The following is a 54,331-nucleotide window of genomic DNA, read 5'->3' as shown; positions in this document are numbered from 1 at the left end:
TGGACCCGCCGTCCCTCGGCAGCCATCTGGAGCGTGCCTGGGCGACCCGGATCGACGGGCTGCCGGACCCCGCCCGCCGCGCGCTGGTGGTGCTGGCGGCCGGCCGTTCGACGGCGGCCGGTCCGCTGCGCAAGGCGCTGGAGGCCGCCGGGCTGTCCCTCGACGCGCTCTCCCCCGCCGAGCAGGACGGCCTGATCACGGCTACGGCGGACGGGCTGGACTTCCACCACCCGGTGCTGCGGGCGCTGGTGCTGGGCCGGGCCCCCCTCGCGCATCGCTACGCCGCGTTCCAGGCGCTGGCCGAGGTGAGCACGGGCCCGCTGCACGCCTGGTACCGGGCGTCGGCGACCCCCGGCCCCGACGAGGAGGCCGCCGCGGCGCTCGCGGAGGCCGCGCGGGAGGCCCGCCGCCGCAGCGCGTTCGGCGAGTCGGCCCTCGCCTGGCGGCGCGCCGCCGAACTCACCCCCGACCCCGCGCCCCGCGCCGACCGTCTCCACCACGCCGCCGCCGACGCCCTGCTCAGCGGCTCCTCGGCGGGCCCGCAGTGGTGCGAGGAGGCGCTGCGGATCACCCCCGATCCGGCCGTACGCGCGGCGATCCAGGGCCTGTTGGGCCGGATGTACACCTGGAAGGGCGAGACCGCGCAGGCGTACGGCCTGCTGGTGGACGCCGCCGACGCCGTACGCGGCACCGACCGCACCCGCGCGTGTCTGCTGCTCGCGGAGGCGACGGCCGCGGCGCGCCTCGACGGGCATGTCCCGGCGGCGGTCCAGGTGGCCGAGGAGTCCCTCGCCCTGGCCTCGGAGTCCGGTCCCGAACGCTGGTACAGCCTCACCCTCCTGGGCGGCGCCCTCGTCATGTCCGGCCGTACGGCCGAGGGGCGCGCGATGCTGGAGGCCGCCGACCGGCACGGCACCGGCGGCGACCCCGTCCGTGACCAGCAGGTCTACGCGATCGCCGGGCAGGCGTGGAGCCGTGTGGAGGAGTTCGCGCACGGGCGCCGGCTGCTCAACACGGCCGTGGAGTCGGCCCGGCGGCACAGCGCGGTGGGGGTGCTGGGCTTCACCCTCGCCGTACGGGGCGAGTTGGAGACCCGGATCGGTCAATGGGCGTCCGCGCGGGGGGACTTGACGGAGGCGCTGCGCTGGGCGGAGGAGCTGGGCCAGCTGACCTGTGTGAGTTACGCCCTGTACTGCCTGGCGCGGCTCGAAGCGCTGCGGGGCGAGCGGGTCGAGTGCGAGGAGCATGTGGCGCGGGCGCGGCGGGAGTGCGGGGCGTACGGGATCGGCTGCCAGGAGTTCCATATGACAGCCGTGCTGGGGCTGTCGGCCCTCGCCCACGGCGATCACGACGCCGCCGCCGACCAGTTGGAGCTAACGTTGTCACTGGCCGTGGAGCAGGGCATCGGCAATCCGGAGGTGGTCCCCTTCGCGGCGGACCTGGCCGAGGCGCATGTCCGGGCGGGGAACGCGGCGCGGGCCGGTGAGGTGGTCGCCTGGCTGGAGGAGCGGGCCCGGGAGACGGGGCTCGCGTCGGCCGAGGCCGCGGCGGCGCGGGTGCGGGGGCTGCTGGCGGGGACGCCGGAGGAGGCGGAGGCGCACTTCGCGGCGGCGTCCGAGGCCCACCAGCGGACGACGGGGCCCTTCGACTGGGCCCGGACCCAGCTGTGCGAGGCGGAGGTGTTGCGGCGCTACCGCCGCCCGGGGGCCGCGCGCGCACCGCTCGCCTCCGCCCTGGCCTGCTTCGAACGGCTCGGCGCGGTCCCCTGGGCCCGCCGCGCGGCGAGCGAACTCGCCGCGGCGGGGGGCATGTCGGGCGCCGACCGGTCGACGGCGGGGGGCCTGGGCGGGGCGGCCCTGAACCAGCTGACGCCCCAGGAGTTCCAGGTGTCCCGCGCCGTCGCCCGCGGCCTCAACAACACCGAGGCGGCGGCCTCACTCTTCGTCTCCCGCAAGACCGTGGAGGCCCATCTCACCCGCATCTACCGGAAGTTGCACGTCCGGTCGCGTACGGACCTCACCCGGCTGCTGACGGCCGCCGACCTGGTGGACTGAGTCGCCCGACGGTGCCGTCAGGGGTTCTCGATGGTGATGAAGGGGTCCCACTGGAAGTAGCCCTTCAGCTGGCGGTGGCGGTCGAGGATCTGGAAGGAGAAGTGGTAGACGACCTTGCCGGGCTTCTTGACGGTCGTGCGCCAGTAGTGGTCCTCGTAGGTCTGGGTCACGAATTCCGGGCGCCCTTCGGAGCCTTCCTTCGGCATCGGATAGACGCCGTCGACGACCTCGATCTCCGGTGTCCTGATGAGCTGGTGGCCGGGGTCGCTGCTCACGTACTTGTACAGTAAGGCCTTGTACTCACTGCCGAGCGACAGTGTGGTCTCCCGCCATTTGATGGTGTCCCCGGGTTCGGCGCGGACGTTCAGTTCCGCCCCCGACGTGCCGACGATGTGGTCGTGGCGCGTCGTCATGTAGATGAGGCTCTGGTCGGCGTAGGTCGGGGCGTCCGGATTCCTCGACGCGTTGGGGTTCTGTTCGACGATCGTGGCCGCGTCGAACGCGATCATCACATTGATGTCAGCCATTTCCTCTTCCCTTTCGGAGTCCGGGACCGGCGCGAGGCCGGCGATGCCCGCGCCCATGACCAGGATCTTCTTGCGTGGGTGGTCCCGTGGGGTGTCGGTCCTGGTTCGAAATCGTAGATATGCAGAATCGATTTCGTGGACCCTTGCCGCTGGCAAAGTCCTGAAACCGCCGATTGCTTCTCTTGACGTGAATTCGGCTTGCTCGTATTTACGTACGGAGGCCCGAGTTTCACCAGGGACGGAAGAGGAGCGAGAAGAAGTCGATGCAGAGAAATGACGCGCGGAATGTGGAAATCCCGAGGACCGACGGGAAATCCGAGTGCCGGACCTTTTTCGCTACGGCCTTTTCGACACCGCCCGGGAAGCGGCGTCACGCCAAAATATCGTCAGGGCGGCGGCTCAGCGGCGTTCCTTGAAGTGCGTCACCGCGAAGATCCCGGCCGCCGCGCAACTGAGCGTGCCGGCCGCCATGACCAGTCCGCCGTCGTCCGCGTCCGGCACCCCCGGTACGTCCAGGCCCAGCCACCGCACGGCCACCCACACATAGGCCCAGGCCGCGACGCCGAGGGCGACCAGCACCATGGTGATCCACCCGTTGGCCGAGGTGCGCAGGGAGCGTATGTGGTCGAGCACCTGCCGTACGTCGAGGGCATCGGCCTCTCCGCGCAGGTGCCGCAGGTGCGCCTCGTGAAGGCCGAGAAGGAGGAGCTCCAGCACGGTCAGGACCAGCGCCGCGGAGGCGAGCCGGTCCGCGGTGTCGTGGTCCCGGCCCAGCGATCCGAGCGTCAGGACGGCGGACCAGCCCCACAGCAGGACGGCCACAACCATGCAGGCCGTGCAGAGCCTGCCCCACTTCGTGGACAGCAACCGTGTCAGACGTCTTCGCATCATGCGGCCGTACGGTATCGGCCTCGCCCATGAGCGTCGTGGGCCGTTGGCCTGGGAAGTTCGGTGACGTGTACAACCGGGGCCGGCTGAAATGACGCTCCATCCAGGTATCCCGATGTGGCGGAGACGGCCGAGGACGTCGACACCGTCGTGCGGGTGTACGTGCAGCGGCTCCGGGCCGGCGATGTGGACGGGCTCGTGGACCTCGCCGGGCCCGCGTACGACGCGCCCCGGGTCGCCGCCTACGAGCAGGTGCGGGAGTTCGGCGAGGGGGCGCGCGGGCCTGTCGACGTCACCGTGCTGGAGGGGAGCGTCGGGTACTTCAACCCTGTGCGGCTCAGCTACGCCGGGACCGGTCAGGAGCAGGAGTTGCTGCTGGTCAAGGACGACGGGTACTGGTGGGTCGCGCTGGGGGAGGGTGATCCGGCGGCCGGGATGTAGGGACGGCGGGGACGCGGGGAGGGGGCGGCTACTTCTCGTACAGGGCCGCTGCTTCTCGTCCGGGGCCTCTATTTCTCGTACAGGGCCTCGATCTCCGTCGTGAAGGACCGCTCCACGACCTCCCGGCGCAGCTTCATCGACGGGGTCAGGTGGCCCTCCTCCTCCGTGAGGCCGGTGGGCAGGACGGTGAAGGCGCGGATGGATTCGGGGCGGGAGACCAGGCGGTTGGCCTCGTCGATCGCGCGCTGGAGGACGGCGCGGAGGTCCGGGTCCGTGGCGATCCGGGCGAGGGACGCGCCCTGCTTGGCGTTCATCAGGGTCCAGTGGGTGATGCCCTCGGGGTCCAGTGTCAGCAGGGCCGTGACATAGGGGCGGCGGTCGCCGATCACCATGGCGTGGGCGATCAAGGGGTGGGAGCGGAGCCAGTTCTCCAGCGGGGCGGGGGCCACGTTCTTGCCGCTGTCGGTGACCAGGATCTCCTTCTTGCGTCCGGTGATCGTGAGGTACCCCTCGTCGTCGAGCCGCCCGATGTCCCCGGTCGCGAACCAGCCGTCGGGGCCCGCCGGGACGACCCCGCCGGCCTGCGGGTCCCAGTAGCCGCGGAAGATCTGGCCGCCGTGCAGCAGGATCTCGCCGTCGGCGGCGATACGGACACGGGTGCCCGGGAGGGGCCGGCCGACCGTGCCGAGGCGGGGGCGGTTGGGCGGGGTGACGGTCACGGCCGCGGTCGTCTCCGTCATGCCGTAGCCCTCGAAGACGTCGATGCCCGCGCCCGCGTAGAAGGCGGCGAGCCGGCGGCCGAGAGGGCTGCCCCCGCAGATGACGTAACGGACCCGGCCGCCCAGCGCCTTGCGGATACGGCGGTAGACCAGCGGGTCGTAGAAGGTGCGGGCCGCCTTGAGGAAGGCGGACGGGCCGGGGCCGGTGCCGTGCTGTTCGGCTTCCAGGGCCTCGCCGTAGCGGCGGGCGACGGCGGCGGCACGGTCGTACGAGGCGGCGCGGCCCATGCGTTCGGCGGAGGCGCGGGCCGTGTTGAAGACCTTCTCGAGGACGTAGGGGATCAGCAGCAGGAACGTCGGGCGGAAGGACTTGAGGTCGGCGAGGAGATCCTCCGTGCGGAAGCTCGGCGAGTGGCCGACGCGGATCCGTGCCCGCATACAGGCGATCGCCACCATGCGGCCGAAGACATGGGCGAGCGGGAGGAAGAGCAGGGTGGAGGCCTCCTCGTCGGTCCGCGCGCGGAAGATGGGGTAGAGGAGGTCGATCGCGTTGTCGACCTCGGCGCAGAAGTTGCCGTGGGTGAGGGCGCAGCCCTTGGGGCGGCCGGTCGTGCCCGAGGTGTAGATCAGCGTCGCGAGGGTGTCGGGGCCGAGCACCCCGCGCCGTACGGCCACCTCCTGGTCCGACACGTCCCGGCCCCGCCCGGCCAGCCGGTCCAGGTGGTCCTTCTCGAAGACCCACAGATGGCGCAGGTCGGGGATGCGGTCGAGTTCCGGGCCGAGGGCGGCGGCCTGGCCCGCCGTCTCCACGGCCAGCGCCACCGCGCCCGAGTCCTGGAGGATCCAGCGGGTCTGGAAGACGGAGGAGGTCGGGTAGACGGGGACCGTCACCAGGCCCGCCGCCCAGGCCGCGAAGTCCAGGAGCGTCCACGCGTACGTCGTCCGCGCCATGATCGCGATCCGGTCGCCCGGCATCAGACCCTCGGCGATCAGCCCCTTCGCCAGCGCGAGCACCTCGGCGGCGAACTCGGCCGCGGTGACGTCCCGCCACCGGCCGTCGTCCTCCCCGTCCTCGCCCTCGCTGCCGCCCCCGCCCCCGTGCTTACGGCTGAGGACGACCGAGTCGGGCGCGTGGGCCGCGTTGTCGAACGGGATGTCCGCGAGCGAGCCGTAGGCCGCGGGCGAGACGAGCGCCGGTACGTACGCCTCTCGGACGGTTCCGTCCAGCCGCTTCAACTCGGGTTCCACCAGGGCGGGTTGGGTGTGTTCGAGGCTGGACACGGGCGGCTCCTGGGCGTTCGGCGTGTCCGGATCGTACGGGGTTGGTGTGTGAGGTTCGTGTGAGTGTGGCGATGGTACGGAGATGGAACGGGGCCGGGCATGTGCAGTGTCGCCGACCGCCCGCGCACGGCTCATGCGCAGGTCAAGGGCGCGCCAAGTTACCTGAGGGTCGTTCATTTCCTGGGTCGGGCATAAGGCCTGACCGTCACTTACCTTGGGTAACCTGACTTTCGAGTAAGAAAGCAGAGGAAGCGCGAAGAGGAAAGAGAGAGAAGAGGAACGATGCGCACGCTCACCCTCGCCGACGCACCCGCCCTCGCGCCCCTCCTCGCCCGGGGCGCGCTCGGCTCGCCGGGCAAGAGCCTCCGGCTCCCCCGCGCGGCGGCCCGTCACGACCCCGGCGCGGACACCGGCCCCCTGGCTCCCCTCCGCCTCCCCCGGCTCGTCCTCCCCGGCGTCCGGATCGACCTCGCGCGGCTCGCCGCGTACGAGCGCGTCTGCGGGTTCCCGACCGGGGAGGACGCCGTACCGCCGACGTATCCGCACGTGCTCGGCTTTCCGCTCGCCATGCGGCTCATGTCCGGCCGGGACTTCCCGCTGCCACTCCTCGGGCTCGTGCACACCTCGATCGAGATCACCCGGCGGCGCCAGCTGCCGGCCACCGGGACCTACGAGATCACCGTGTACGTCGCCGGGCTGGCACCCCACCGGCGGGGCACGGAGGCGACGGTGGTGACGGAGGTGCGGGACGGACGGGAACGCGCGGACGGGGGCACGGGCGGGGGCGCGGACGGAAGCGGGGTCGCGGTCGCGTGGGAGTCGCGGAGCACCTATCTCGCACGGCACCGGCGGGGCGAGGGCGCGCGGGACACGCCAGGCACGCCGGGCGTGCAGGGCGCGCGCGACGAGGCCGGTGGTGGACCGGAGCCGTTGCCCGGCGTCGCCGAGTGGCGGCTCGGCGGGGATGTCGGGCGGCGGTACGGAGCGGTGTCGGGGGACCGCAATCCGATCCATCTGCACCCGCTCGCCGCGCGGCTGTTCGGTTTCCCCCGGCCGATCGCGCACGGCATGTGGACCGTGGCCCGCTGCCTCGCCGAGCACGGCACACCCCCGGCGACCCTCGTCCGCGCGGAGTTCCGGGCGCCGGTACCGCTGCCCGGCACGGTCACCTACGCGGCCGACGGACAGACGTGGGGCGCCTTCGAACTGCGGGCCGGAACGAGGGTCCATGTGAGGGGCGACGTGTACCCGCTCGTTGCCTGAGCACACGTGAACATCACAGAAACTCTTCATGGCGGGCGGGCGCTGCGGACCGACGGGCAGGTCGGGCAAGTCGCTTGAAAAGCAGTGCAGTTGAGGCGTCCGGCACCACGGACGCACCGCCTCCGCCTCGGCTCCGGCAGTAAATGCTCATACGACACTCAGGAATCCTTCTTAATCTCTCCGCACCGCGCGAACATGCCGAACCGGGGCGCGCGCCGGACGATTCACGCCAGGAAGGGCCCTGAGCCATGCCTCCCAGACGCATCGCCGTACTCGCCGACTCGGACACCCGCTGGAAGTGGGGCGCGGCCGTGGCTCAGCAGCTCGCGCCCGGACACGCGCTCGACGCGTACTTCCTGAGCGGCCGGTCGACGCCGACCGAGCGGCAGCTCGCCGAGATCGGGATCGTGCCCGACACCCGGCGGGAGGTGACCGCCGCCGACCTGGTCGACGACGAGGAGCTGGCCGCCGCCGACATCGTGGTGATGGCACTGCTCGGCGGCACGGTCCTCACGCTCACCCACAGCCTGGGGCTGGCCTGGGAGGGGCGGGAGCGGCGGCCGGTCACCGTCGCCGGGTACGTCGGTGTCGTCTACGAGAAGATGGTCGACGGGCTGATGACCCGGGCCGGCAGCGATCTCGTCCTCGCCAACTCGGCGTACGACGCGGGCCGCTTCCGGCGGGCGTTCACCAGCGTGGGCGTCGACCCGGACACGGTCGTGGAGTGCGCGCTGCCGTTCCTCGGGGGCGAACCGTATCTCCCGCCGGTGCCCGGGGAGCGGCCGTTCACGCTCACCTTCGCCGTGCAGCCGTCCGTGCCGAAGGGCAAGACCGCGCGGCTGGCGCTGCTCGAACGGGCCGCCGCGCACGCCCGCCTGCGTCCCGACCGGGAGGTGCTGATCAAGCTGCGCAGCATGCCCGGTGAGGCGACCACCCATGTCGAGGCCGACCCGTACCAGCTCCTCGTCGAGGAACTGGCCGAGGCCGCGCCCGCCAACCTCCGGCTGGTCTACGGCAACATGGGCGAGGTGCTCGACCGCACCGACCTGCTGGTGACGGTCAGCTCCACCGCCGCGCTGGAGTCGATGCACCGGGGCATCCCGACCGCGATCCTCACCGACTTCGGGGTCCGGGAGGCGCACGGCAACCATTACTTCCTCCACTCCGGGTGCCTCGCCTCCTGGGACGACCTCGACGCGGGGGCGCTGCCGCAGCCGGATCCGGCCTGGTCGGCGGCGCAGGGCATCGGCAAGTCCGACCCGTACGCCGCCGCGCGGGCCCGTCTCGCCGCGCTGCGCTCGGACGGGGTCGTGCTGCCGCCGCTGCGCCCCTACTACACGCCCCAGCGCGCGAGTCTGTACCTCGGCGATCTCCTTCGGCGGCACGGGCTCGACGAGTCCGGCCGGGCCGTGCCGGCCGCGCTCGGTGGGGGTGATTCCGGGCGGGTCAAGGGGGTGGTGCGGCGGGTGGCTCGGAGCGGGGCGAAGTCGTTGTACCGGGTGGGGCGGCAGAGGGTGGCACCTACGTTGCGGAGGTGGGGGGCGGCGTAGGGGGTGGGGGGCGGGGGTGCGTTGCCGGGTGCGGGTCCGGTGGGGGCTGGTCTTTCAGGGGCGCGGGGAACTGCGCGAGAAGCCCCACCGGAGCCGCACCCGCCCACGAACCCGTACCCCCGGGCTACTTGGCGCCCGGTCCCGGGGGCGACGTCCAGGCCCGGCCTTCCATGAGGTCGCCCAGACCCGCCCACGCGAAGTTCATCAACGTCGCCGCGGTCTGACGCGCCGTGATGCCGGGCGTCACGTTCGCCCAAGCGGCCAGCGACTCCGCCGCTCCGACGAGCGCCTCGGCGAGCCCCGCGACCTCCCCCTCCGGCAGCGACGGATCGCTCCGGGCCTGCCGCGCCGCGACCAGGATCAGCCCCGTCACGAACGCGACCATCTCCTCCCGCATCGCCGCCACTTCGGCGGCGAACGGCTCCCCGTGCGTCCGCGCCTGGAGGTGCAGCACCGCCCAGGCGTCCGGATTGCGCGCGGTGTGCGTGAAGAACGCCCGCAGCCCTTCCCAGAGTTGACGGTCGGCGGGCAGCTCGGGGTCCACGCCCGCGCGTACGGCGGTGGTGAGCGCCTTGGCCTCGCGGCGGATGCAGGCCGTGAAGAGGTCTTCCTTGGAGTTCAGGTACAGATACACCAACGGCTTGGACACGCCCGCCAGTTCGGCGATCTCGTCCATCGACGCGGCCCGGTAGCCACGCTGCCCGAACGTCCGTACCGCCGCGTCCAGCATCTGCTGTTCCCGCACCGCGCGGGGCATCCGTTTGCTCTTCACAGCACCCATGCGGGCAAGCGTACGGTTCCGGCGTCGCGGACGGAGGGCCGCGACGGCGTGCGGTGACGCGCTAGGAGGCCTTGCCGGACGTGGTGGCCTTGCCGGACGTGGTGGCCTCGTCGGTCGCGGCGGCCTCGACCGGCTCCGCGGTCCCCTCCGAGGTCTCCGTCCGCGCCTCGTCGTCCGCCTCGTCCTCCTGGCTGCGGTTGGCCGCGAGGTTGGACTTGACGCGGCCGATGGAGCGGTCGAGGCGGGGGGCGATCTGGACGGAGGCCCGGTCGCGCTCCTTGCGGAGCGCCACGAAACTGATCGGCGCGGAGATCAGGAGGGCGAGGACGACCACCCACATGCCGTTGGAGGCGCCGAGGCCGCGCGGGGCGATCCCGGAGTAGACGAGGGCCCAGACGACCACGAAGCAGCCCACGAAGATACCGAGGCGCATCAGTGTGTAGCGGAGCATCTCAATCCAGTCTTCCGTACCCGTTCCGGACAGCGCCCCCGGCGTTCGCGGGGCATCGTCCAGTGAAGCACGGTCGGCGGGCGATCTTGCAGGGGGGTGCGGGCCGCGCGGTGCGGTCCCGGGCGGGGCTCAGGTCAGGGGCAGGAGCATCGTGATGTCGTCGCGGTGGTCGCCGGGGGCGACGCGTATCGCGCCGGGGACGCGGCCGACCTCCTTGTAGCCACAGGAGGCGTAGAAGTGTTCGAGGCCATGGCCGCCTCGGCAGCCCAGGCGGACGGCGTCTATGCCGTCGAAGCCTCGGGCCGCGGTCTCGGCGGCGGCCATGAGGGCGCGGCCGTATCCCTTGCCCTGGTGGTCCGGGTGGACCATGACCGTGTAGAGCCAGACCCAGTGGGTCATCAGGCGGTGGGTGTTGAAGCTGAAGAAGGCGGTGGCGGCGGGTGTGCCGGTGGCGTCCAGGCCGAGGAGGAGGCGGTGTCTGCCCTCCGCCATGGCCGTGAGGTGCTTGAGGAGTTCCGGACGGATCTCCTCCGGGGTGACCGGGGGGACGAAGCCCACCGCTCCGCCGGCGTTGGAGACGTCCGCCCAGAGGGTGAGGATGCCGTCGTGGAGGGTGGGGGTGAGGGGTGGGTCCAGGTGGAACGTAAGGGGCATGGGGTGACCGTAGTCATTACGTGCGGCTCGCCTCAAGAGGGATTCGCCCCCGCCGCCCCTACCCGTCCCATCCCTTCAAGGGGCCGCGCCCCTTTGACCCCCAGGCGTCCGTCCGGTGGGGGCCGGTCGCGCAGTTCCCCGCGCCCCTGACAAGCAGGGGCTGCGCCCGCTGCTTTTCAGGGGCGCCTCCCGTCGCCATTCAGAGCCACGGGGAACTGCGCGAGAAGCTCCACGCACCCACACGCGAACAACCGGACGGCCTCAGACCCGCATCGGCTGCGGGGACTCGCGGCGGGCCGGGTCCGGGGCCTCGTACTCGCGGATGATCTCGTACCTCGTGTTCCGTTCGACCGGGCGGAAGCCGGCGTCGCGGATGAGGTCGAGCAGGTCCTCGCGGGTGAGTTTGTTCGGCGTGCCGTAGTTGTCCGCGTCGTGGGTGATCTTGTACTCGACGACCGAGCCGTCCATGTCGTCCGCGCCGTGCTGCAGGGCGAGTTGGGCGGTCTGGACGCCGTGCATGACCCAGAAGACCTTGACGTGCGGGACGTTGTCGAAGAGCAGCCGGGAGACCGCGAAGGTCTTCAGGGCCTCGGCCCCCGTGGCCATCCGGGTGCGGGCCTGGAGGCGGTTGCGCACCTTGCCGTCCTGCACGTCGACGAAGTCGTGCTGGTAGCGCAGGGGGATGAAGACCTGGAAGCCGCCGGTCTCGTCCTGCAGTTCACGCAGGCGCAGGACGTGGTCGACGCGGTGGCGCGGCTCCTCGATGTGGCCGTAGAGCATGGTGCAGGGGGTCTTGAGCCCCTTCTCGTGCGCCAGGCGGTGGATCCGCGACCAGTCCTCCCAGTGGGTGCGGTGGTCGACGATGTGCTGCCGGACCTCCCAGTCGAAGATCTCCGCGCCGCCGCCGGTGAGGGACTCCAGGCCCGCGTCGATCAGCTCGTCCAGGATCTCCGATGCCGACAGCCCGCTGATCGTCTCGAAGTGGTGGATCTCCGTGGCCGTGAACGCCTTCAGCGAGACGTTCGGCAGGGCGGCCTTCAGCTCCTTGAGCGAGCGCGGGTAGTAGCGCCACGGGAGGTTCGGGTGCAGGCCGTTGACGATGTGCAGCTCGGTGAGGTTCTCGCCCTCCATCGCCTTGGCGAGCTTCACCGCCTCCTCGATCCGCATCGTGTACGCGTCCTTCTCCCCCGGCTTGCGCTGGAAGGAGCAGTACGCGCAGGAGGCCGTGCACACATTGGTCATGTTGAGGTGGCGGTTGACGTTGAAGTGGACGACGTCGCCGTTCTTCCGCGTCCGCACCTCGTGCGCCAGACCGCCCAGCCAGGCCAGGTCGTCCGACTCGTACAGCGCGATGCCGTCCTCACGGGTCAGCCGCTCACCGGAGCGGACCTTCTCCTCCAGCTCGCGCTTGAGCCCGACGTCCATGCCCACACCCTTCACCGATCAACCGCCTCTACGACCTCACCAACCGTACGCCTACCGCCCTACTCCTCCTCCGGCAGCTCACCCACCCGGTTCTCCCACTTCGTGGAGAGGATGATCGTCGTACGGGTCCGGGAGACGCCCTTCGTGCCGGAGAGCCGGCGGATGGTCTTCTCCAGGCCGTCGACGTCGGGGGCGCGCACCTTGAGCATGTACGAGTCGTCGCCCGCGATGAACCAGCAGTCCTCGATCTCGGCCAGCTCCCGCAGCCGGCTCGCCACGTCCTCGTGGTCGGCGGCGTCGGAGAGGGAGATACCGATGAGCGCCGTCACTCCGAGGCCGAGCGAGGCCGCGTTGACGGTGGCGCGATAGCCGGTGATGACACCGGCCGCCTCCAGCCGGTTGATGCGGTCGGTGACACTGGGTCCCGACAGACCGACGAGGCGCCCCAGCTCCGCGTAGGAGGCCCGGCCGTTCTCCCTCAGGGCCTGGATGAGCTGCCTGTCCACCGCGTCCATGCGATCGGTTGCCTTCCGCTGAAGAGTTGCGTTGCGTTGCATTGCGTTGCGTTGTGCAGTGAGTGAAGTCAGTGGTGCGGGGGGGTGGTACGTGGGGGGGTGGTGGGGGTCGACCGTATGTGGGTACGGCCGACTCGATCGCCTCAGTCGGTGCCTTGGGCGGCGCGGGCGCCGCCCATGTCGCCCTCCCAGCGCCGGTACAGGGTGTGCGGGACGCCCGCCGCGTCCAGCGCCCGTCCGGCGACGAAGTCCACCAGGTCCTGGATGTGCGTGGCGCCCGCGTAGAAGGCCGGGGACGCGGGCAGTACGGTCGCGCCCGCGTCGTCGAGGGTGACCAGATGGCGCAGGGTCTGGCCGTTCAACGGCGTCTCGCGTACGGCGACCACCAGGCGCCGCCCCTCCTTGAGGGTCACGCTCGCCGCCCGCTGGAGCAGGTCCTTGCTCAGTCCGAGGGCCACGCCCGCGACACACGCCGTCGACGCGGGGACGATCAGCATCCCCTTGACGGGGTACGAGCCCGAGGACGGTCCGGCGGCCAGGTCGCCCGCGCTCCAGTGCCGTACCCGGTCACCCCGGTCGCCCTCGACATCGACGGTGAACGTGCCGGGCTTGCCGTCGGCGCCGAGGGTCAGCCATGCGCGCAGGTCGTCGCGCCAGTGGGCGTCGCGGAAGGAGATACCCGTCTCGTCCAGCAGGGTCAGCCGCGAGGCCCGGGACACCACGAGGTCGACGCTCTCACCGGCGGCGAGGAGCGCGCGGAGCACCGCCGCGGCGTATGGGGTGCCGGATGCGCCGGACACCCCTACGATCCAAGGCGTACGCGGCGTCTCTCCTGGCTTGACTGGGTTCACGACACCGAGCCTATCCGGCGACGCGCGACGGGAACCGGTCAAGGGGGCCCGGCCGTTTCCTGGAGGGACGAGTGAGGTCCGGACGGGGGTTCGACATGGCTGGTGGGGTAAGAGGGGCACTGAGCCCGGAGCGTGAGTGGTCGCGCGGGGACCGTGCGAAGGCCGCGGCCAAGCTGATGGTGGGCTGGGTGGCGTTGCTGTGGCTGCTCGAAGTGATCGACGTGGCGACGGGGCACTCCCTGGACGAGTTCGGGATCGTGCCGCGTTCGGTGCCGGAGCTGGTCGATGTCGTGCCGGCCTCGTTCATCCACTTCGGGTTCGGCCATGTCGCGGCGAACAGCGTGCCGCTGCTGGTGCTGGGGTTCCTCGCGGCGCTGGGCGGGCTGCGGCGGTTCGTCGCCGTCTGTGCGCTGATCATCGTGGCCGACGGGCTGGGGGTGTGGCTGATCTCCCCGGACAACACGAACACGGCGGGGGCGTCGGGTGTCGTCTTCGGCCTCTTCGGCTTCCTCGTCGTCACCGGCTTCGTCGAGCGGCGGCTGCTCGGGGTGGCGGTGGGTGTGCTGGTCGCCGCGGTCTGGGGCGGGGCGATCCTCGGCGGCATCGCCCCCACCGAGACCGGCATCAGCTGGCAGGGCCATCTGATCGGGCTGGTGACGGGAGTGGTGGCGGCGTTCCTGTTCCGACGCCGGGTCACCACACCCGCGTGAGGGCTCTGCCGGACGGGGTGCGTTGTCGGGTACGTCGTCGGGTGCGGGTGGGTGGGGGCTGGTCGCGCAGTTCCCCGCGCCCCTGAAAAGCAGGGGCTGCGCCCCGTGCTTTCAGGCCCGCAGGGGCCTGGTCTTTTAAGGGGCGCGGGGAACTGCGCGAGAAGCCCCACCGGGCCGCACCCGCCGACGAGACCCGCACCCCCACCCCCCGAGGCGCACCTAGAACGTCAACCCCCGCACCACCAGATCCAGCAACGCACACACGAACAACGCGATCCCGATGAACCCGTTGACCGAGAAGAACGCCCGGTTCAGACGGGACAGATCGTGCGGCCGGACGATGCTGTGCTCGTACACGAACGCACCCGCCACGATCGCGAGCCCCAGCCACAGGAACGCACCCGCGTCGGTGAGGACGGCGTACCAGATGAACAGCCCCGTGGTCAGGGCGTGACAGACCCGCGCCGCCCACACCGCCGCCGGGACGCCGAAGCGCGCCGGGACCGACAGGACGCCGGACTCACGGTCGGAGTCGATGTCCTGGCAGGCGTAGATGAGGTCGAAGCCGCCGATCCAGATGCCGACGGCCAGACCGAGGACGACCGCGTCCCAGGACCAGGTACCGGTGATCGCGAGCCACCCGCCCACCGGCCCCATGGCCTGGGCGAGGCCCAGGATGGCCTGGGGGTAGTTCGTGAAGCGTTTGCCGTAGGGGTAGACCACCATCGGGATCACCGCGACGGGGGCGAGCGCCAGACAGAGCGGGTTCAGCAGCGCCGCCGAGCCGAGGAAGACCACGACCGCGATCAGCGCGCCGGTCCAGGCGTGGCGCACCGACATCGCGCCGGTCACCAGCTCACGGTGGGCCGTACGCGGGTTCCGGGCGTCGATCTCGCGGTCGATGATCCGGTTGACCGCCATCGCGAACGTGCGCAGCCCCACCATGCAGATGGTGACGAGGAGCAGCCGGACCCAGTGGACGTTGCCGTCCAGCTGGAACATGGCGGTGAGCGCGGCGATGTACGCGAAGGGCAGCGCGAAGATCGAGTGCTCGATCATCACGAGGCGGAGGAAGGCCTTGGTGCGGCCGGGCTGCTGCGGAATCGCCGCCGACGCGCTGCTCACAGCCCGTACTCCTTCCAGCGGCGGTCGACCAGCGCGGCCGTGGCCGGGTCCGACTCGACCATGTCCGGCCAGCCGCCGTCGCGGGTGTAGCCCTCCTCGATCCACTTCTTCGTGGCGTCGATGCCCGCCTTGCCGCCCCAGAACTGCTGGTAGGAGGCGTGGTCGAGATGGTCCACCGGGCCCTCGACGATCGAGAGGTCGCGGGAGTAGTCCGTGTTGCCGAGGGCCCGCCAGGCGACCTCGTGGAGGTCGTGGACGTCGCAGTCGGAGTCGACGACCACGATCAGCTTGGTCAGGGACATCATGTGGGCGCCCCAGATCGCGTGCATGACCTTCTGCGCGTGCTTGGGGTACTTCTTGTCGATCGAGATGATCGCGCAGTTGTGGAAGCCGCCCGCCTCGGGGAGGTGGTAGTCCACGATGTCCGGCACGATGATCTTGAGGAGGGGCAGGAAGAAGCGCTCCGTGGCCCGGCCCAGCGGCCCGTCCTCCGTCGGCGGGCGGCCGACGACGATCGACTGGAGCAGCGGTCGCTTCCGCATCGTCACACAGTCGATCTTCAGTGCGGGGAACGGTTCCTGCGGGGTGTAGAAGCCGGTGTGGTCGCCGAACGGGCCCTCGGGGAGCATCTCGCCGGGCTCCAGCCAGCCCTCGATCACGACCTCCGCCTGCGCCGGCACCTGCAGCGGCACCGTCTTGCAGTCGACCATCTCGATCCGCTTGCCCGAGACGAACCCGGCGAACAGGTACTCGTCGATGTCACCGGGGAGCGGGGCGGTGGAGGCGTAGGTCACGGCGGGCGGGCAGCCGAAGGCGATGGCGACCGGCAGCCGCTCGCCCCTCTTCGCCGCCACCGCGTAGTGGTTGCGGCTGTCCTTGTGGATCTGCCAGTGCATGCCGATGGTGCGCCTGTCGTGGCGCTGGAGGCGGTAGAGGCCGAGGTTGCGGATGCCCGTCTCGGGGTGCTTGGTGTGGGTGAGCCCGAGGTTGAAGAAGGAGCCGCCGTCCTTGGGCCAGGTGAAGAGGGCCGGGAGCAGGTCCAGGTCCACGTCGTCACCCTGGAGGACCACCTCCTGGACGGGCGCGCTGTCCGGCTTCACCTTCTTCGGCGGGATGTGCGCCATCGCGCCGAGCTTCCCGAACGCCTCGCGCACCCCCACGAAGCCCTGCGGCAGCTCCGGCTTGAGCAGGCCGCCGATCTTCTCGCTGATCTCGCCGTACGACTTGAGGCCGAGGGCCTTCAGCAGGCGGCGGTCGGTGCCGAAGACGTTCATCGCGAGGGGCATCGAGGAGCCCTTCACGTTCTCGAAGAGCAGGGCGGGGCCGCCGGCCTTGTTGACCCGGTCGACGATCTCCCCGACCTCCAGGTAGGGATCGACTTCGGCCTTGATGCGCTTGAGATCGCCCTCGCGCTCCAGTGCGCGGAGCAGGGAGCGAAGATCGTCGTAAGCCATGGGGCCAAGTATCCCCGAGGGGCTACCCTGACCCCGTCACGGGGCCCCGAGCACGGCCCCGATGTCACTTCCGAGGGCCGGCACACACGGCCCGCCACCGCTTCCAGGGGGCTGTTCCATGCTCAGGGTGTTGATGTACCTCGTGCCGCTGGCGCTGACGATCTACGCGTTCATCGACTGCCTGAACACCCCCGAGGACGAGGCGAAGCACCTGCCGAAGATCGCCTGGGTCTTCATCATCCTGCTCTTCTGGATCGTCGGGCCGATCGCCTGGCTCGCCGCCGGCAAGCTGCGGAACGTCCCCGAGGGCGGACGCACGCCCTCCGAGTGGCACCGCAGCCACCGCACCGAGTACGTCGCCCCCGACGACAACCCCGAGTTCCTGAAGTCCCTCGCCGAGGACAACAAGAAGGACGAGTCCCTCCTCAAGAGCTGGGAGGCCGACCTCCGCCGCCGCGAGGAGGAGCTGAAGCGCCAGGAGGAGGACCGCCCGAACAAGCCCGGCAACGGCGACCAGGGCGACGGCAAGGGCACGGGCAAGAAGGACGGCCAGGACTGACGCCCGCCGGGTCTCGACCGGCCGGCGTCTCAACCGGCCGGCGTCTCAACCGGCCGGTGTCTCCCCCACCTTGTCGACGACGCCGACCTCCAGCAGGGCCAGGCGGTCCGAGCCCAGGTACTCCAGGCTGTCCCGGTCGAAGACCCACACGGCGCGGTCGTGGCCCTCGCCGAAGGCCAGGCCGACGCCCTCGCGGCCGACGGCGTCCCGCGCCGCCCCGACGACCCGCACACCCGGGATACGGGCGGCGACCCGGTAGAGGGCGCCGTTCAGTTCGGGCAGCAGCTGGGCCCCGTCGAGCATCGTGCTGATGTACTCCAGCGCGGCCTCCTCGTGGGTCGGGCCCTGGCCGGCGGTGACGGCCCACACCTCGTCGTAGAGCTTGTCGGGGTCCGTGGGCAGCTCCCGCAGTCCGCCGTAGTAGCTGTGCTCCGGGTCGGGGGAGAGCGTCATCTCCTCCTCCTTCGCCTGCGTCCGCCTCAGAAGATCCTCGTCCTCCATCCCCTCCGGAATCGGCTGGCCCTCGGGCCAGGTGGTCCTGGCGAGGCCCTTCCGCTCGCCGTCGGCGGAGATCCAGTCGGTGCGCCGGAACGGGTAGTCCTTCCGCGCGTCCCGCGCGCTCTCGGCGTCCGCCGCGTCCTTCGAGTCCCGCGCGCCCTCGAACGCCTCGGCCGTGACGCCGGCCGTCGCCTTGCCCTGGGTCCTGATGTAGAGGAACTGGTCCTCGCGCACGGGCGTGGGTTCCCCGTCCGTGGCGACCGTGGCGATGCGCTTGAGCAGTCCGGCCGCCTCGTCGTCGACGGCGGGTCCGCCGGTGACCGCGTCGGTCGTGAGCACCGTCGCGAGGACCGCGGCGGCCACCCCGAGCGGCAGGGCGACCAGGGCGAACCGGCGCCACGGGCGGGAGAGCCGCGACCAGTGGGCTCCGGGGGCCGCATCACCGGCGCGCGCCCCGGTGATGCGGACGGTGGCCTCGCCGGTGATCTCCTGATGGAGGTGGTCGCCCAGCCGGGCCAGCCGGTCGTCCGGCAGCAGCGGGTCGCCCGGGCTGGGCAGCAGCCCGGCCAGTTCTTCGCGTTCTGCTTCCACGGGGTTCATCGGGCCCTCTCCTGTGCCTGTGCCTGCGTCTGTGCCGACCCGGCCGCGTCGGTGCGGCCACCCGGTGTCTGTCCGCCGCCGGGGAGAGGTCTCGGTTTCTCGCGCCGTACGGGCTGCCGCGCGAGTTCCGCCTCAGCGAGGCCGCGCAGGCGCTGCCGGGCGCGGGCCAGTCGCGACCGTACGGTGCTGACGGGCACGTCCAGGGCCTCGGCGGCGGCCGCGTAGCTCAGCCCCGACCACACGCACAGCGCGAACACCTCGCGCTCACGGCGGCGCAGCCCCGCGAGAGCCGCCCGCGCGGCGGCGAGCCGGTCGGCGTCCTCCATCCGCCCCACCAGCGCGTCGGCGAAGTCGGGCACGGTCTGGCGTTCGGCGGGGCGTTCCGGGAGCCGGGCGAGGGCGGCGCTGTGCCGGCGCGCGGCGCGGCGCGTGTTGCGCAGCACGTTCGTGGCGATCCCGAACAGCCAGGCCCGCAGACTGCTGTCCCCGGGGCCGCCCTCCCCGGGACCGCTCTCCCCCGCACCGCCCTCCCCGGGGTCGCACCCGGCGTTCTCGGCCAGTTCGCCGTCCGACAGCAGCTTCCCGCGCAGCCGCCAGGCCTCCAGGAAGGTCAGGGAGACGACGTCCTCCGCCGTGTTCCGGTCGGCCGTCAGCCGTGCGGCATGGCCGTAGACGGCCTGCGCGTGCTCCCGGAAGAGCCGGCCGAACGCTTCCGGATCGCCGTCCCGTACGCGTGCCCGCAATGAAAGTTCCACGCACTCCCCTGTCCGCCCGGCACCGGCCGTCCCTGTGGCCCCGGTCACACAGGAAGCGGCCCCCTCCCCCGCCGGACCGCCCTAACCTTCAACCCGATGCGCCCACCCGAACAACCCGCCCCCACCCCCGCCCGCGCCCCGGTTCCCGCCCCCACCCGGCTGCGGCCCGTCGATCTCGCCCGGCTCGCCGGGGTCTCCACCCAGCAGATCCGCAACTACGAGGAGGCCGGGGTGCTGCCGCCCGTGCCGCGTACGGCCTCGGGGTACCGCGTCTTCAAGGACGCGCACCGCCGGGCGCTGCTGACCTACCGGGCACTGTCCAAGGGGTACGGGGCGGTGGCGGCCACGCGGATCATGCGGACCGTGCACGAGGGGGACGTACCGGGGGCGCTCGCGCTGGTGGACGCGGCGCACGCGGCGCTGCACGCGGAGCGCGTGTCCTTGCGGGCGACGAGCGAGGCGCTGCGCACGCTGGCCGGGGAGCCGCCCGAGGACGACGTGCCCGGCACCGACCTGCTGATCGGCGAGGTCGCCGCGCTGCTCGGGGTGCGGACGTCGACACTGCGCGTCTGGGAGGCCGCCGGACTGCTCTCCCCGCGCCGCGAACGCGGCACCGGCTACCGCCACTACGCCCCCGACGAGGTGCGCGACGCCCGCTTCGTCCTCGCCCTGCGCCGCTCCCACTACCTCCTCGACGACATCCGTCCCGTCCTCGACGACCTCCGCCGCGAGGGCGGCACCGAGGCCCTGCGCAGTGCCGTCACCACCCGCCACGCCACGCTGACCGCCCGCACGGCGGCGATGCTGGAGGGGGCCGGCCACCTGCACACCTACCTGGCGCCACCCCAGGGGGTGGCATATGCCGCACATGAGGACGATGATGGACAAAGGGTAAGAAGGTGATGATGACGAACGGCCGCGAGTCCGAGAAGCGCCGTTCCTCGTCGCGGCGGCACGCCGATGACGACGACGCCGCCGAGGAACGGGTCTCCGCGCCCGAGGCCATGCGGAGCGCGCTGGAGCAGCTCACCGAGTTGCTGGGCCGCGCTCCCGAGTCCGTTTCCGCGCTGAAGCCGACCGACGAGGGCTGGGAGGCCCAGGTCGAGGTCCTGGAGCTGGAGCGCGTCCCGCAGACGACCAGTGTGATGGCCGGCTACCGGGTCGTTCTGGATCCCGCGGGCAAGCTGCTGGCGTACGAGCGCGGTCGCCGGTACACGCGCGCGCAGGTCGACCGGGGCACCCGCTGAGCCGACGAGGCCGCGGCCGTCGCCGAGAGGCCCGGCGCCCGCTGCCGCGGAACCGGTTCACGGCCCCCTGACGTACGGCTTCCCGTATCGGAAGGGAAGAGATCGTGACTGTGGTGCCGCAGGGCGAGGGCGGCGCCGTGGCCGCCCGTGGCGGTGGCTCGGGAAACCTCTACGACGTGCTGGAACTCGTCCTCGACCGGGGACTGGTCATCGACGCGTTCGTACGGGTCTCCCTGGTGGGCATCGAGATCCTGAAGATCGACGCCCGGGTGGTAGTGGCCAGCGTCGACACGTATCTGCGTTTCGCGGAGGCGTGCAACCGGCTGGACCTGGAGTCGGGGCGCAAGGCCCCCGCCCAGCTGACGGACATCGTCGGCGAGACCACCGAGTCGGGCGCCAAGGGCAAGAGCAAGGGGGCCCTCACGGGCGCGGTGGAGGCCGTCACCGAATCGCTGAAGGGGCGCGGGGACGACGACGAGCGCGAGTCCGAGCGCGACGGGCGCGAGAAGCGACGCGTGCGCTCCGGGGCGCGCAGCGGCACGAGCCGTCGTTCCTCCCGGCAGCGCGACGACGACGGCGACCGTGACGACGGGGACCGTGAGGAGTGAGCGAAGCGATGTCCGTGTACGTCTACGCGATCACCAAGGCGGCGCATCCGCTGGGCCTGGACGACGTCAAGGGCGTCGGCGAGGACCCGGCCGAGCTGCACGCCGTCAGCAACGGCGGACTCAGCGCCGTCGTCAGCGAGGCCCCCGAGGTGCTGACGGTCAGCCGCCGGGACGTCGAGGCCCACCACACCGTCCAGGAGCAGCTGTGGGCCGAGGGCGCCATCCTGCCGATGAGCTTCGGGTTCGTCGCCGAGGACGAGGCCTCCGTGGAGGCACTGCTCCAGGAGCGGGCCGAGGCGTTCTCCCGGCGCCTGGACGAGCTGACCGGCTGCGCGGAGTTCAACGTCAAGGGCGTGCAGGACGAGGACGCCCTGTTGCGCGCCGTCCTGGCCGACTCCGCGCGGGCGCGCGAGCTGAACGACGCGATCCGCGAGGGCGGCGGGACGTACGAGGACCGTCTCGCCCTCGGCGAACTGGTGGCCCAGGAGGTGCACGGCCGGCAGGAGGCGATGGGCCAGGCCGCCCTCGCCGCGCTGCGGCCGTACGCCCTGGCCGAGCAGCTCTCCCCGGCGTCGGAGCAGTACTTCGTGAACGCCTCCTTCCTGGTGGACGGCGAGAGGTCCGAGGAGTTCTCCGAGGCCGGCGGGGAGCTGGCCGAGGCCCTGGGAGAGGGGGTCGAACTGCGGCTGCGCGGACCGCTGCCGCCGTACAGCTTCGTATGACCGATGCGTCGGACCGATGCGTTGGACCGAGGAGGCGATGTGGTGGGACTGATCGGGACCATTCTGACGTTGCCGGTCGCTCCCGTGCGGGGCGTCGGGTGGGTGGTCGACAAGGTGCGCCAGGCCGCCGAGGAGGAGTACTACGACCCGGCACCCGTCCAGGAGGAGCTGGTGAGGCTGGAGCGGGCGCGGACCGAGGGACAGGTCGGCGAGGAGGAGTTCGCGCGGCGCGAGGAGGAGTTGCTGCATCGGCTGGAGGAGATCAGCGCCTACCGGCTCCAGCGGCAGAGGGAGACAGAGTCATGAACAACGCCACGATCGGCGCGGCCGTCCTCGGCGGATATCTGCTGGGGCGGACGAAGAAGGCCAAACTCGCCCTCGGCCTCGGCGCGTTGCTGGCCGGTTCCCAGGTCAGACCCGGGCAGCTGGGCAAGGCGGTGGACGCCCCGTTCCTCGGTGACCTCACCAGACAGATACGCAGCGAACTGACGGACGCGGGCAAGGCGGCGGCGACCTCCGTCCTGTCATCGAAGGCCGACAGCCTGGCCGGCACCCTGCACGAACGCACCGCCGGGCTGCGGGGACGGGCCGAGGAGAACGACGAGGAGGACGAGGGCGACAACGATGGGTCGGCGCGGCGCGGCAGTTCGGGCTCGGGCTCGGACCGGAAGAGCACGTCGCAGGCGAAGGGCGCGCCCCGCTCGAAGAGCGCACCGCAGTCGAAGAGCACCACGCGCCCGAAGAAGACCGCCACCACGAGCCGCGCCAAGAGCGGCAGCGGCAGCGGTGGCAGCCGCACTGGCAGCGGCAGCGGCAGCGGCACCCGGTCGAGGAGGCAGGACGATGGCTGAGGGCGGAACGGCGAAAGGCGGCTCGGCGGGCACCCTCAGCAGAACGCGCGACGAGTCCGACGGGCACGCGGGGTCGGGCACGTCCCGGCTGAAGGAGGAGCTGGAGGACTACATCGAGGCCCGGCTGCAGCTGATGCTCCAGGGCGTGGGCCACGGGCTCGGCGAAGGCGCGCGCAAGCTGGGCGACATGAGCACGGGGGCCCTGACGGCGACCGCCTCGCACGCCAAGGACGCGCTGGTCGACAAGGCGAAGGGCGTCACGAAGGGCGTCACGGGCAAGGCGAAGGACGCCGTCGGCGACAAGGCCGGGGATGTCACGGGCAAGGTCACCGAGAAGGTCACGGAGACGGTGAAGGACGCCGTCGGCAAGGGGCACGGCAAGGACCCCTCGGGCGGCAGCGGCAAGGGGCACACCATCATCGAGGACATCGACGTGGGTGTGCCGGTGCGCGAGGCGTACGACCAGTGGACGCAGTTCCAGGAGTTCCAGCGCTTCGCCAAGGGCGTGGTCGGCGTCGAGCAGAAGGACGAGGTCACCACCCAGTGGCACGTCAAGGTCGCCAAGTCGAACCGGCACTGGCGCGGCAGCATCACCGAACAGGTGCCCGACGAGCGCATCGCGTGGACGTCCGAGGGCGAGAAGGCGACCACCAGGGGTGTCGTCACCTTCCACCCGCTCGGCGACAACCTCACCAAGGTGCTGCTCGTCCTGGAGTACTTCCCCAAGGGGCTCTTCGAGAAGGTCGGCGGGCTGTTCCGGGCCCAGGGCCGCCGCGCCCGCCTCGATCTGAAGCTCTACCGCACGTTCGTCATGATGCGCGGCGAGGCCACCGGCGGCTGGCGCGGCGAGATCCGCGACGGCGAGGTCCAGGAACCGGAGGAGGACGACGACGAGACCGCCGAGGCCGAAGCCGACGACGACGACGACGACAAGGACGGTGAGTGGGAGGACGACGAGGGAGAGGCCACGGACGAGTACGAGGACGACCGCGACGACACCGATGACGACTCCGCCGGCTCTGACGACGACGAGACCGCCGAGGACGAGTACGAGGAGGACGAGGAACCCGAGGGCGAGTACGAGGAGGAGGACGAGGAGGGCGCGTACGAGGACGAGGACGACGACGAAGGGCGGGGGAAGGCGAGGTCGAGTGAGCCGTGACCCCGACCCCGTCCGACTCCCCCGTTCCCTCCACCTCACCGACGCGGAGCCCGTACCCGTACGGCGGCGGTCAGGGCTCCAGCGCCAACCTCGCCGACATCCTCGAACGGGTCCTCGACAAGGGCATCGTCATCGTCGGTGACATCAAGATCAATCTGCTCGACATCGAGCTGCTCACCATCAAGCTCCGCCTCCTGGTGGCCTCCGTCGACAAGGCCAAGGAGATCGGCATCGACTGGTGGGAGCACGACCCGGCCCTCTCCTCCCGCGCGACCCGCTCCGACGGCCGCCGCTCCCTCGCCGACGAGAACGAGCGGCTGCGCGCCGAGGTCAGGGAACTGCGCGAACGCGTCGAGGAGCCCCCGCCGGAGCTGTCCCGGAGCCGCCCGAAAGAGCCCCGCACGGCCGAGCGCCGCACCGCCGAGCGCCGTGCGCCCGAGCGCCGCAAGGAGAGCCGTCCGCGCTCCCGGCCTGCCGAGCCCCGCCCCAAACGCCGCAGGCCGGTGAAGGACGACGACATCGACGACATCGAGGACGCCGAGGTCGTCGAAGCCGAGGAAGCCGACGACACCGACACCGACGAGGACCGGCGCTGAGAGGGGCCGCCGACGATGAGCGCGTACGGCGACCACGACGCCGCCTCCGCCTACGACGTCCACGACGACTACGACCGCCCCATCAGCGGACGGCAGGTCGCGCTGATCGACCTGCTCGACCGGCTCCTCAGCGGCGGTGTCGTCCTCACCGGGGACCTGGTCCTCAGCGTCGCGGACATCGACCTGGTGCGGGTGTCGCTGCGCGCGGTCATCGTCGCCGTACGCGAACAGATGGACGAGCAGTGGGCGTTGGACCTGCCGGAGCGGACGCCCTTGGAAGGAGGCGGCGCACATGACGACCCCCCGGGCCCCCCGGACCCCCCGGTCTGACAGCGGCCCCCCTGCCGACCGCCTCCGCGAGGTCGGTGAAGCCGCCACCCGCGCGTTCTCCCTGCTGCCCGCCCGGCCGGAGGACGTCTCCCCGCCGCCCGCCCCCGGCCGGTCCGGCACCGGCGGCGTGGCCCGCCGGCTGCGCACCGACCCCGACACGGTCGAGCGGGACCTCGTCCGGCTCGTCCTCACCATCGTCGAGTTGCTCCGCCAGCTGATGGAGCGCCAGGCCCTGCACCGCGTCGACCAGGGCAATCTCACCGAGGACCAGGAGGAGCGGCTCGGCATGACCCTGATGGTCCTGCACGACCGCATGACGGAGCTCTGCGACCGCTACGGCCTCACCCTCGACGACCTCAACCTCGACCTCGGCCCTCTGGGCACCCTCCTCCCGGCCGATCCGGCGCCGCGCACGTGATCCCGGCGCGTCTCGGGCAGTGTGTCGCCATGGACCAGGCACAGGACCAGGCACAGGCACGCGCATGGCTCGTCACCGCCGTCGAGGAGGCGCGGGCCGGGCTCGCGGAGGGCGGTGTCCCGATCGGGGCCGCGCTCTACGGGCCGGACGGGACCCTGCTCGGGCGCGGGCACAACCGCCGTGTCCAGGACGGCGATCCGTCCACGCACGCGGAGACGGCCGCGTTCCGCGCGGCGGGACGGCAGCGGACGTATCGCGGTACGACGATGGTGACGACGCTCTCGCCGTGCTGGTACTGCTCCGGGCTGGTGCGGCAGTTCGGGATCTCACGGGTGGTGGTCGGGGAGGCCACGACCTTCCACGGCGGGCACGACTGGCTGGCCGAGCACGGTGTGGAGGTCCTGGTGCTGGACGATCCGGAGTGCGTGGCCCTGATGCGCGACTTCATCCAGCGCGAACCGGCTCTGTGGAACGAGGACATCGGTGAGTGACCCTGTGACGACGACACCCGAGACCCCCGGCGGCCCCCGCCCCCGTATCCCCACCATCGATCTGCGCCCCTGGGCCGACGGCGGCCCCGAGGACCGTGCCCGGATCGCCCGGACCGTCGACGAGGCGCTCCAGAGCGCCGGTTTCCTGCTGGTCACCGGCCATGGCGTCGATCCGGCGCTCCGGACGCGCATCCGGGAGGCCGCGCGCGCCTTCTTCGTACTGCCCGTGGCGGCCAAGCAGGCGTACGAGGTGAAGGTCGGCGGACGCGGCTGGCTCGGGCCGGGGGCCGAGGCGAACGGGTACGCGGAGGGTACGGAGACCCCGCCGGACCTCAAGGAGTCGCTGACGTTCGCGACGCACGAGCCGTTCGACGACCCGGTGGTGAACGCGGAGTGGTACCGGCCGAACGTCTGGCCGACCGAGGTGCCGGACCTCCGCGCCCTCTGCGAGGAGTACCTGGCCCGCATGGGCGAGCTGGAGAACCTGCTGCTCTCCCTCCTCGGTGAGGCCCTCGGCCTCGAACCGGACTTCTTCTCCCGGCACATGAGCCACCCCACCTACGGCTTCAACATCAACTGGTACCCGGGTACGGAGATCATCGGTGACCCGGAGCCGGGCCAGTTCCGGATCGGCCCGCACACCGACTTCGGCACGGTCACGATCCTGGACCGGCAGGCCGGGAAGGGCGGGCTGCAGGTGTACACGGACGACGGCGGCTGGGAGGACGCCCCGTTCGACCCGGACGCCTTCACCATCAACATCGGTGATCTGATGGCCCGTTGGACCGGTGACCGCTGGCGTTCCGGCCGCCACCGCGTTCTGCCGCCCCCGGCCGACGAGCCCGCCGAGGAGCTGATGTCGCTGGTCTACTTCGGCGAGTGCACCCCGGGCACGATCGTGGAGTCGGTCCCGGCGCCGGTCGGCCGCGTGGCGCACCCGCCGGTGGACTCCCACGTGTACCTGCGGGCACAGCTGGACTCGATCACGGTCGACTGACCGGCGGTCGACTGACCGGCGGTCCTCAGCCCTCAGCCCTCATCTTGTACCGAGTGTTTGACACAAGATGAGGGCTCACGGCATCTTGTACTCACCGCTTGATACAAGATGATCCGGGGGGATCTCCGCATGCTCGACACGGCCCCGCTCCAGCACCGGCTGCTCGACCACGCCGACCACTACGCGCGCTGGTCCGGGCTGGCCGTCGGACTCATCGCCGCGCAGGCGCTGTCCACGCTGGGGCACGTCGAGTTCGAGCAGCGCGTGGTGTTCTGCCTCACGGCCTTCGGCCTGTGCGCGGTCGCCGGTGTCCTGCTCGCCGACGCGCTCACCCTGCGCCCGCAGGACGCGGTCCGCACGGCGAGTCTGGCCCCGCGCCTGGTCAGAGACCATGTGCCGCCGCACATGGGCCCGTTGATCGTCCTCCAGGGGGTCTCCCTCGCCGTCCTGCTGGTGATCACGGCCGCCACGGCGACCGTCGACCCCGACCGGATTCTCAGCACCGGCAAGGTCGTCGCCGTCACCTGCAACGGGATGCGCGCGACCCTCGGCCCCTGGCCCGGGCTGTACTACAGCCTCCCGATGTTCGGCGCGCTCGCCATAGCGACCCCGACCTGCGTCTGGGCCCTGCGCCGTATCGCCCACGGGCCGGGCGGGGAGCAGCAGCGCCGCGACCGCGCGTGGGCGGTCACCGGGGCCTGGGGCCTGCTGGTGTCGAGCCAGCAGCTGTACGCCGTGCTGATGATCTCCGTCTCGCTGACGGAGACGGGCTGCGCCGGGGTGCTGGGCGCGCTCACGTTCTGGGTGTTCTACCCCTTGGCCCTGCTGAACCTGTTCACCGTCGTCTGGTCCCTGGTCACGGTCGTGGCCCCTCGCGCGGTCGAGAACGAGGCGACCGAGGGCGGAGCACCGGACGATGAGTGACCCCGCCGTCCGGGTCGACACCACGAGCCAGGTCCCGCCGTACGAGCAGATCCGCGCGCAGCTCGCCGCGCTGATCGTCACCGGCCGGCTGGCCGAGGGCGAACGGCTGCCGACCGTACGCCAGTTGGCCACGGACCTCGGTCTCGCGCCGGGTACGGTGGCCCGCGCCTACCGCGAGCTGGAGGCCGGCGAGCTGGTCCGCACCCGCCGGGGCGCCGGCACCCGGGTCGCCGCGCCCCGGACCGGCCCCGCCCGCCCGCACACCGTCCAACTCGCCACCCTCGCCCGTGACTTCACGTCCTCCGCCCGCGCGCTGGGCGCCGACACCGAGGCCATTCTGACCGCGGTGCGCGACGCCCTGGGCCCGGACCGGCCGTGAGCCCGTGAGACTCGCGGCCTCCGGTCAGAACCCGATCGGGTTGAGGTAGGTGGCCGGGTGGGTGGCGGCGTCCTGCTTGAGGATCTGGCCGCCGAACGGCCACGCCAGCGTGAAGGACGTCGTCTCGTTCGGCGGGGTGACGACGAACTTCGACGGGACGAACTTCTCCGCCTTCGGCGTGGACTTGGCCACCGGCAGCAGGGTGATGCTGAAGTCCACCGTGTCGCCCTGCTCCAGGGTGAACTTCACCGGCGCCTTGGAGGAGCGCACCAGCGACCACGTGCCGTCGGTCGTCTGCGCGCCGACCATGTCGACACCGGCGAAGCCGGACAGGGTGCAGGTGCGCGCGCTCTTGTTGGTGAACCAGATGTACGCCTGGGTCTGGTTCTCCGTCTGGCCCATCTCCGGCGCCGCGTCCTCGCCCGTCGCGAAGCCGGCCTTCAGGTCGGCGGTGTGGCAGCGGGTCGGCGCGGCGGCCGACGCCGGGACGGCGGTGGCGGCGGTGCCGGCGACGACGACAGCGGCCAGGGCCACGGCGGTGAGCTTGCTCTTCATGGTGTGTCGGGTTCCCCTCGGATACGGCCGGCACGCGAGGTCGGTGCGTGCCTACGCGGCTTACGCGACTGAAGATGCGCGATGCCCGGAGGAGGTTCGGTGACCGGAGGATTTCTTTCCGCAAAAGCCAACTTGCTTGGCCTATAGGCAAGTTGAGCACATGCGGCATACACCGCACGTGCCGCACACGCGCCTCAGTCCCGCCGGTTCCGGAACGCCACACCGAGCGCCACACCCGCACCGCTGCCCATCGCCACACCCACACCGATGCCCATCGCCAGCCCGGTCGCCAGGTTGTCGAAGACGGCCACCCCCAGCGCGATCCCGACCGCGGTGCCGGTCAGCATGCCGACGGACAGACCGACGGCGACGGATGCCGCCTCCGGCTGGCCCCCGGAACCCGCTCCACTCTCATCGTTCGCCATATGATCATTCTGTCGAACCGGCCCGCACGGGCAAGCGCCGAAACGGCCACGTTCCCGGCCGCCACGTTCACAACGGCACCTCCTCCAACGGCTCCAGCACCGAGTAGTCCCCGAAGCTCCGCCGGTAGCGCAGATGCCGGGTCTCCTGTGTGTGCCGCCGCTGCCACTCCTCCACGCCCGCCGGATCGTGGTGCACACCCGACTCCGCCCCGCACTCCGTCTCGTCGCCCGAGACACACCGCGCCTCGTACTCCGGCTCCGCCGTCGCGTCCTGCGCGATGACGTACGGCACGTACCGGAACACACGGCGGGCACCCCCGACGGTGTGCTCCCGTCGCTGATGGTGACGGAGCAGCACGTTCGCGTCCGTCTCCGCGCTCCGGTCGTACCGGGCCCGCGCCTCGTCCCGCCGTACGGCCAGCTCCGCGCACGCGGTGCATCCGGTCACCGGAACGGGCGGCGGACCCAGGGGCTCAAGTTGACGCAACGTCACACCCTCCTCTTCGTACGGCGGTTGGCCGCCCGGAGCTGTGCCCCGATCCGCTCGGCCGGGGTCGCCGGCCGCAGCGCCGCCGGGTCGGCCTCCCACTCCCGGCCGCCGCCCACCGGTCGCAGCATCGCGTACGGCCCGACCCTGTCCCGGTACTCACCCACGCGCCGCGTCCGCGGATCGTAGACAAGCTGCCCTTCTGGTTCCACGCGCACTCCACAGCCATCTCTGTCACTCTGGGTATACACAGCGTTGCCGAAGGGAACGCTCGCAATCAATGCGGGACGTGTGGCACTGGGCTTTGGCACGTGGACATCCGAGGGGGACGTGACCATGCGACGGAACGCGGAGGGGGCTCCCGGCGGGGCGAGCAACGCGGCACTGTTCGGCGAGGTGTTGCGCCACTACCGCGAGGGTGCGCTCCTGACGCAGGAGGCGCTGGCGAGGCAGATCCCGTGCGATCGGTCGCAGGTCGCGAAGATCGAGGCGGGCACGAGGGTCCCGAGCGATCAGTTCGCGAAACGGTGCGATGAAGTGCTGGACACGGGTGGGGTGTTGGCCCGTATGTGGGAGAAGATCGACTGGTATCCGGAGGTCCAGCATCCCGATTGGTTCGCGCGCAGGGTCGAGTTGGATGAGCAGGCGGTGGCGCTGCGGGCGTATCACGAGCAGCTCATCCCCGGCCTGTTGCAAACTCCGGGCTACGCACGCGCGTTGTTCTCCCTGGTCGCGACCGGTGACGAGCTGGAGGAACGAGTCCGGGCGAGGATGAGCCGCCAGCCACGCTTTCTGGACGACGGCGGCCCTTTGTATGTCGTGATCCTGGACGAGAGCTGTCTACGCAATCCGGTCGGGAGTCCGGAGATCATGCGTGAGCAGTGCGCGCATCTCCTCAGTGCCGGGCAGCGCCCCAACATCCGTATCCAGGTGGCGCCCACAGGCGCCTATGGGCTCGTCCGCCCCAGGGTCTCCATGTCCCTGATCGAACTGCCTGATGAGCGGTGGATCTACTCGGAATCGCAGGGCCGTGGCCACTTCATCAACGATCCGGAGCTCTACGCCAACGGCAGCCGGATTTATGATGTGCTCAGGGCGGACATCCCATCAGCCCGTGAGTCTGCTGCCCTGATCAGCAACGTGATGGAGGGGTACGAGCAGCATGGACAGGTGCCAGCTGAGCGCGGCGATCTGGATCAAGAGCAGTCACAGCGGGGAGGACGGCGGCGACTGCGTCGAAGTCGCCCCCGCTACCCACGCCACCCTCGTCCCCGTTCGCGACAGCAAGAACCCTGACGGCCCCGTATTGGTCATCAGCCGAACCGCCTGGCTCTCCTTCATAGGCACTGTTCGGTCATAGTTCGCCCTACTCCGAAACAACCGCCCCTGTCTCCCCAGCTGTTGATAACCACAGCAGCTATGACTACGGCGACGACGCAGACCCACGCCCTCTTCGGCATACCCACCGCGTTCCACCCCCCGGAGGGCCCCCCTTTCATCGTGCTCGCCGGAGGCCGGGGGCTCGGCAAGAGCGTCGCGTTGCGGGGGCTGTGGGAGGCGTACCGGAGTCGTACGCCCGTCGCGCTGATCGACGGCGAGGAGACGCGGTTCGACCGACCTCCCCCGGGCCGGCCCCCGGAGACCTGGTCGCCCGTGTACGAGGCGCTGTCGGCGATCGCGGAGCAGCTCGGCGAGCCCGTGGCCGGAGCCGGGGCCGGGCGGATCACGTTCCCCCGGCTGGCGTGCGGGCTGCTCGCCGTCGCGGCCGGTGGCTGGGGCGACCGCGCGCTGTCGCGGATCTGCGCGGAGGCGGAACGCGTCCTGCTGCTGAGCGACGCGGGCGGCTGGCTGGCGGGGCGGTGGGTGGGGAAGACCGTGGCCCGGCTGGTGTCGTCGATGTCGGACCAGGGCCCGGTGGTCGAGGCGACCATCGAGACGGCACTGGAGGCGTTCAGCGAGGGGATGTCGTCCTCGCACCGGCGGCTGCGCCGGGGTGCCGTCTGGTACCGCGACCACCCGAACGCCGCCGGGAACCCGAAGCTCGGCCTGGTCCTCCTCTCCCGGCACTTCAGGGCGGGCGGCGACGCGCGCACCCACGCCGAACACCACCTCGTACGGGCGCTGCTGGCGGACCTGGACGACGCGTACTCGGGGGTCGCCGGGGTCGTACCGCGTACGCAGCGGGCCGGGCGGCCGGTGATCCTGCTCGACAACGTGCAGGAGGCGGCCGGGCGGCGGCTGCTGGAGTCGGTGCTGCGGGACCGGGCGGACGGCCGGGCCGACCAGGTGGCGTTCTTCGCCGGGCTGCGCGGCCAGGGCCACCCGGCGCTGCGGAACGCGGCCCGCCGCACCCTGCCGGAGGCGACCCGCACCAGCGGCTGGACACCGGGCGCCACGCCGTCGTCCCGAGCCCTGCTGATCCCGCTCCCCCCGCTCTCCCCCGAGGAGACGCTCCACGTCATCGGCGCGGCCTGTGCGGGCGTGCCGGTCCCTCCCCGACTCCCTGACGCGACACACCGGTTGACCGGCGGCAGCCCGCTCGGCACGGCCCTGATCGCCGAGTCGGCCCGCCAGAACCTGCCCCGAGGGATCACCACCCTCCCCGGGTTGCTGTCGGCCGCCATGGTCGTGCACGACAAGCACCATGAGGAACACGAGGAACACGAGGAACACGGTGGACGGCCCACGTACCGGGTCCTGCTCGCCCGTCTCCTCCCGGACGAGAGCCACCTCGACGAGCTGGCCGTTCTCGCCGCCGCCCACGACCGTGACTCCGCGCTCGCCCTCGCCCTCGCCGGGTCCCGGCTCCCGGACGGCTTCGGCGAGTCGGCCGTACTGGCGCTGGAGGAACGCCTCGCCCGGGAGGGCCACGCCCCGGCGCCCGGTCACTTCGTGGGCGACCCCTTCCTGCGGACCCTGCTCCTGCTCCGGCTGCGCCACCGGGACCCGGACGGGGAGTGCGGCCGGGCGGTCCACCGCGCCCTGGCCGACCACTGCGGTCCGGACCGCGCGACCTACCGGGCCCACCACGAACTCGCCCTGGGGGAAACGGACTTCGCGGTGGCCCACCTCGGCGCCACGTTCCACGGGGCGGACCCCCGCAGCTGGCTGCGGTCCCTGGCCTTCATCGCGTCGGCCCCGTACGACGCCGACGGCCGGGACGACGACCGGGGCACGGTGGCACTCGGCCGCCCGGACCCGGCCCTCCACGCGCGCGTGCGCCGGCTGCTGCACGCGGTGTGGCAGCTGACGGATCCCCTCGTCCTGCCGGACCCGGCGGTCGCCGACGGTCTGCGCCGGGAGCTGGAACAGCTCTCCGCCGGCCGCCCGGACGCCGACGCCCTCCTGCGGCGGGCGTCGAGGGAGTGGCCGGACGACGCGCTCGCGGGCCGCCCCCTGCGCGTGGGATGACCGGAGACCGCCCGGAGGGGCGGACCTCACCACGAGGTTCCGCCCCACCTTCAGTGGGTCATGCGACCGGACTCAGAAGCGGTCCGGGGCGCGCTGCGGGAGCGGGGAACCGGGGAGCGTGTCCCGCTTCTGGTTCTTCCGGGCCTCCGCGTTCGAGCCGGTCGTCGCCTCGCAGGTCACGTCCTTCGCCGGGAGCTTTCCGGTGAGCAGGTAGCCGTTGACCGCGCCGTCCGAGCAGGCGTTGCCGTTCGGATAGACGCCGTGGCCCTCGCCGCCGTGGACGGTGACCATCCTCGAGCCCTTCAGGTCCACGTGCAGGGCCTGAGCGCTGGGCAGCGGGGTCTGTGAGTCCCACTCGTTCTGGACGACCAGGGAGCCGACCTCGTTGTTCACCTTGGTCGCCGGTTCCACGGACTTGCCCCAGAACGCACAGGGTTTGATGCTGGACGCGAAGTCACCGAAGAGGGGATAGCGGCGCTTGTCCGCGATGGCGTCCCGTCGGTAGCTCTCGGGATCGCGGGACCACGCGGCCGAGTTGTCGCCGCACACCACGGCCCAGAAGCTCGCCGTCATGTTGTCGGCGGGCTCCTCGACGGCGGCGGCGCCTGCGCCCGCCGTCCGGGTCCTCTCGGAGCCGGTGAACGCCGCGAGCCTCTTCGCGGAGGCGGGCTTGCCGTCCGCGGCCTTCTTCAGCTCCACCAGGGCCTCGGAGGCGTACTGCGGGCTGAAGACCGCCCCGCGCATACCCATCCGGATGTCATCGGCGGTGGTCGGCTGCCCGTCCACATCGATGGGCTTCTTCTCGGCCCGCGCGACCAGGTCCCAGAAGGTGCGGTCGACCTTCTCCGGGGTGTCACCGAGGCCGTAGGTCGCCGAACGCGCGGCGGCCCACTCGGTCCACCGGTCGAACGCGGGCTCGGCGCCCTCCGCCCACCACTGGATCATCCCGCGCCAGGCACGGTCCGGATCGACGGCGCTGTCCAGCACGAACCGGTCGGCCCGGCCGGGGAAGAGCTGGGTGTAGACGGCGCCGAGGTAGGTGCCGTACGAGTAGCCCACGTACGAGATCTTCTTCTCACCGAGGATCGCCCGGATCAGATCCATGTCACGCGCGGTGTTGCGCGTGGTGATGTGGGGGAGTGTGCCGCCCGCCTTCTTCTGGCACTTGTTCGCGACGACGCGCGCCCAGACGACGTCCTTGGCGAACGTCATCTTCTTGTAGGGCCGCAGCCAGTCCTCCTCCTTCGGATTCAGACCGCAGGTGACCGGGCTGCTCTGTCCCACACCGCGCGGGTCGAAGCCGATGAGGTCGTACTTGCGCTGGGCGGCCTTGGGAAGCGCCTCCTGCATGCTCAGCGGCATGTAGAGCCCCGAGCCCCCGGGGCCTCCGGGGTTGGAGAACAGGACACCGCGACGCTGGTCGGGCGCGGTGCTCTTGAGCCGGGATATGGCCAGGTCGATCCGTTTGCCGCCGGGGGCCCGGTAGTCCAGCGGGACCTTGACGGTGGCGCACTGGAACGCCGCGGGAGCGTCGGCGTCGCACCGCTTCCACTTCGGCTTCTGCTTCGCGTACCGGTCCAGCGCGCCCTGGGCGGCGGTCGACGAGGAGGCGGTCGGCAGAGAGGTCGCCGGAGCGGCGGAGGCCGTCGAGGTGGCGAGCGCGGGAGCCAGCGTCGCCGTGACACTCACGGCTAACAGCGGCATGAGACGTCGTCTGCGCACGAAATCGATCCTTCCGGTCACACGTTCGGACAGGAAAGATCATTCAAGAACCCGCCCCCCTGCGGATCCTCCGTCGGGCAGCATCTTCCGTCCCCCCTGGGAATGACACAACGGGGTTGAGTGATACCGGAGTTGTAGGGGTGGGGGAGCGGCGATCAGCGACGCGACTCGACCAGGGCCTCGATGCCGTCGAGCACCCGGTCGAGCCCGAAGTCGAAGTCGAAGTCGGTGTCGCCCGCGTGCTCGTCCCCGTGCTCGAACACACCCGAGCCGAGGAGCCGCGCGATGGCGGGGTGCCGCTCGGCGTCGGTGAGCGCCCCGAGCGCCGCCGCGTAGCGCCGCATCGACTCGTCGGGCCCGACCCCGCTCGCCCGCATCCCGGCCTCCAGGTCGGACGTCAGCACGGAGTCGTTGCGTACGTAGCCGCCCACCAGCATCAGCACGGAGAGCTTCTCCTCCTCGCGCAGGCCGGTGCCGTCCAGGCCGGCGAGCGCCGCCTCCATCCAGGCCAGGGAGTTGGGGCCGATGGGCGGTCCCGACGTCGGGATGCGCAGCACCCACAGGTTCCGGCGGAAGACCGCCCGCTGCGACCGCGCCCACCACGCGAGGCACTCGCGCCACCCCGACCCGGACGGCGGCCCCTCGGGCGGTACCCCCACGGCCGCCTCCAGCATCAGCACATAGAGCTCGTCCTTGGCTCCGACGTAGCGGTAGAGCGACATGGGCGAGACGCCGAGTTCCTTGGCGATCCGCCCCATGGACACCGCGTCGAGCCCCTCGGCGCCCGCGATCCGCACGGCCGTGTCCACGATCCGGGCGAGGCTCAGTCCGGGCCGCGGCCCCTTCGCGGGACGTTCACGCAGGCCCCAGGCCACTTCGAGACTCACGGGCAACCCCGTCCCGCTCTCCGCGTCCGCCACGTACGCCTCCCTCGTCGCCCCCCATCACCCACCGGCCCCCGCCTCCGGCTTGACGCACATCCTATTTCTGCGTAACCCTTACACAGTAATGCGTAAGGGTTACGCAGTTGAGTGCCAGAGACGTCAGAGACACGGAAATGAGGGGCGATGCCAGAGCACCCGTCCGACCCGCACCCGTCCGACGCACACGCGCGACCGGCCATCGAAGCGATCGGCCTGACCAAGTCCTACGGCGACCATCAGGTCCTGCGCGGCGTGGACCTCACCGTCCCGCGGGGCGCCGTACACGCCCTGCTCGGCCCCAACGGGGCGGGCAAGACCACCGCCGTACGCATCCTGGCCACGCTCTCGACCGCCGACGCGGGCACCGTCCGGGTGGCCGGTCACGACATCCGCACCGCGCGCTCCCGGGTCCGCCGGGCGATCAGCCTGACCGGTCAGTTCGCGGCGGTCGACGAGATGCAGACGGGCACCGAGAACCTGCGCATGATGACCCGGCTGGCGGGCCGCGACCGGTCGGCCGCCCGCGCGAGGGCGGCGGAACTCCTCGACCACTTCGACCTCACCGGCGCGGCCGACCGCCTGGTGAAGACGTACTCCGGAGGCATGCGCCGCCGCCTGGACCTGGCCGCGTCCCTGGTCGGCGACCCCGAGGTGATCTTCCTCGACGAGCCGACCACGGGCCTGGACCCGCGCAGCCGCACCGCTCTCTGGGACGTCGTGCGGGAGCTGTCGGCGCAGGGCACCACGGTCTTCCTGACCACCCAGTACCTGGAAGAGGCCGACCGGTTGGCGGACCGTATCGCGGTCCTCCACCAGGGCGTCCTGGCCGCCGAGGGCACCCCGGCCGAACTGAAGCGACGCGTCGCGGGCCACCGTCTCGACCTGGTCCTCGCCGACTCGGCGAGCTTCCTGCGGCTGGCTCCCCGGGCCACCCACAGCGACCCCGACACCCGCACCCTGGGCATCCCCACCGACGGCTCGGCCGCCCACATCCGCGCCCTGCTGGACGAGTTGGACCCCACCCGCACCACCGTCTCGCGCTTCTCCGTCCACACGGCGACCCTCGACGACGTCTTCCTCGCACTCACCCGATCCCCCGCCGCGGAGCCCGCCCATGTCTGACGCCCTGATCATGACCGGCCGTTCACTGCGCCTGAGCCGCCGCAACATCGACGCCCTCATCACCGCGCTGGCCCTGCCGGTGATGATGCTGCTGATCTTCGTCTACTTCTTCGGCGGCGCGATCGACACCGGCACGCGGTACGTCACCTACGTCGTCCCCGGTGTTCTCCTGCTCTGCGCGGGCTTCGGCTCGGCGAACACGGCGATGGCGGTGACGGAGGACCTCAGGAGCGGCATCATCGACCGCTTCCGCTCCCTGGACATCGGCGGCACCCCGATCCTCACCGGCCACGTCCTGGCATCGGCGGCCCGCAACTCCCTGGCCACCGCGCTGGTCCTCGGCCTGGCCTTCGCCATCGGCTTCCGCCCCTCGGCCACCCCCGCGGGCTGGCTCGCGGCGACGGCCGTCCTCCTGATCTACATCCTCGCGCTGTCCTGGCTGTCGGCCGCGATCGGCCTCTTCGTCAGGTCCTCCGAGGCGGCGGGCGGCTTCACCTTCTTCGTCAGCTTCCTGCCCTACCCCAGCAGCGCCTTCGTCCCGACCGACACGATGCCCGGCTGGCTCCAGGGCTTCGCGGCCCACCAGCCGGTGACCAAGGTGATCGAGACCCTTCGGGGGCTGCTGCTCGGGCAGCCGGTGGGAACCACGCCCTGGGTGGCACTGGCCTGGTGCGCGGGCATCCTGGCGGTCTCGGCGGGAGCCTCGGGACTCCTGTTCAGAAGGCGCACGGCGTGAGCCGCGACGCCCCCGCCCGGCACCCGTGGGTGCCGGGCGGCCTTCCGGGGCCGGTCAGGCGCCCACGGACCGGAGCGCCGCCAGGCCGACGTCCGCGTAGGAGTGCTTGCCGCTGACGAAGATGTTGACGCCGTAGTAGTTGAACAGCCAGCAGGCGAACGCGGCGAGCGCGATGTACGCGGCCTTGCGGCCCTTCCAGCCGGCCGTGGCACGGGCGTGCAGATAGGCGGCGTAGCAGACCCAGGTGATGAACGACCAGGTCTCCTTGGGGTCCCAGCCCCAGTAGCGGCCCCACGCGTCGCCCGCCCAGATCGCGCCCGCGATGATCGTGAACGTCCACAGCGGGAAGACGGCGGCGTTGACCCGGTACGAGAACTTGTCGAGGGACGCCGACGCGGGCAGCCGCTCCATGACCGAGGTCGCGAACCGGCCGGGCCGGCCGCCGCTCTGGAGCTTGCTCTCGTAGGAGTCCTTGAACAGGTACAGGATCGTGCCGACCGCGCCCACGTAGAAGACCGCGCCGCAGAAGATCGCGGTGGAGACGTGGATGTACAGCCAGTACGAGTGGAGGGCGGGCACCAGCTGGTCGCTGGCGGTGTACAGGACGGTGACGGCGAGACCGAGGTCGAGGAGGACCGTCGTGATGAGGGGCAGCCCGAGCCAGCGGATGTTCTTCCTCAGCGCCAGCAGCGACAGGTACACGCCGACGGCCACGGTGGAGAAGGTGATGTTGAACTCGTACATGTTGCCCCACGGCGCCCGCTGCACCGAGAGCGCCCGGGTGAGCACCCCGCCGAACTCGACGAGGAACGCGAGCACGGTCAGGGACACGGCGATACGGCCGTAGAGGTCGCCCTGCTCGTCCCCGCCGTGGGCGCCGGGCCCGTCCGGCACGTCCCGGGCACCGGCGGCGGCCCGCACGACCACCTTCGGCCGCTCCAGCACGCTCGTCCCACCGGCCGACGTCACCGTCACCGCGGGAGCGTCCGGCTTGGCACCCTTGTCGGCGCCCTTCGGGCCGGCGGTCAGCGCGGCGGCCGTACGGCCCACCTTGCTCCGGCTCCCGAAGAGCCATTCGGCGATGTAGGCGAAGAAGGCCAGGGTGTACACGGCCATCGCGGAGTAGATCAGCGTGTTGCTGATGTTCGCGAGGTTCTCATTCGTCGCGGCGGCGAGAATCACTGGTCAGCCCCTTCGGAAGGTGCGGCTGGGGTTCGGGGGGTCGGGGTGGAGGTGGTCTTCTCGGGGTCGGCCTCGGCGGCGGTCGGGGCCTGTTCGTGCACCAGCGCGGCCAGGTCGCCCAGTTCCTCCGGCACCTTCGCCGACTCACTGCGCCCGAGCCCCGCCATCTCCACGACGGTCACCCCGTCCGGCCCGGCCACCGCCCGCACCCACACCCGCCGCCGCTGGATGAACAGCGACCCGGCGAGACCGAGGATCGCGGTGACCGCCCCACCGAGCGCCCACCCGCTCCCGGGCTGCTGGGTGACCTGGAACCCGGCCCACTCCTTCACCCCGTCGAAGGTGACCGTGCCGTTCCCGCCGGGCAGCGTCATCGTCTCCCCCGGCTTCAGGTTCTCCCGGACCTGAGCGCCCTTGGAGTCCTTGTACGCCTTCAGCTTCCGCTTCTCCAGCCGGTACACGCTCTGCGGCACACCCGAGTCGACCCCGAGGTCACCGTGGTACGGCTCCAGGTTGAGCACCGGGTTCAGGAGCGCGGGGAACTGCGAGACCACCGCCGTGTTCTTGCCACCGTAGGAGGGGAGGAAGAACGCCTGGAAACCGAGCTGCTCCCGCTGCCCCTCGGCGTTCGTGTAGCCGTCCAGGACCTTGATCGCCCCGGAGGAGGTGACGTTGGAGTCCAGCGGCAGCAGCGGCGCGGCGTCGCTGAAGACGACCTTGCCCTTGGCGTCCCGGACGGTGATCACGGGCGCGTAGCCGTGGCTGACGAGATAGACCTTGGAGTCGCCGATCTCCAGCGGCTTGTTGACCTCGATCTTGGTCGACCGCGCCTTGCCGTGGGCGCCGACCGTGTAGTCGACGGAGGCCTCGTAGATCCGCGGGGTGCCCTTGTTCGGGCCGCTGACCTCGTAGGTGCCGCGGAAGTTCTTGAGGTCGAAGCTGAAGGGGTTGAGATCCTCGGCGGTGAAGAGGTTGCCGGACTTGAAGTCGTCGTACTGCGTCAGGACATTGGAGAAGCCGTCGCCCTCGACGATCAGTTTGTTGCCCTCGGAGCGGTAGAGCTGGCCCCAGGCGAAGGCGATGAGCATCACGATCAGGGCGATGTGGAAGGCGAGGTTGCCCGCCTCCCGGAGGTAGCCCTTCTCGGCGGCGACCGCGTCCCCGACGAGGTGCGAGCGGAACCGCCGCCTGCGCAGCGTCGTCAGCGCGACCTCGCGCACCTGCTCCGGCGTGGCCTCCGTGCGCCAGGTCGTGTACGCGGGCAGCCGGGTCAGCCGCTTGGGCGCGCCCGGTGGACGGCCGCGCAGCTGGCCGACGAACTGCCAGGTGCGGGGCACGATGCAGCCGATGAGCGAGACGAAGAGCAGGATGTAGATCGCGGAGAACCACACCGAGCCGTAGACGTGGAACAGCCCGAGCTTCTCGTAGACCGGCCCCAGGGTGTCGTGCCGCTCCATGAAGTCGGCGACCTTGGTCTCGTCCTGGCCGGACTGCGGGATCAGGGAGCCGGGGATCGCCGCGAGCGACAGCATGAAGAGCAGCAGCAGCGCGATCCGCATGGACGTCAGCTGCCGCCAGAACCAGCGGGCCCACCCGATCGCGCCCAGGGAGGGGAGGTTCGGGGCCTCCTCCTGCGGGGCGGTGGAGAGCTGCGAACCGGCGGCCCCGAGGTCGTTGTCGTCGCTCCTGCCGGGGGCCGCGTCGCCACGCCCGGCGGGGTTCGCGCGGTCGCCGCCCGGCGGACGGGGGCCGGCGTTCTTCTCGCGGTTGCCGGAGTCGGTCGTCGTCATCGCTCAGATCCCAGGGGTGAAGCCGGCGGACCAGACCTGCATCTCCTGAATGATGCGGTCCCAGGCGCCGGTCAGCATGAGCAGTCCGATCGTGATCATCATTCCGCCGCCGATGCGCAGCACCCACGCGTAGTGCCGCTTGACCCAGGCGAAGGCGCCGAGCGCCTTGCGGAAGGCCACCGCGGCGAGCACGAAGGGCAGGCCCAGCCCCAGACAGTACGCCACCATCAGCAGCGCCCCGCGACCGGCGCTGGCCTGGTCGAGGGCGAGAGCGTTGACCGAGGTCAGGGTCGGGCCGATGCAGGGCACCCAGCCGATGCCGAAGAGCGCGCCCAGTATCGGGGCGCCCACCAGACCGGTGGCGGGCTTGGTGTGGAAGCGGAACTCGCGCTGGGTGAACCAGGGCATCAGGCCCATGAAGAACAGCCCCATGGCGATCATGAGCCCGCCGAGCACCTTGGTCAGGACGCTCTGGTGCTCCAGCAGCGTCTGCCCGAAGTACCCGAAGAGCGCGCCGCCGGAGACGAACACGAAGGTGAACCCGAGCACGAACAGCCCGGCCCCGGCCGCCATCCGCCCTTTGCGGGCCTCGGCCAGATCGGTTCCGCCGACGCCGGTGACGTACGACAGATAGCCGGGCACGAGCGGCAGGACACAGGGCGAGAAGAAGGAGACGAGCCCGCCGAGCACGGCGATCGGCAGGGCGAGCAGCAGGGCGCCGTCGAACACGGTCCTGTTCAGCTCGGCGGCGGTCGTGGTCAGCGCGGCGGCCATGACCGGATCGGACATCCCCGACACCATCACGTCACTTCTCCGCGAGGATCGGCTCGAGCATCTTGCGCAGCTTCTCCTCGCTCAGCGCCTGCTGGGTGCGCGCCGCGAGCTTGCCCTCCCGGTCGACGACCAGCGTGGAGGGGATCAGCTGCGGATTGAGCGAGCCCTTCTCGAAGCGCAGCAGCAGCTTGCCCGTGGGGTCGTACAGGCTCGGGTACTTCACCTCGTACCGCTCCTCGAAGGCGACCGCGGGCCGGGTGCTGGTGTCGCGGGTGTTGATGCCGACGAACTGCACGCCCTGGTCCGCGAGATCCTCGGAGACCTTCACCAGGTTGGGGGCCTCGGCACGGCAGGGCGCGCACCAGGAGCCCCACACGTTCAGGACGATGATCTTGCCCTTGAAGGAGGAGAGGTCGAGCTGCTCGCCGTCGATGGTCTTCCCGGAGAGATCGGGCGCGGTGTCCCGGTCCCCCTTCTTCACCGTCGCGATCCCGTCGGAGCCGGTGATGAAGCCGGTCTGACCACCGCCGCCCTCGATGCCCCCGCCCGCACAGGCGGACAGCGTCAGCGCCAGGGCGGCGGCCCCGGCGGAGAGCAAAGCGGCACGACCACGGCTCGTACGGACACTCATGTGAAAAGTTTCGCATGCCCGTTTCGGGGGCTTACGGCGGGGTCGCCGACCCCCTGATCCGCAGGTCAGGCGGCCGAACCGGCGCCCAGGAACTCCTTCCAGCTCCCCGTCGGCTCCTGTCCCACCCCGAGGGTCTGGAGCTTGGCGAGGACGTCCGGCGACTGGGCGTCCATCCAGTCCACGAACTGCCGGAAGGAGACGATCCGTATCTCCCCGTCCTTGGCCTTCTCCTTGGCCCGCGCGATGTGCTTCAGCGCCTCCTCGACGGCGTCCATGTAGACCCCGCCGTTCCACTCCTCGAAGTGGTTGCCTATGAACAGGGGCGCGCGGTTGGTCTCGTAGGCGCGCTGGAAGCCGGCGACGTACGCGCCGGTGGCCTGGGTGCGGTAGGCCGGGTAGTTGGCGGGCGGCGCCTGGGTGGAGTTCTGCGACTGGTTGAACATGATGTTGTAGTCCATCGACAGGACCTCGAAGCTCCGGCCGGGGAACGGCACGGACTGCAGCGGCAGATCCCAGATGCCCTCCTTCTTCTTGGGCCAGACCTGGAGGCCGCCGGGTGAGGAGGAGTCGTAGCGCCAGCCCAGCTCACGCGCGGTGGGCAGCAGGTTCTCCTGGCCCAGCAGACACGGCGTACGGCCGCCGATCAGCTCCTTGTCGTAGTCGAACGGCAGCGGTTCGACATCCGTCCAGCCGCTGTTGGTCTTCCATTCCTTCACGAACGACTTCGCCTGGTCGATCTCGCTGCGCCACTGCTTGGGCGTCCAGTTCCCGACGGAGCCGCTGCCGCCGCAGAAGTGGCCGTTGAAATGTGTGCCTATCTCGTGACCGTCGAGCCACGCCGTCCGCACATGTCCCAATGTCGACTTGATGTGCTCGTCCGTCAGATAACCGATGTCGGACGCGCCCGGCGCATTGTTCGGCGGAAGGTACACGCGCTTTTTCGACTCCGGCAGGAGATAGATCCCGGAGAGGAAGAACGTCATATGGGCGCCGTGCTCCTGCCCGGCCTTCAGGAAACGCTCGAAAAGGCCGTTCCCGACATCCCCGGCCCCGTCCCAGGAGAACACCACGAACTGCGGCGGCGTCTCGCCGGGCGCCAGCGCACGCGGCTTCTCCGGCTGGTTCGGCTGCTTCCCCGTGTACGAGGTCGACCCGTCACCCAGCGGCTTCGCGGTCTTCCCCGGCTTCTTCTTCCCCGGGCCCTTGCCGGACCCGGCGCCGCCGGACCCACCGGCCTCGCTCGGCTCGCCGCCGAGCCCCGTACCGCATCCCGTCAGGCCCAGCCCCGCGACCGCCGCCGCGCCCGCGCCGAGCCCGAGCATTCCCCTTCGTGAAATTCCGGGCATCGCATCCCCCTCGGTCAGCTCACGCATCGGTTCACGTGAAGCACACCGTCTGAGAGGGACGAAAGGACGTTCCGGTTCCTTTTGATCTCCGGGGAACCGGATGACGTTCAGGGGCGCGGGGCCGCCTCGATATGCGGCCCCGCCGCGCGGGCGCGACCAGCCCGGCGGACCCGCCGTTCCCCAACCCCCTTATGCACCAAAGGCCTTGTCTTTCCCCTTGACCGGCTTGGCGCCCGCCAGCAGATGCGGCGGCACCAGGTCCCGCGCCGGTTCGCTGTACCCCACGGACACGATCCTGTCCCCCTGGTACGTGAACGTCGTCAGCGAGGCGAGCGTGCACTGCCGCCGGCGCGGGTCGTGCCACAGCTTCCGCTTCTCGACGTACGACCGCACGATCCAGATCGGCAGCTGGTGCGAGACGAGCACCGCCTCGTGCCCGCGCGCCGCGTCCTTCGCCGCGTCCAGCGCGCCCATCATCCGGACGACCTGGTCGACGTACGGCTCGCCCCAGGACGGCTTGAAGGGGTTGACCAGATGCTTCCAGTTCTCCGGGCGCTTCAGGGCGCCGTCGCCGACCCCGAAGGTCTTGCCCTGGAAGACGTTGTCCGCCTCGATCAGCCGCCCGTCGGTGGCGAGGTCGAGGCCGTGCGCCTTGGCGATCGGCGTCGCCGTCTCCTGGGCCCGCTCCAGCGGGGAGGCCACGACGTACGTCACGTCCCGGGACGTCAGATGCTCGGCGACCCGGTCGGCCATCCGGCGCCCGAGATCGGAGAGGTGGTACCCGCCGAGGCGGCCGTAGAGGATCCCGTCCGGGTTGGCGACCTCGCCGTGCCGCATCAGGTGGACGACCGTCAAATCACTCATGCTGCCGAAGCCTCCGCTGCTGCCCGCGCCGCCGCCGGAAGGGCGTCGGCGATCCGCTGAACCGCCCGCTCGTCGTGCGCGGTCGACACGAACCACGACTCGAACGACGACGGCGGCAAGTAGACGCCCTGCGACAGCATCGAGTGGAAGAAGGCGTTGAAGCGGAACGACTCCTGCGCCTTGGCCTCCTCGTAGTTCCGCACGGGCGTGTCCGTGAAGAACACGGAGAACATGTTGGAGGCGCGCTGCAGCGTGTGCGCGACACCTTCCTTGGTGAGCGCGTCGGTGACGAGCCCCTGGATCCGACGGGACACCGCGTCGACGACGCCGTACGCCGCCTCGTCCAGCAGCCGCAGCTGCGCGAGCCCGGCGGCCGTCGCGACCGGGTTCCCGGAGAGCGTGCCGGCCTGGTAGACGGGCCCGGCGGGCGCGAGGCGGGCCATGACGTCGGCCCGGCCGCCGAAGGCCGCGGCGGGGAAGCCGCCGCCCATCACCTTGCCGAAGGTCATCAGGTCCGGCTCGACCCCGTCGATCCCGAACCACCCGGCGCGGCTGGTGCGGAACCCGGTCATCACCTCGTCGGAGACGAAGAGGGCGCCGTGCTCCGCGCAGACGTCCTTGAGGCCCTGGTTGAAGCCCGGCAGCGGCGGGACGACGCCCATGTTGCCCGGGGACGCCTCGGTGATCACGCAGGCGATCTCGCCGGGGTGGGCGGCGAAGGCGGCGCGCACGGCGTCGAGGTCGTTGTAGGGCAGCACGATGGTGTCGCCGGCCTGGGCGCCGGTGACACCCGGGGTGTCGGGCAGCGCGAAGGTGGCGACACCACTGCCCGCCGCCGCGAGGAGCGAGTCGACGTGACCGTGGTAACACCCGGCGAACTTCACCACCTTGGCGCGGCCGGTGAACCCGCGGGCGAGCCGGATCGCGGACATGGTGGCCTCGGTCCCGCTGGACACCAGCCGCACCTGCTCCAGCGGCCCGACGCGGTCCACCATCTCCTCGGCGAGCGCGACCTCGCCCTCGCCGGGCGTACCGAAGGAGGTGCCGCGCGAGACGGCCTCCTGGACGGCGGCGATCACCTCGGGCCGGGAGTGCCCGAGGATCATCGGACCCCACGAGCACACAAGATCTACATACTCGCGGCCGTCGGCGTCCGTCAGATACGGACCGGTACCGGACACCATGAACCGGGGCGTACCGCCCACGGCGCGGAAGGCGCGCACGGGAGAGTTCACGCCGCCGGGCGTGACGGCCGCCGCGCGCTCGAAAAGAGTCTGCGAAACTGGGGCTTCGTACGGATAGCTCACACAGGCCATGGTGTCAGAGGCTCCGAAGTTCCCGCCGACTGGTGTTTGCGCGCACGTTTCGGCGGGCGGTCGCGGGGGAGGTCACTGACACGATGATCGGGTTGCGCGGCGGGGGTCTCGCGGCCCAGAAATGCGTTCGGGTGGAGATATGCATCGCGGTGGCGGACTGGGTGACGGGACCGGTGACCTCGGTCCTCGTCGTGCCCGGCGGGGCAGGCACCGGCGCGAGGCGGAGGAGGCCGCGGAGACCCGGCAGGAGCGGAGCGGGTCGACCGACCGGGGCGGGTCCCCGGACCGGGGCGCGCCCACCGAGCGGAGCGCGCCGGGTGAGCTGAGCGGGTCGGGGGCGGGTTCCGCGTCGCCGGGTCCTCAGGGGTCGTCGCCGGCGCCGCCGCCGGGACCGCCCGCGCCGTCCGTACCCCCCGTACCGCCGGCTCCGGCCGTGCCCCCCACCGTGGGGTCGCCGGGGTCACAGCCCCCGTACTCCCCTCAGGGTCGGCCAGGCGTGTACGGTCCGCAGGGTGCACACGGCACACACGACTCACACGGCGCGCGCGGCGACGGCGGCGACCGTACGGACCGCGCCGACCGCGTCGCCGACCGGGCCGACCGAAGCGACCGCTCCGACCGTACGGAAGCGGGTGACGGCCGGGCCGAGACCGGTGGTGACCGACTTCCGAGCGGTTCCGACCGGGTCCCGTCCAGTGGTTCCGACCGGATCCAGAGCGGTGGGCCTGAGCGGATCGGGCGGCGCAGCCGTATGGACGGTATGGACCGTATGGATCGCGCCGATCATGTGGATCGTGTCAATCGTGTGGACGGAATGGATCAGACGGACCGGATGGACCGGCCTGACCTGGTGGATCGCAGGAGTCGCGCGGAGCGCAGGAGCCGTGCGGACCGTACGGACCGCGTGGAGAGCGCGGACCGTGTGGACGGCCTGGACCACGTGGTCAACCGGCTCCGGGCGGGGAGCAGGAATGGTGGTCGGGTGGGGGTGACGTACAAATACTTCGGCGCGCCCGACGGCGCGACCGCGGCCCGCGTCCCGATCTCCATGCGCCCCGAGGAGCTCGGCGGCGACGAGCTGGGCATGAACGGCATGTTCACCAAGATCAAGCCGGAGACCATGGCCGCGATGGTGCTGACCGGCATCGAAGGCGTCCCCCTGCACAAGGTGCCCCCGCTCGAACTGGTCGTCCTCCACCCCGACTACGCCGTCGTGAAGCTCCCCATGACCGTCGTCGACCCCCTCCGAGGCATCGGCGAGGAAGCGGTCGGCGCGGCGGCCTTCATCTGGTCCACGGTCCCGGACCGCGGCGGCCCCCGCGACGCGTTCAACGTCTACCAACTGCTCCACGAATGGCAGGACTTCAGCCACCGCCTGCACGAGGCGGGGCATCAGCCGTACTGCCTGGTGTGGCCCTGAGCCGCTGACCCATGACCTGCGGGCGGAGCCTTTGGGCTCCGCCCCCGTCATGTGTGGGGAGTGGCCGCCGAGTGTGTGGGCGCGCCACTCGATTCCCGCGCCCAGGGACCAGCGCCAGCACAGCGGCCGATCACGACCGCGCGGACAGCTTGGGGGCCAGCAACTCCAGCACTTCTTCCCAGCGGTAGCGGCCGGCCCCTCCGCCCGCCTTCGGCCGATGAGGCTCGTACGAGCCGATGAGCACCCCCATCTCGCGCAGTTGCTCCAGACTCCGGCGGTATGCGGGGTGAGCGGCCTGCGCGGAGTTCAGGTACGGCAGTACGGCGATGGGGATGTCCATGGCTGGAGCTTCGCAGAGGATGCCGAGGGCGAGGTTGTCGGAGATTCCGGCGGCCCATTTGTTGACGGTGTTGAAGCTGGCCGGGGCGACCGTGATCGCGTCGGCGGGCCGGGTCGGGCGCGGCTCGCCCGCCGAGCGCCAGGCCGAGCGGATGGGGCGTCCGATCTGGCTCTCCACCGCCTCCACGTCGAGGAAGCCGAGCCCTTGTGGTGTGGCGACGACACCGACGTCCCACTGCCGCTCGTGCGCTGCGGTGATCAGTTTGCCGACGTCACCGGCGACTCCGGCCGCGCAGACCACGATCTGGAGGAGGGGCTTGTCGGGCTGGTCACTCACGCGGACACTCCCAGTTGGCGGCTGAAGTGGTGCAACTCGGGCAGGGCCCGGCGGCGGTCGCGGGCTGCCATGTCGGCGACCAGTTCGCGTACGGCCGGGCGGCGGATGTCCTGTGCCGCGCAGCTTTCGGCGATGCGCAGGGCCTGGTAGCCGTCGGCGAGTCTGCCCTGCTGACTGTAGGCGCGGGCGGTCTCCACCCAGAGGGCGGCCCGGCGCTCGGGGACGGGAATGTGTCGGCGCATGAGGGGTCGTGCGGTCTGTAGGGCTATGCCGGCGTCGCCGAAGGAGACGGCAGCGCTGACCTCGTGCAGGGCGACGTTGGTGGGGCTGAAGTTCGCCCAGGCGTCCGGCTGGTCGAAGGCGACGAAGCGGGCCACTTCCTTGGCCTCGGTGAGGAAGTCCTGGGTGGTGGCGCGATCGCCGTTTCTGCTGGCGGCCGTCGCTCCCCGCAGCAGGAGCAGTCCGACTGCCGCCAGGTACCGGGGCGAGCGCTGGTCGTAGGAGCCGGTGAGCTGGTCGGCGGTGTGGCGGACCATGTTCACGGCCTGGGCGGTGTGCTTGTCCCGTACCAGGACATGGGCGTGCACGCGGACGCTGGCGGCGAGGACGACCGGGTCCCCGGACCGTTCCGCCTCGGCCATGGCCCGACCGGCCGCAAGCCAGGCGTTGCCCTGATCGGCTCGCTTCAGCAGCAGGCTCACCGATGTCTGGTACGCGGTCGCGAGCAGCCCGGACGCCTCCGCCGAGCCGGAGGAACCTCCGCCAGCGGCCTGACGCAGGTCGGCGATCAGCCCCGGCAGGGCCTGCTCCAGTTCCGCGTAGTCGCACACGTAGAACATCCGGCGTACTGCCCGCACCCGGTCCCGCAGCTCGTTGGTCCCCAAGGCTTGGCCGGTGGCGGCGGGGCTCGTGCCCGGCATCAGGACCTGGATCAGGTCGTGATGCGCAGCGGTCGACGACGATGGTGACGGCGGAGCCGCGAGCGCGGCCACGCTCGCGGCAAGGAAGGTACGGCGGTGCATGTCCTCTGCTCCGGGCTCAGGGGCGGGGCCGGTGTCAGATGCGGCGGCGAGGCCGAGACGGTGCAGTGGAATGTCCAGCACCTGCGCGATCTCGCGCAGTGTGCGCACGTCCTCGGTGCCCCTGCCGCTCTCCAGGCGGCTCACCTTTGACTGGTGATACCCCAGTGCGGCGGCCACGTCCTTCTGCGAGCGCCGCTGTAAAACACGTGCCTGACGGATCACTTCGCCGATCCGTCTGGCCTCGCTCTGTTCTTCGGCCATCTGTGCCACGGCCCCCTCTGCCGTCGCCGATCCTGCCTGCTCAACCGAGCGTAACCGAGCGGCAATTCACCGCGATGCGGCTCTTGCATAAGTGATGCGGCCCCGGCACACGGCGTAGTCCCGCTGGCCTCCGGAGCGGTTGCGTGGAGCAGCCGCACCGATCCAGGAGGCAGCTCATGGAAGCGCACCAGATCCGATTCTCCGTTCACGGCACACCTGCCGCCGCGCGCTCCGCTCGGCAGCAGCTCGCGAACGGGATACGGGGCTGGGACGCCTCCATCGACCAGGACCTGCTGAGCACGGCAGAGCTGGTCGCTGCCGAACTGCTGACGAACGCGGTACGGCACGCGGGCCACGGCCCGATCTCAGCCGGCGCCCGCCTCAACGGCGAGCGTCTGCTGATCGAGGTGACCGATGCCGACCGCAAGGTCCCACGAGCCGGACTGCCGGACATGGAGGCAGAGGGCGGGCGCGGCCTGTTCCTCGTCGCCGCCCTAGCCGATCGCCACGGAGTCGATCCGCTGCCGTCCGGCAAACGGTGCTGGGCCGAGTTCAAGGTCGGTGGCCCAGCCCAGCCCTCACGACACGTTCCTCTGCAAAGGAGTTGACGGTTGAAAGCCGTACGGATCCCTCCAGTCGCCGCCGAAGTGGTGGCCATCCGACCCGGGAGCCCTCTCACCGGCTCCGTGACGGTCGACGGGTCCAAGAACGCAGCCCTGCCGCTCCTGGCAGCCGCGGCGGCTCTGCACCGCCCTGTGCGCCTGGGCAACGTCCCGGCAAACGCCGACGTCGAGACGATGCTCGCCCTGCTCCAGCAGGCCGGCTGGCACACGGCCCGACCCGTCAGCGACCCGCAGACCGCGGTGATCCTGCCGGGCGACGAGCCCCAAGCCGGGTCCGACCTCGACATTGCCGCCCGTATCCGGGCCTCGTACTACCTCGTCCCCGCCCTGCTGGGTGCGTACGGGCGGGCGCGGCTCCCCTGGCCGGGCGGCTGCCGGATCGGGGAACGCGGCATGGAGCAGCATTTCAAGGTCTATGAACGCTTCGAGGACCGCACGATCGTCGACGACCGCGGCTACGTCGTGGACGCCAGCACTCCCAGGGCCGGAACCGTCTCGATCATGCTGCCCTTCCGGTCCCGAGGCGCGACCATCGCCGCTCTCCTGCGCGCGGTCGTGGCCGGACGGCCGCTGCGGCTGGGGATGCCCAACCTTTCGCCGGAAGTGCTCGCCGTCGTAGAAGCGTTGCGGGCGGCTGGCTGGCAATGCCGAGTGGGCGAGGCGCTTCTCGTTCTCGCGCCGCCCTTGTCCGTTCCCCCAGAGAGCATCGTCTGGCGGGTGCCCGGCGACAAGATCGAGGCCGGGACTCTGGCCTGCGCGATCGCGGTCACAGGCGGCGACGCGCGTATCTGCGGCGTACGCGCTGACGACGTCGTCCCCTTGGTCAGGGCCCTGCGATGGCTCGGGGTTCCTGCCGATACGGAGGACGAAGTGCTTACGGTCCGAGCGACAGAAGCCCGTCCAACGAGCCGGTCTCTGCGAGCCATCGCTTCCCTCGCCCCCAGTGGCCTGGACGCCGATTTCGAACCGTCTCTGATGACCTTGGCCCTCACTCGCCCCGGCACCCATCTCTTCTCCGACACGATCAACCCCGGCCGCCACGGCAACCTGCTGCCGCAGTTGGCCCGTCTCGGTGCCGCGATCCACGAGCTGTCCCCCACCAAGTGCCGTCTCACCGGTCCGCAGCAGTTGACCGGCGCCGGAGTAGAGGCCACCGACATCCGGAGCGGCTCCGCCCTGCTCATCGCCGGCCTGACAGCGCACGGTGTCACCACGCTGGGCGGCCTCGACCAGCTCCGACGGGGCCACGCCGACCTCCCTACCAAGCTGTACGCCCTCGGCGCCGACATCTGCGAGGTCACGCCATGAACCGGCAGTTACGGCGGATCATCGCCACGACCGACATCCACTCCTCGTTCGCCTCCCCCGCACCGATGCTCGCCCACATCCATGCCGCCAGGGCCGAAAGCCTGATCGTGGACTGCGGCGACTTCTTCGAAGGCACCGGCTTCTACCGTCTCGGCCAAGGCCACATCGAGCGCGAGATCCTGACCAGCCTGTACGACTTGCTGGCCCCCGGGAACCATGGCTGGCGGCACCACTTCGAGCCAGAGCTCCGCGCGATGACCGTGTGCGCCAACACGATTGACGACGCTGGCAAACCCCTCTTCGACCGCGTACGCATAGAGCGGATCGCCGGCCGACGCGCCGCCGTCACCGCAGTGATCGGGGCCCGGGCGTTCGACGCGATTCCCGTCGGCGAACGCATCGGTCACCACGTCACCGACCCTGCTCAGGCCCTGCGCGAGGTGATGCTCGAACACCACCACCGCGCCGACACCTGGATCGTGCTGTCCCACTCCGGCTTCGACGAGGACCTGAAGCTGGCCGCCGCCTTCCCCTTCGTTGACGTCATCTTCTCCGGGCACTGCCACAGCAGCACGTACGGCCCCGTGGCCGTCGGCGACACCCTCGTGGTCAAGGGACGCGAACTCGGCATCGGGTACGCCACCGCAGAGCCCGTCGGAACCGGCTGGGCCGCCCGCACGGGCACCTTCCCCAACTCGCACGGGCTGCCCGAAGACCTCGCCACGCTGCGAGACAAGATCGCGCTTGTCGGCCGGACGCTCGCGGGCCCGCTCGGTACCGTGAACGAGCCATACCGCAACACCCCTTTGGACCGCCGCCAGTTGCTGACAGAGGTCGCCAGCCGACTGCACTCGGGCCTCGGCGCGGACGCGGTCGTCCTCAACGAGACTGCCCTGCGCTCCACGACGCTCGGAGAAGTACTCACCCTCGGCGAGCTGCTGACGATCGAGCCCTTCGACAATCAACTCGTCCACGCCCGCCTCCCCGACGACCACGCCCAGGACCGCAAGCAGTTGCTCGGCCACGTCGCCGACCGCGTCGGTCCTCTGGTCATCGCTCCAACTCCTCTGTCCCCGGCGACGAGGAGCGTGTTGACGACTGACTATCTCGCCGACAGCCACCTCGGCGGACGGACACATCAAGCCGGACTACGGCTCGGCCAAGCCGTACGAAGCGTCCTGGTCTCACCCCTGGCGGGCGCTGCCGACACCACGGCAGGAGGCAAGCAATGATCCTCACCGGGCCCGAGATCACCGCCGCTGCCCACGACGGGCGCCTGACCATCGACCCCTTCGAACCGGAACAGGTCAACCCCAACAGCTACAACGTCCGCCTCGGCCCCACCCTGCTGACCTACACCGACACCGTGATCGACGCCCACCGCCCCAACCCCACCCGCGAGGTCACGATCGGGGAGAACGGATACGTGCTCCAACCCGGCGAGTTGTACCTCGGGCACACCGTCGAACAGGTCGGCTCCGACTCCTTCGTGCCGCTGCTGTTCGGCCGCTCCTCCGTCGGCAGGCTCGGGCTGTTCGTCGAGATCACGGCCCCGATCGGGGACATCGGCTTCCACGGGCAGTGGACGCTGATGCTCTCCCCGATCCGTCCACTACGGGTGTACGCGGGCATGCGGATCGGGCAGATCATGTTCTTCGTGTCCACCGGCGCTATCGCCTTGTACCAGGGCAAGTACCAGGCGGCCATCGGTGCGCAGCCCTCCGCCTACTGGCGCGACGTGGCCCGCCTCAAGGCAGTCGCCTCGTGATCCTCACCGGCCCTGCGATCAGTGCCGCGCTTCAAGCGGGCGAGATCACGATCGATCCGTACGACCCCGCCCGCCTCTCCCCGAACGCCTACGACTGGAGGCTCGGCGACACCATCCGAGTCTGCGACGGCGATCTGGACGCAGCGGTTCCCACCGAGTTCGCCGAGCAGACCATCCCGGCTGCGGGCCTGGTGCTGAAGCCCGGAGCCTTCTACCTCGGCGTCACCCTGGAGAAGACCGGCTCCGAGACTTACGCGCAGATACTCAACGGGGACCGCACCATCGGCGCGCTCGGTATCTGGGTTCACGTCTCCGCCCCGCTCGGCCACCAAGGTCACGCCATCCGTTGGACCCTGGAGATCCGCGCCGCCCGGCCGGTGCGCATCTACGCGGGCATGACCTTCGGCAAGCTCGTCTTCCTCACCGCCTTCGGCACGCCAGCCAGCTACCAGGAACAGAACGCCAAGTACGCAGCGACGAACGGCATCGACATCTCCCGCCTCTACGAAGAGAACCCCGGAGGAGTCCGGTGACCCCGGAACCGACCGCTGGGCCCCTGGCCGCCACCCTGCTGGACCTGCCTGCCGGAAGCCCGGGAGGCAGCGTCGAACTCTTCCTCGACCTCTACACGGGCGAGCGACCACTCATCCCTGCGCGGGCATTCATGCTCGCTCCCACCGGCCCGCGACTTCACCTCCCGGCCGGGCTCGACCTCCTCCAAGTCCCCGGGAAGTGCCTGGAGGGCCCCGCCTTCAGCCGTTACATCGACGCCCTGCGCTCGGCACTGGCGGCCGCGATCGACCCGACCCGGATCGATGTCCTGCACCTCCAGCACCTCACCTTCGGCGCCACCCCCGCGCTGATCCGCGCGCTTCCCGCACACCCCCGCATCGCCCTGGTCCACGGCACCGACCTGCTCTACGCCGAGGCCCATCGTGACCAGCTCCAGGTGCTACACGAGACCACCAAGGCGGCCGACGCCATCGTCGTCCCCACCAGCGCGATGGCAGACCAACTCCGCAAACTCGTCCCACTGGTCAACCGCCGCAAGATCACCCACATCCCCTGGGGCATCCCCGACCACCTGATCACCGATCCGCCGGCCCGACCTGCCCGACCTTCAACGAGCCACCTACGGCTGTTGTACGCGGGCCGACTCACAGCCGAGAAGGGCGCCGCCTCTCTGGTCAAGAGCCTGGCCTCGGTACCGGGCGTCGAACTGAGCGTCGCCGCACCACAAGCCCAGTTCCACACCCTGACCCCGCTGCTGCAACGAGTCGGCATACGAGCCCGCTACCTCGGCTGGCTCCGCCGCCCACAGCTGTGGAAAACCTTCACCGAACACGACCTACTGGTCATGCCCTCCACCACCCTGGAGGCCATGGGCCTGGTCGCACTCGAGGCCCAAGCCTGCGGCCTCCCCGTCCTGTACCAACCCGTACCCGGCCTCAGCGAAGCCCTCGCCGCCTCCGGAGTGGCAACCGACTTCACCAACCCCGCCGCCCTCGCCCGCGACCTGGACCGGCTACGCACGACACCTGGCCTGCTCTCGGCCCTGCGCCAGGCCAGCCACGCCAATGCCGCCCGCTACCCGCTCTCCGCCACCGCCCAGGCCCTGGCCGACCTGGGCCGTCACCTCACCTAGAACGACCCGGGCCGGCTGATGCCCGACACGCCATTGCCACACCCCATCCATCCCCGTCACTACGCTGACCAGCGGGATGCCCACGGCGAACAGGGAGACCATGACGTACCGCACCGACCGCATCGAAACCCTGCTCGACGAAGGTGTCCGCAACAAGGTCTACCCCGGCGCCGTCTGGGCCGTCGGCGATGCCTCGGGCATCCAAGCCCATGGCACCACCGGCGTCCTCGACCCCACCGAACCGCACGCTCCGATGCGCCCTGACACCGTCTTCGACGCCGCGAGCCTCACCAAGATCCTCGCCGTCTGGTCCTCCATCGGCGCTCTATGGGAGGAAGGCAAACTCGACCTCGACGCCCCCCTCGGGGATTTCTGGCTGGAAGTCGACGGCCACCCGCTCGCGACCGTGACCGCCCGCCAACTCCTCACCCACACCGCAGGGGTCCCGCTACGGGCCCAACTGAAGAACCTGTACGGCACCGACCCCCAGGACATCCG

61 protein-coding genes and 1 pseudogene (2 of these 62 running past the window's edge) are annotated in these 54,331 nt (G+C 71.0%); 33 read left to right on the top strand and 29 right to left on the bottom strand.

The annotated features are described in order from the left end of the window. On the top strand, positions 1–2,054 hold the 3' portion of the coding sequence (locus J8M51_RS37445; RefSeq protein WP_267299840.1) for a helix-turn-helix transcriptional regulator. It extends 712 nt beyond the left edge of the window; the window shows 2,054 of its 2,766 coding nt (coding positions 713–2,766); its start codon lies off the left edge, out of view; it ends in the stop codon at positions 2,052–2,054. 17 nt (positions 2,055–2,071) lie between these two features. Here J8M51_RS37445 and J8M51_RS37440 read toward each other — a convergent pair whose 3' ends face one another. Then, the gene (locus J8M51_RS37440; RefSeq protein ID WP_086763666.1) at positions 2,072–2,581 is read right to left on the bottom strand and encodes an inclusion body family protein; all 510 of its coding nucleotides are present in this window, start codon (positions 2,579–2,581) and stop codon (positions 2,072–2,074) included. Positions 2,582–2,980: 399 nt separating this feature from the next. Beyond that, positions 2,981–3,472: a hypothetical protein gene (locus tag J8M51_RS37435; RefSeq protein ID WP_143673478.1), complete on the bottom strand. Its 492-nt coding sequence runs from the start codon at positions 3,470–3,472 to the stop codon at positions 2,981–2,983. A 114-nt stretch (positions 3,473–3,586) separates the two neighbouring features. On the opposite strand from J8M51_RS37435, the gene J8M51_RS37430 reads away from it, so the two are divergent. Next, positions 3,587–3,910 carry a hypothetical protein gene (locus J8M51_RS37430; RefSeq protein WP_256966299.1) on the top strand — a complete coding sequence of 108 codons (324 nt, stop codon included), beginning with the start codon at positions 3,587–3,589 and terminating at the stop codon, positions 3,908–3,910. Positions 3,911–3,978: 68 nt separating this feature from the next. Here J8M51_RS37430 and J8M51_RS37425 read toward each other — a convergent pair whose 3' ends face one another. After that, on the bottom strand, positions 3,979–5,910 hold the full coding sequence (locus J8M51_RS37425; protein ID WP_267299839.1) for an AMP-dependent synthetase/ligase: 1,932 nt from the start codon (positions 5,908–5,910) through the stop codon (positions 3,979–3,981). 282 nt (positions 5,911–6,192) lie between these two features. Between J8M51_RS37425 and J8M51_RS37420 the strand changes: the two genes are divergently transcribed. Together J8M51_RS37420 and J8M51_RS37415 are read left to right on the top strand one after the other, a co-directional pair. After that, positions 6,193–7,173, top strand: a complete 981-nt coding sequence (locus J8M51_RS37420; RefSeq protein WP_267299838.1) for a MaoC/PaaZ C-terminal domain-containing protein — start codon at positions 6,193–6,195, stop codon at positions 7,171–7,173. A gap of 248 nt (positions 7,174–7,421) precedes the next feature. Then, positions 7,422–8,723, top strand: coding sequence for a DUF6716 putative glycosyltransferase (locus J8M51_RS37415; protein WP_267299837.1), 1,302 nt, complete (start codon positions 7,422–7,424; stop codon positions 8,721–8,723). 124 nt (positions 8,724–8,847) lie between these two features. Here the strand turns inward: J8M51_RS37415 and J8M51_RS37410 are convergent, their stop codons facing one another. From J8M51_RS37410 to J8M51_RS37385, 6 genes are all read right to left on the bottom strand, one after another. Continuing rightward, positions 8,848–9,504: a TetR/AcrR family transcriptional regulator gene (locus J8M51_RS37410; protein WP_086758961.1), complete on the bottom strand. Its 657-nt coding sequence runs from the start codon at positions 9,502–9,504 to the stop codon at positions 8,848–8,850. A gap of 61 nt (positions 9,505–9,565) precedes the next feature. Beyond that, complete coding sequence (locus J8M51_RS37405; RefSeq protein WP_256965523.1) at positions 9,566–9,955, bottom strand: DUF4229 domain-containing protein; 390 nt, start codon at positions 9,953–9,955, stop codon at positions 9,566–9,568. Between the two features lie 129 nt (positions 9,956–10,084). Further along, positions 10,085–10,609: a GNAT family N-acetyltransferase gene (locus J8M51_RS37400; RefSeq protein ID WP_086758959.1), complete on the bottom strand. Its 525-nt coding sequence runs from the start codon at positions 10,607–10,609 to the stop codon at positions 10,085–10,087. Positions 10,610–10,870: 261 nt separating this feature from the next. After that, entirely contained in the window at positions 10,871–12,034 is a 1,164-nt protein-coding gene (gene mqnE, locus J8M51_RS37395) for an aminofutalosine synthase MqnE (protein WP_086758958.1), read from the bottom strand. A gap of 59 nt (positions 12,035–12,093) precedes the next feature. After that, complete coding sequence (locus J8M51_RS37390; protein WP_086758956.1) at positions 12,094–12,549, bottom strand: Lrp/AsnC family transcriptional regulator; 456 nt, start codon at positions 12,547–12,549, stop codon at positions 12,094–12,096. Positions 12,550–12,692: 143 nt separating this feature from the next. Beyond that, entirely contained in the window at positions 12,693–13,400 is a 708-nt protein-coding gene (locus tag J8M51_RS37385; protein WP_216591288.1) for a UbiX family flavin prenyltransferase, read from the bottom strand. A gap of 95 nt (positions 13,401–13,495) precedes the next feature. On the opposite strand from J8M51_RS37385, the gene J8M51_RS37380 reads away from it, so the two are divergent. Beyond that, a complete protein-coding gene (locus J8M51_RS37380) occupies positions 13,496–14,110 on the top strand; it encodes a rhomboid family intramembrane serine protease (protein ID WP_216591289.1) in 615 nt (204 codons plus the stop codon). A 219-nt stretch (positions 14,111–14,329) separates the two neighbouring features. Here the strand turns inward: J8M51_RS37380 and mqnP are convergent, their stop codons facing one another. Together mqnP and J8M51_RS37370 are read right to left on the bottom strand one after the other, a co-directional pair. Continuing rightward, the gene (mqnP, locus tag J8M51_RS37375; RefSeq protein WP_086763455.1) at positions 14,330–15,235 is read right to left on the bottom strand and encodes a menaquinone biosynthesis prenyltransferase MqnP; all 906 of its coding nucleotides are present in this window, start codon (positions 15,233–15,235) and stop codon (positions 14,330–14,332) included. After that, entirely contained in the window at positions 15,232–16,689 is a 1,458-nt protein-coding gene (locus J8M51_RS37370) for a menaquinone biosynthesis decarboxylase (RefSeq protein WP_086763453.1), read from the bottom strand. Before J8M51_RS37370 ends, mqnP begins: the two co-directional genes overlap by 4 nt. Before the next feature lie 118 nt (positions 16,690–16,807). Between J8M51_RS37370 and J8M51_RS37365 the strand changes: the two genes are divergently transcribed. Then, entirely contained in the window at positions 16,808–17,248 is a 441-nt protein-coding gene (locus J8M51_RS37365; RefSeq protein ID WP_086763451.1) for a PLD nuclease N-terminal domain-containing protein, read from the top strand. Between the two features lie 45 nt (positions 17,249–17,293). On the opposite strand, the gene J8M51_RS37360 is transcribed toward J8M51_RS37365, so the two are convergent. Continuing rightward, positions 17,294–18,346: a CU044_5270 family protein gene (locus J8M51_RS37360; protein ID WP_267299836.1), complete on the bottom strand. Its 1,053-nt coding sequence runs from the start codon at positions 18,344–18,346 to the stop codon at positions 17,294–17,296. Beyond that, the gene (locus tag J8M51_RS37355) at positions 18,343–19,101 is read right to left on the bottom strand and encodes an RNA polymerase sigma factor (RefSeq protein ID WP_267299835.1); all 759 of its coding nucleotides are present in this window, start codon (positions 19,099–19,101) and stop codon (positions 18,343–18,345) included. Before J8M51_RS37355 ends, J8M51_RS37360 begins: the two co-directional genes overlap by 4 nt. A gap of 96 nt (positions 19,102–19,197) precedes the next feature. On the opposite strand from J8M51_RS37355, the gene J8M51_RS37350 reads away from it, so the two are divergent. The 14 genes from J8M51_RS37350 to J8M51_RS37285 all read left to right on the top strand — a co-directional run bounded on the left by J8M51_RS37350 (position 19,198) and on the right by J8M51_RS37285 (position 27,826). After that, positions 19,198–20,004, top strand: a complete 807-nt coding sequence (locus J8M51_RS37350) for a MerR family transcriptional regulator (RefSeq protein WP_267299834.1) — start codon at positions 19,198–19,200, stop codon at positions 20,002–20,004. Between the two features lie 2 nt (positions 20,005–20,006). Then, positions 20,007–20,348 carry a gas vesicle protein GvpO gene (locus tag J8M51_RS37345; protein ID WP_086759702.1) on the top strand — a complete coding sequence of 114 codons (342 nt, stop codon included), beginning with the start codon at positions 20,007–20,009 and terminating at the stop codon, positions 20,346–20,348. Positions 20,349–20,458: 110 nt separating this feature from the next. Continuing rightward, complete coding sequence (locus J8M51_RS37340; RefSeq protein WP_086759703.1) at positions 20,459–20,956, top strand: gas vesicle structural protein GvpA; 498 nt, start codon at positions 20,459–20,461, stop codon at positions 20,954–20,956. Positions 20,957–20,964: 8 nt separating this feature from the next. Beyond that, on the top strand, positions 20,965–21,678 hold the full coding sequence (locus J8M51_RS37335) for a GvpL/GvpF family gas vesicle protein (protein ID WP_216870226.1): 714 nt from the start codon (positions 20,965–20,967) through the stop codon (positions 21,676–21,678). Positions 21,679–21,720: 42 nt separating this feature from the next. Then, positions 21,721–21,984, top strand: coding sequence for a gas vesicle protein GvpG (locus tag J8M51_RS37330; protein ID WP_086759709.1), 264 nt, complete (start codon positions 21,721–21,723; stop codon positions 21,982–21,984). After that, positions 21,981–22,529 carry a hypothetical protein gene (locus J8M51_RS37325; protein ID WP_086759706.1) on the top strand — a complete coding sequence of 183 codons (549 nt, stop codon included), beginning with the start codon at positions 21,981–21,983 and terminating at the stop codon, positions 22,527–22,529. The genes J8M51_RS37330 and J8M51_RS37325 overlap by 4 nt, the downstream gene beginning before the upstream one ends. Continuing rightward, positions 22,522–23,691, top strand: coding sequence for an SRPBCC family protein (locus J8M51_RS37320; protein ID WP_267299833.1), 1,170 nt, complete (start codon positions 22,522–22,524; stop codon positions 23,689–23,691). The genes J8M51_RS37325 and J8M51_RS37320 overlap by 8 nt, the downstream gene beginning before the upstream one ends. Then, the gene (gvpJ, locus tag J8M51_RS37315) at positions 23,688–24,287 is read left to right on the top strand and encodes a gas vesicle protein (protein WP_267299832.1); all 600 of its coding nucleotides are present in this window, start codon (positions 23,688–23,690) and stop codon (positions 24,285–24,287) included. The genes J8M51_RS37320 and gvpJ overlap by 4 nt, the downstream gene beginning before the upstream one ends. 15 nt (positions 24,288–24,302) lie before the next feature. Continuing rightward, positions 24,303–24,617: a gas vesicle protein gene (locus J8M51_RS37310; protein ID WP_267299831.1), complete on the top strand. Its 315-nt coding sequence runs from the start codon at positions 24,303–24,305 to the stop codon at positions 24,615–24,617. Continuing rightward, complete coding sequence (locus tag J8M51_RS37305) at positions 24,580–25,035, top strand: gas vesicle protein K (RefSeq protein ID WP_267299830.1); 456 nt, start codon at positions 24,580–24,582, stop codon at positions 25,033–25,035. The genes J8M51_RS37310 and J8M51_RS37305 overlap by 38 nt, the downstream gene beginning before the upstream one ends. Positions 25,036–25,064: 29 nt before the next feature. Further along, a complete protein-coding gene (locus tag J8M51_RS37300; protein WP_086765143.1) occupies positions 25,065–25,526 on the top strand; it encodes a nucleoside deaminase in 462 nt (153 codons plus the stop codon). Beyond that, positions 25,519–26,523: an isopenicillin N synthase family dioxygenase gene (locus J8M51_RS37295; protein ID WP_267299829.1), complete on the top strand. Its 1,005-nt coding sequence runs from the start codon at positions 25,519–25,521 to the stop codon at positions 26,521–26,523. Before J8M51_RS37300 ends, J8M51_RS37295 begins: the two co-directional genes overlap by 8 nt. A gap of 129 nt (positions 26,524–26,652) precedes the next feature. Continuing rightward, positions 26,653–27,447 carry a hypothetical protein gene (locus J8M51_RS37290; RefSeq protein WP_236067987.1) on the top strand — a complete coding sequence of 265 codons (795 nt, stop codon included), beginning with the start codon at positions 26,653–26,655 and terminating at the stop codon, positions 27,445–27,447. Then, positions 27,440–27,826 (top strand): GntR family transcriptional regulator, encoded by a 387-nt coding sequence (locus J8M51_RS37285; protein ID WP_086764582.1) that lies wholly within the window; start codon positions 27,440–27,442, stop codon positions 27,824–27,826. Before J8M51_RS37290 ends, J8M51_RS37285 begins: the two co-directional genes overlap by 8 nt. Positions 27,827–27,850: 24 nt before the next feature. Here J8M51_RS37285 and J8M51_RS37280 read toward each other — a convergent pair whose 3' ends face one another. From J8M51_RS37280 to J8M51_RS37265, 4 genes are all read right to left on the bottom strand, one after another. Next, complete coding sequence (locus J8M51_RS37280) at positions 27,851–28,381, bottom strand: DUF4232 domain-containing protein (protein ID WP_086764585.1); 531 nt, start codon at positions 28,379–28,381, stop codon at positions 27,851–27,853. Between the two features lie 194 nt (positions 28,382–28,575). Next, positions 28,576–28,806, bottom strand: coding sequence for a hypothetical protein (locus tag J8M51_RS37275; protein ID WP_086764588.1), 231 nt, complete (start codon positions 28,804–28,806; stop codon positions 28,576–28,578). 67 nt (positions 28,807–28,873) lie between these two features. After that, on the bottom strand, positions 28,874–29,299 hold the full coding sequence (locus J8M51_RS37270; RefSeq protein WP_086764590.1) for a DUF7848 domain-containing protein: 426 nt from the start codon (positions 29,297–29,299) through the stop codon (positions 28,874–28,876). Further along, entirely contained in the window at positions 29,296–29,460 is a 165-nt protein-coding gene (locus J8M51_RS37265) for a hypothetical protein (protein WP_236067985.1), read from the bottom strand. The genes J8M51_RS37270 and J8M51_RS37265 overlap by 4 nt, the downstream gene beginning before the upstream one ends. Before the next feature lie 169 nt (positions 29,461–29,629). Between J8M51_RS37265 and J8M51_RS37260 the strand changes: the two genes are divergently transcribed. The 3 genes and pseudogenes from J8M51_RS37260 to J8M51_RS37250 all read left to right on the top strand — a co-directional run bounded on the left by J8M51_RS37260 (position 29,630) and on the right by J8M51_RS37250 (position 32,704). Then, the gene (locus J8M51_RS37260; protein ID WP_086764600.1) at positions 29,630–30,589 is read left to right on the top strand and encodes a helix-turn-helix domain-containing protein; all 960 of its coding nucleotides are present in this window, start codon (positions 29,630–29,632) and stop codon (positions 30,587–30,589) included. Next, positions 30,546–30,653, top strand: a pseudogene (locus J8M51_RS37255) (DUF397 domain-containing protein); the annotation flags it as partial. The gene J8M51_RS37260 and the pseudogene J8M51_RS37255, both read left to right, overlap by 44 nt. Before the next feature lie 59 nt (positions 30,654–30,712). Continuing rightward, the gene (locus J8M51_RS37250; RefSeq protein WP_267299828.1) at positions 30,713–32,704 is read left to right on the top strand and encodes a hypothetical protein; all 1,992 of its coding nucleotides are present in this window, start codon (positions 30,713–30,715) and stop codon (positions 32,702–32,704) included. A gap of 72 nt (positions 32,705–32,776) precedes the next feature. Here the strand turns inward: J8M51_RS37250 and J8M51_RS37245 are convergent, their stop codons facing one another. Beyond that, positions 32,777–34,408 (bottom strand): alpha/beta hydrolase, encoded by a 1,632-nt coding sequence (locus J8M51_RS37245; RefSeq protein ID WP_086760790.1) that lies wholly within the window; start codon positions 34,406–34,408, stop codon positions 32,777–32,779. 173 nt (positions 34,409–34,581) lie between these two features. After that, positions 34,582–35,319: a TetR/AcrR family transcriptional regulator gene (locus J8M51_RS37240; RefSeq protein WP_086760809.1), complete on the bottom strand. Its 738-nt coding sequence runs from the start codon at positions 35,317–35,319 to the stop codon at positions 34,582–34,584. A 174-nt stretch (positions 35,320–35,493) separates the two neighbouring features. On the opposite strand from J8M51_RS37240, the gene J8M51_RS37235 reads away from it, so the two are divergent. Together J8M51_RS37235 and J8M51_RS37230 are read left to right on the top strand one after the other, a co-directional pair. After that, on the top strand, positions 35,494–36,471 hold the full coding sequence (locus J8M51_RS37235) for an ABC transporter ATP-binding protein (RefSeq protein ID WP_086760792.1): 978 nt from the start codon (positions 35,494–35,496) through the stop codon (positions 36,469–36,471). Continuing rightward, on the top strand, positions 36,464–37,207 hold the full coding sequence (locus J8M51_RS37230) for an ABC transporter permease (protein WP_179203349.1): 744 nt from the start codon (positions 36,464–36,466) through the stop codon (positions 37,205–37,207). Before J8M51_RS37235 ends, J8M51_RS37230 begins: the two co-directional genes overlap by 8 nt. A gap of 54 nt (positions 37,208–37,261) precedes the next feature. Here the strand turns inward: J8M51_RS37230 and ccsB are convergent, their stop codons facing one another. The 8 genes from ccsB to J8M51_RS37190 all read right to left on the bottom strand — a co-directional run bounded on the left by ccsB (position 37,262) and on the right by J8M51_RS37190 (position 45,897). After that, positions 37,262–38,389 (bottom strand): c-type cytochrome biogenesis protein CcsB, encoded by a 1,128-nt coding sequence (ccsB, locus tag J8M51_RS37225; RefSeq protein WP_086760794.1) that lies wholly within the window; start codon positions 38,387–38,389, stop codon positions 37,262–37,264. Then, entirely contained in the window at positions 38,386–40,179 is a 1,794-nt protein-coding gene (gene resB / locus J8M51_RS37220) for a cytochrome c biogenesis protein ResB (RefSeq protein WP_086760797.1), read from the bottom strand. The genes ccsB and resB overlap by 4 nt, the downstream gene beginning before the upstream one ends. A gap of 3 nt (positions 40,180–40,182) precedes the next feature. Beyond that, a complete protein-coding gene (locus J8M51_RS37215) occupies positions 40,183–40,968 on the bottom strand; it encodes a cytochrome c biogenesis CcdA family protein (RefSeq protein ID WP_086760812.1) in 786 nt (261 codons plus the stop codon). A 16-nt stretch (positions 40,969–40,984) separates the two neighbouring features. Next, positions 40,985–41,584 carry a TlpA family protein disulfide reductase gene (locus J8M51_RS37210; RefSeq protein ID WP_179203350.1) on the bottom strand — a complete coding sequence of 200 codons (600 nt, stop codon included), beginning with the start codon at positions 41,582–41,584 and terminating at the stop codon, positions 40,985–40,987. A gap of 65 nt (positions 41,585–41,649) precedes the next feature. Continuing rightward, positions 41,650–42,930, bottom strand: a complete 1,281-nt coding sequence (locus J8M51_RS37205; RefSeq protein WP_236067989.1) for a polysaccharide deacetylase family protein — start codon at positions 42,928–42,930, stop codon at positions 41,650–41,652. Between the two features lie 189 nt (positions 42,931–43,119). Further along, the gene (locus tag J8M51_RS37200) at positions 43,120–43,794 is read right to left on the bottom strand and encodes a histidine phosphatase family protein (RefSeq protein ID WP_086760803.1); all 675 of its coding nucleotides are present in this window, start codon (positions 43,792–43,794) and stop codon (positions 43,120–43,122) included. After that, complete coding sequence (gene hemL, locus J8M51_RS37195; RefSeq protein WP_086760805.1) at positions 43,791–45,110, bottom strand: glutamate-1-semialdehyde 2,1-aminomutase; 1,320 nt, start codon at positions 45,108–45,110, stop codon at positions 43,791–43,793. Before hemL ends, J8M51_RS37200 begins: the two co-directional genes overlap by 4 nt. A 532-nt stretch (positions 45,111–45,642) precedes the next feature. Further along, positions 45,643–45,897: a hypothetical protein gene (locus J8M51_RS37190; protein WP_143673352.1), complete on the bottom strand. Its 255-nt coding sequence runs from the start codon at positions 45,895–45,897 to the stop codon at positions 45,643–45,645. A gap of 195 nt (positions 45,898–46,092) precedes the next feature. Here J8M51_RS37190 and J8M51_RS37185 point away from each other — a divergent pair, with 195 nt between their 5' ends. Further along, positions 46,093–46,530, top strand: coding sequence for a hypothetical protein (locus J8M51_RS37185; protein WP_003974483.1), 438 nt, complete (start codon positions 46,093–46,095; stop codon positions 46,528–46,530). A 130-nt stretch (positions 46,531–46,660) separates the two neighbouring features. Here the strand turns inward: J8M51_RS37185 and J8M51_RS37180 are convergent, their stop codons facing one another. Both J8M51_RS37180 and J8M51_RS37175 read right to left on the bottom strand, forming a co-directional pair. Beyond that, the gene (locus J8M51_RS37180; RefSeq protein ID WP_267299827.1) at positions 46,661–47,206 is read right to left on the bottom strand and encodes a flavoprotein; all 546 of its coding nucleotides are present in this window, start codon (positions 47,204–47,206) and stop codon (positions 46,661–46,663) included. After that, positions 47,203–48,489 (bottom strand): helix-turn-helix domain-containing protein, encoded by a 1,287-nt coding sequence (locus J8M51_RS37175; protein ID WP_179203102.1) that lies wholly within the window; start codon positions 48,487–48,489, stop codon positions 47,203–47,205. The genes J8M51_RS37180 and J8M51_RS37175 overlap by 4 nt, the downstream gene beginning before the upstream one ends. Positions 48,490–48,665: 176 nt before the next feature. Here J8M51_RS37175 and J8M51_RS37170 point away from each other — a divergent pair, with 176 nt between their 5' ends. The 7 genes from J8M51_RS37170 to J8M51_RS37140 all read left to right on the top strand — a co-directional run. Continuing rightward, positions 48,666–49,097, top strand: coding sequence for an ATP-binding protein (locus J8M51_RS37170; protein WP_086755876.1), 432 nt, complete (start codon positions 48,666–48,668; stop codon positions 49,095–49,097). Between the two features lie 39 nt (positions 49,098–49,136). Next, on the top strand, positions 49,137–50,420 hold the full coding sequence (locus J8M51_RS37165; protein WP_086755875.1) for a UDP-N-acetylglucosamine 1-carboxyvinyltransferase: 1,284 nt from the start codon (positions 49,137–49,139) through the stop codon (positions 50,418–50,420). After that, positions 50,417–51,652, top strand: coding sequence for a metallophosphoesterase (locus J8M51_RS37160; RefSeq protein ID WP_086755874.1), 1,236 nt, complete (start codon positions 50,417–50,419; stop codon positions 51,650–51,652). The genes J8M51_RS37165 and J8M51_RS37160 overlap by 4 nt, the downstream gene beginning before the upstream one ends. After that, positions 51,649–52,188, top strand: coding sequence for a dCTP deaminase (dcd, locus tag J8M51_RS37155; RefSeq protein ID WP_086755873.1), 540 nt, complete (start codon positions 51,649–51,651; stop codon positions 52,186–52,188). Before J8M51_RS37160 ends, dcd begins: the two co-directional genes overlap by 4 nt. Next, positions 52,185–52,721, top strand: coding sequence for a dCTP deaminase (locus J8M51_RS37150; RefSeq protein ID WP_086755872.1), 537 nt, complete (start codon positions 52,185–52,187; stop codon positions 52,719–52,721). Before dcd ends, J8M51_RS37150 begins: the two co-directional genes overlap by 4 nt. Continuing rightward, positions 52,718–53,833, top strand: a complete 1,116-nt coding sequence (locus tag J8M51_RS37145) for a glycosyltransferase family 4 protein (RefSeq protein ID WP_086755871.1) — start codon at positions 52,718–52,720, stop codon at positions 53,831–53,833. Before J8M51_RS37150 ends, J8M51_RS37145 begins: the two co-directional genes overlap by 4 nt. A gap of 100 nt (positions 53,834–53,933) precedes the next feature. Then, positions 53,934–54,331, top strand: the beginning of a protein-coding gene (locus tag J8M51_RS37140) for a serine hydrolase domain-containing protein (protein ID WP_086755878.1). 646 nt of this gene lie beyond the right edge of the window; only the first 398 of its 1,044 coding nucleotides appear in the window; its start codon is at positions 53,934–53,936; its stop codon lies off the right edge, out of view.

The organism is Streptomyces griseiscabiei (assembly GCF_020010925.1).
In the GTDB taxonomy this organism is placed as follows: Bacteria; Actinomycetota; Actinomycetes; order Streptomycetales; family Streptomycetaceae; genus Streptomyces; species Streptomyces griseiscabiei.
This window is presented reverse-complemented; position numbering and strand designations above follow the sequence as displayed.

Coding starts and splice junctions, on each gene's coding strand:
- J8M51_RS37160 (WP_086755874.1), top strand. CDS start 50,417: ATGAACCGGCAGTTACGGCGGATCATCGCCACGACCGACATCCACTCC.
- J8M51_RS37380 (WP_216591289.1), top strand. CDS start 13,496: ATGGCTGGTGGGGTAAGAGGGGCACTGAGCCCGGAGCGTGAGTGGTCG.
- mqnE (WP_086758958.1), bottom strand. CDS start 12,034: ATGGACGTCGGGCTCAAGCGCGAGCTGGAGGAGAAGGTCCGCTCCGGT.
- J8M51_RS37170 (WP_086755876.1), top strand. CDS start 48,666: ATGGAAGCGCACCAGATCCGATTCTCCGTTCACGGCACACCTGCCGCC.
- J8M51_RS37335 (WP_216870226.1), top strand. CDS start 20,965: ATGTCCGTGTACGTCTACGCGATCACCAAGGCGGCGCATCCGCTGGGC.
- J8M51_RS37365 (WP_086763451.1), top strand. CDS start 16,808: ATGCTCAGGGTGTTGATGTACCTCGTGCCGCTGGCGCTGACGATCTAC.
- J8M51_RS37205 (WP_236067989.1), bottom strand. CDS start 42,930: ATGCCCGGAATTTCACGAAGGGGAATGCTCGGGCTCGGCGCGGGCGCG.
- J8M51_RS37260 (WP_086764600.1), top strand. CDS start 29,630: ATGCGACGGAACGCGGAGGGGGCTCCCGGCGGGGCGAGCAACGCGGCA.
- J8M51_RS37345 (WP_086759702.1), top strand. CDS start 20,007: ATGACGAACGGCCGCGAGTCCGAGAAGCGCCGTTCCTCGTCGCGGCGG.
- J8M51_RS37300 (WP_086765143.1), top strand. CDS start 25,065: ATGGACCAGGCACAGGACCAGGCACAGGCACGCGCATGGCTCGTCACC.
- J8M51_RS37390 (WP_086758956.1), bottom strand. CDS start 12,549: ATGGACGCGGTGGACAGGCAGCTCATCCAGGCCCTGAGGGAGAACGGC.
- J8M51_RS37420 (WP_267299838.1), top strand. CDS start 6,193: ATGCGCACGCTCACCCTCGCCGACGCACCCGCCCTCGCGCCCCTCCTC.
- J8M51_RS37440 (WP_086763666.1), bottom strand. CDS start 2,581: ATGGCTGACATCAATGTGATGATCGCGTTCGACGCGGCCACGATCGTC.
- J8M51_RS37175 (WP_179203102.1), bottom strand. CDS start 48,489: ATGGCCGAAGAACAGAGCGAGGCCAGACGGATCGGCGAAGTGATCCGT.
- J8M51_RS37290 (WP_236067987.1), top strand. CDS start 26,653: ATGCTCGACACGGCCCCGCTCCAGCACCGGCTGCTCGACCACGCCGAC.
- J8M51_RS37415 (WP_267299837.1), top strand. CDS start 7,422: ATGCCTCCCAGACGCATCGCCGTACTCGCCGACTCGGACACCCGCTGG.
- J8M51_RS37400 (WP_086758959.1), bottom strand. CDS start 10,609: ATGCCCCTTACGTTCCACCTGGACCCACCCCTCACCCCCACCCTCCAC.
- J8M51_RS37405 (WP_256965523.1), bottom strand. CDS start 9,955: ATGCTCCGCTACACACTGATGCGCCTCGGTATCTTCGTGGGCTGCTTC.
- J8M51_RS37370 (WP_086763453.1), bottom strand. CDS start 16,689: ATGGCTTACGACGATCTTCGCTCCCTGCTCCGCGCACTGGAGCGCGAG.
- J8M51_RS37200 (WP_086760803.1), bottom strand. CDS start 43,794: ATGAGTGATTTGACGGTCGTCCACCTGATGCGGCACGGCGAGGTCGCC.
- J8M51_RS37350 (WP_267299834.1), top strand. CDS start 19,198: ATGCGCCCACCCGAACAACCCGCCCCCACCCCCGCCCGCGCCCCGGTT.
- J8M51_RS37410 (WP_086758961.1), bottom strand. CDS start 9,504: ATGGGTGCTGTGAAGAGCAAACGGATGCCCCGCGCGGTGCGGGAACAG.
- J8M51_RS37325 (WP_086759706.1), top strand. CDS start 21,981: ATGAACAACGCCACGATCGGCGCGGCCGTCCTCGGCGGATATCTGCTG.
- J8M51_RS37310 (WP_267299831.1), top strand. CDS start 24,303: ATGAGCGCGTACGGCGACCACGACGCCGCCTCCGCCTACGACGTCCAC.
- resB (WP_086760797.1), bottom strand. CDS start 40,179: ATGACGACGACCGACTCCGGCAACCGCGAGAAGAACGCCGGCCCCCGT.
- J8M51_RS37275 (WP_086764588.1), bottom strand. CDS start 28,806: ATGGCGAACGATGAGAGTGGAGCGGGTTCCGGGGGCCAGCCGGAGGCG.
- J8M51_RS37230 (WP_179203349.1), top strand. CDS start 36,464: ATGTCTGACGCCCTGATCATGACCGGCCGTTCACTGCGCCTGAGCCGC.
- J8M51_RS37285 (WP_086764582.1), top strand. CDS start 27,440: ATGAGTGACCCCGCCGTCCGGGTCGACACCACGAGCCAGGTCCCGCCG.
- J8M51_RS37210 (WP_179203350.1), bottom strand. CDS start 41,584: ATGAGTGTCCGTACGAGCCGTGGTCGTGCCGCTTTGCTCTCCGCCGGG.
- J8M51_RS37305 (WP_267299830.1), top strand. CDS start 24,580: ATGACGACCCCCCGGGCCCCCCGGACCCCCCGGTCTGACAGCGGCCCC.
- J8M51_RS37360 (WP_267299836.1), bottom strand. CDS start 18,346: ATGAACCCCGTGGAAGCAGAACGCGAAGAACTGGCCGGGCTGCTGCCC.
- dcd (WP_086755873.1), top strand. CDS start 51,649: ATGATCCTCACCGGGCCCGAGATCACCGCCGCTGCCCACGACGGGCGC.
- J8M51_RS37235 (WP_086760792.1), top strand. CDS start 35,494: ATGCCAGAGCACCCGTCCGACCCGCACCCGTCCGACGCACACGCGCGA.
- J8M51_RS37435 (WP_143673478.1), bottom strand. CDS start 3,472: ATGATGCGAAGACGTCTGACACGGTTGCTGTCCACGAAGTGGGGCAGG.
- J8M51_RS37245 (WP_086760790.1), bottom strand. CDS start 34,408: ATGCCGCTGTTAGCCGTGAGTGTCACGGCGACGCTGGCTCCCGCGCTC.
- J8M51_RS37250 (WP_267299828.1), top strand. CDS start 30,713: ATGACTACGGCGACGACGCAGACCCACGCCCTCTTCGGCATACCCACC.
- hemL (WP_086760805.1), bottom strand. CDS start 45,110: ATGGCCTGTGTGAGCTATCCGTACGAAGCCCCAGTTTCGCAGACTCTT.
- J8M51_RS37280 (WP_086764585.1), bottom strand. CDS start 28,381: ATGAAGAGCAAGCTCACCGCCGTGGCCCTGGCCGCTGTCGTCGTCGCC.
- J8M51_RS37320 (WP_267299833.1), top strand. CDS start 22,522: ATGGCTGAGGGCGGAACGGCGAAAGGCGGCTCGGCGGGCACCCTCAGC.
- J8M51_RS37215 (WP_086760812.1), bottom strand. CDS start 40,968: ATGTCCGATCCGGTCATGGCCGCCGCGCTGACCACGACCGCCGCCGAG.
- J8M51_RS37190 (WP_143673352.1), bottom strand. CDS start 45,897: ATGATCGGCGCGATCCATACGGTCCATACCGTCCATACGGCTGCGCCG.